The sequence below is a fragment of the Mesorhizobium sp. C277A genome (genome assembly GCF_040324395.1).
Taxonomy (GTDB): Bacteria; Pseudomonadota; Alphaproteobacteria; order Rhizobiales; family Rhizobiaceae; genus Mesorhizobium.
Genome location: NZ_JAMYVW010000004.1, coordinates 460,519 through 506,198, shown reverse-complemented (window position 1 = coordinate 506,198; position 45,680 = coordinate 460,519). Strand labels below are relative to the sequence as shown.

Annotated in this window: 39 protein-coding genes and 3 pseudogenes (1 of these 42 running past the window's edge); 18 read left to right on the top strand and 24 right to left on the bottom strand. The window is 58.6% G+C overall.

Going from position 1 to position 45,680, the window contains the following annotated elements; translation table 11 throughout:
- The 9 genes and pseudogenes from NKK52_RS31925 to NKK52_RS31885 all read right to left on the bottom strand — a co-directional run.
- Positions 1–271: SMODS domain-containing nucleotidyltransferase (locus tag NKK52_RS31925; RefSeq protein WP_502903010.1), on the bottom strand; the 271-nt coding region annotated here is incomplete at its 3' end.
- Positions 272–318: 47 nt separating this feature from the next.
- A pseudogene (locus NKK52_RS31920) lies at positions 319–853 on the bottom strand (SAVED domain-containing protein).
- Positions 769–1,035, bottom strand: a complete 267-nt coding sequence (locus tag NKK52_RS31915) for a hypothetical protein (protein WP_352630967.1) — start codon at positions 1,033–1,035, stop codon at positions 769–771. The pseudogene NKK52_RS31920 and the gene NKK52_RS31915 overlap by 85 nt, the downstream one beginning before the upstream one ends.
- 121 nt (positions 1,036–1,156) lie before the next feature.
- A complete protein-coding gene (locus tag NKK52_RS31910) occupies positions 1,157–1,759 on the bottom strand; it encodes a hypothetical protein (RefSeq protein ID WP_352630933.1) in 603 nt (200 codons plus the stop codon).
- Between the two features lie 1,321 nt (positions 1,760–3,080).
- On the bottom strand, positions 3,081–3,737 hold the full coding sequence (locus tag NKK52_RS31905) for a UvrD-helicase domain-containing protein (RefSeq protein WP_352630930.1): 657 nt from the start codon (positions 3,735–3,737) through the stop codon (positions 3,081–3,083).
- Between the two features lie 23 nt (positions 3,738–3,760).
- On the bottom strand, positions 3,761–4,435 hold the full coding sequence (locus tag NKK52_RS31900) for a UvrD-helicase domain-containing protein (protein ID WP_352630927.1): 675 nt from the start codon (positions 4,433–4,435) through the stop codon (positions 3,761–3,763).
- A gap of 128 nt (positions 4,436–4,563) precedes the next feature.
- On the bottom strand, positions 4,564–4,839 hold the full coding sequence (locus NKK52_RS31895; protein ID WP_352630925.1) for a hypothetical protein: 276 nt from the start codon (positions 4,837–4,839) through the stop codon (positions 4,564–4,566).
- A 313-nt stretch (positions 4,840–5,152) separates the two neighbouring features.
- Positions 5,153–5,689: a helicase-related protein gene (locus NKK52_RS31890; RefSeq protein ID WP_502903012.1), complete on the bottom strand. Its 537-nt coding sequence runs from the start codon at positions 5,687–5,689 to the stop codon at positions 5,153–5,155.
- Positions 5,690–5,703: 14 nt separating this feature from the next.
- Positions 5,704–7,284 carry a DEAD/DEAH box helicase gene (locus tag NKK52_RS31885; RefSeq protein ID WP_352630922.1) on the bottom strand — a complete coding sequence of 527 codons (1,581 nt, stop codon included), beginning with the start codon at positions 7,282–7,284 and terminating at the stop codon, positions 5,704–5,706.
- An 835-nt stretch (positions 7,285–8,119) separates the two neighbouring features.
- Between NKK52_RS31885 and NKK52_RS31880 the strand changes: the two genes are divergently transcribed.
- Both NKK52_RS31880 and NKK52_RS31875 read left to right on the top strand, forming a co-directional pair.
- Positions 8,120–9,586: a caspase family protein gene (locus NKK52_RS31880; RefSeq protein WP_031204498.1), complete on the top strand. Its 1,467-nt coding sequence runs from the start codon at positions 8,120–8,122 to the stop codon at positions 9,584–9,586.
- A gap of 414 nt (positions 9,587–10,000) precedes the next feature.
- Positions 10,001–11,308, top strand: coding sequence for a RusA family crossover junction endodeoxyribonuclease (locus tag NKK52_RS31875; RefSeq protein ID WP_198031561.1), 1,308 nt, complete (start codon positions 10,001–10,003; stop codon positions 11,306–11,308).
- A 711-nt stretch (positions 11,309–12,019) separates the two neighbouring features.
- Here the strand turns inward: NKK52_RS31875 and NKK52_RS31870 are convergent.
- Both NKK52_RS31870 and NKK52_RS31865 read right to left on the bottom strand, forming a co-directional pair.
- Positions 12,020–12,361, bottom strand: coding sequence for a hypothetical protein (locus tag NKK52_RS31870; protein ID WP_023685868.1), 342 nt, complete (start codon positions 12,359–12,361; stop codon positions 12,020–12,022).
- 12 nt (positions 12,362–12,373) lie between these two features.
- Positions 12,374–13,330 carry a Y4kA family protein gene (locus tag NKK52_RS31865; RefSeq protein WP_352630918.1) on the bottom strand — a complete coding sequence of 319 codons (957 nt, stop codon included), beginning with the start codon at positions 13,328–13,330 and terminating at the stop codon, positions 12,374–12,376.
- 48 nt (positions 13,331–13,378) lie between these two features.
- Here NKK52_RS31865 and tnpB point away from each other — a divergent pair, with 48 nt between their 5' ends.
- Positions 13,379–13,918, top strand: coding sequence for an IS66 family insertion sequence element accessory protein TnpB (gene tnpB, locus NKK52_RS31860; RefSeq protein ID WP_198031560.1), 540 nt, complete (start codon positions 13,379–13,381; stop codon positions 13,916–13,918).
- Positions 13,919–14,470: 552 nt separating this feature from the next.
- On the opposite strand, the gene NKK52_RS31855 is transcribed toward tnpB, so the two are convergent.
- The 4 genes from NKK52_RS31855 to NKK52_RS31840 form a co-directional block, all read right to left on the bottom strand.
- Entirely contained in the window at positions 14,471–16,015 is a 1,545-nt protein-coding gene (locus tag NKK52_RS31855; protein ID WP_050592022.1) for a S8 family serine peptidase, read from the bottom strand.
- Positions 16,016–16,079: 64 nt separating this feature from the next.
- Positions 16,080–16,706 (bottom strand): cytochrome P460 family protein, encoded by a 627-nt coding sequence (locus NKK52_RS31850; protein WP_031204492.1) that lies wholly within the window; start codon positions 16,704–16,706, stop codon positions 16,080–16,082.
- 1 nt (position 16,707) lies between these two features.
- Positions 16,708–17,244: a hypothetical protein gene (locus NKK52_RS31845; RefSeq protein WP_023685861.1), complete on the bottom strand. Its 537-nt coding sequence runs from the start codon at positions 17,242–17,244 to the stop codon at positions 16,708–16,710.
- Complete coding sequence (locus tag NKK52_RS31840; protein ID WP_023685860.1) at positions 17,245–18,585, bottom strand: tyrosinase family protein; 1,341 nt, start codon at positions 18,583–18,585, stop codon at positions 17,245–17,247. It lies immediately after the preceding gene.
- Positions 18,586–19,076: 491 nt separating this feature from the next.
- Between NKK52_RS31840 and NKK52_RS31835 the strand changes: the two genes are divergently transcribed.
- The 6 genes and pseudogenes from NKK52_RS31835 to NKK52_RS31810 all read left to right on the top strand — a co-directional run.
- A complete protein-coding gene (locus tag NKK52_RS31835; protein WP_023685859.1) occupies positions 19,077–20,042 on the top strand; it encodes an endonuclease/exonuclease/phosphatase family protein in 966 nt (321 codons plus the stop codon).
- Between the two features lie 104 nt (positions 20,043–20,146).
- On the top strand, positions 20,147–21,211 hold the full coding sequence (locus tag NKK52_RS31830) for a chymotrypsin family serine protease (RefSeq protein ID WP_156939321.1): 1,065 nt from the start codon (positions 20,147–20,149) through the stop codon (positions 21,209–21,211).
- Positions 21,212–21,226: 15 nt separating this feature from the next.
- Complete coding sequence (locus tag NKK52_RS31825; protein WP_031204489.1) at positions 21,227–22,705, top strand: hypothetical protein; 1,479 nt, start codon at positions 21,227–21,229, stop codon at positions 22,703–22,705.
- A 51-nt stretch (positions 22,706–22,756) separates the two neighbouring features.
- Positions 22,757–24,211 carry a LodA/GoxA family CTQ-dependent oxidase gene (locus NKK52_RS31820; protein ID WP_023685856.1) on the top strand — a complete coding sequence of 485 codons (1,455 nt, stop codon included), beginning with the start codon at positions 22,757–22,759 and terminating at the stop codon, positions 24,209–24,211.
- Entirely contained in the window at positions 24,208–25,323 is a 1,116-nt protein-coding gene (locus NKK52_RS31815; RefSeq protein WP_023685855.1) for an NAD(P)/FAD-dependent oxidoreductase, read from the top strand. Before NKK52_RS31820 ends, NKK52_RS31815 begins: the two co-directional genes overlap by 4 nt.
- 195 nt (positions 25,324–25,518) lie before the next feature.
- A pseudogene (locus tag NKK52_RS31810) lies at positions 25,519–26,709 on the top strand (IS256 family transposase); the annotation flags it as partial.
- 329 nt (positions 26,710–27,038) lie between these two features.
- Here NKK52_RS31810 and NKK52_RS31805 read toward each other — a convergent pair.
- The 8 genes from NKK52_RS31805 to NKK52_RS31770 all read right to left on the bottom strand — a co-directional run bounded on the left by NKK52_RS31805 (position 27,039) and on the right by NKK52_RS31770 (position 34,488).
- Entirely contained in the window at positions 27,039–27,590 is a 552-nt protein-coding gene (locus NKK52_RS31805) for an endonuclease (protein WP_084634086.1), read from the bottom strand.
- A gap of 348 nt (positions 27,591–27,938) precedes the next feature.
- On the bottom strand, positions 27,939–28,358 hold the full coding sequence (locus tag NKK52_RS31800; protein WP_023686018.1) for an endonuclease/exonuclease/phosphatase family protein: 420 nt from the start codon (positions 28,356–28,358) through the stop codon (positions 27,939–27,941).
- Positions 28,328–29,695 (bottom strand): trypsin-like peptidase domain-containing protein, encoded by a 1,368-nt coding sequence (locus NKK52_RS31795; RefSeq protein ID WP_084634084.1) that lies wholly within the window; start codon positions 29,693–29,695, stop codon positions 28,328–28,330. Before NKK52_RS31795 ends, NKK52_RS31800 begins: the two co-directional genes overlap by 31 nt.
- Positions 29,696–30,260: 565 nt before the next feature.
- Positions 30,261–30,974, bottom strand: a complete 714-nt coding sequence (locus NKK52_RS31790; protein WP_023686013.1) for a hypothetical protein — start codon at positions 30,972–30,974, stop codon at positions 30,261–30,263.
- A gap of 119 nt (positions 30,975–31,093) precedes the next feature.
- Positions 31,094–32,368 carry an AfsR/SARP family transcriptional regulator gene (locus NKK52_RS31785; RefSeq protein ID WP_156939324.1) on the bottom strand — a complete coding sequence of 425 codons (1,275 nt, stop codon included), beginning with the start codon at positions 32,366–32,368 and terminating at the stop codon, positions 31,094–31,096.
- Between the two features lie 315 nt (positions 32,369–32,683).
- Positions 32,684–32,989, bottom strand: a complete 306-nt coding sequence (locus NKK52_RS31780; protein WP_023686011.1) for a hypothetical protein — start codon at positions 32,987–32,989, stop codon at positions 32,684–32,686.
- Between the two features lie 24 nt (positions 32,990–33,013).
- Complete coding sequence (locus NKK52_RS31775; RefSeq protein ID WP_023686010.1) at positions 33,014–33,682, bottom strand: acyl-homoserine-lactone synthase; 669 nt, start codon at positions 33,680–33,682, stop codon at positions 33,014–33,016.
- Between the two features lie 83 nt (positions 33,683–33,765).
- Positions 33,766–34,488, bottom strand: a complete 723-nt coding sequence (locus NKK52_RS31770; RefSeq protein WP_023686009.1) for a LuxR family transcriptional regulator — start codon at positions 34,486–34,488, stop codon at positions 33,766–33,768.
- A gap of 123 nt (positions 34,489–34,611) precedes the next feature.
- Between NKK52_RS31770 and NKK52_RS31765 the strand changes: the two genes are divergently transcribed.
- The 9 genes and pseudogenes from NKK52_RS31765 to NKK52_RS31725 all read left to right on the top strand — a co-directional run bounded on the left by NKK52_RS31765 (position 34,612) and on the right by NKK52_RS31725 (position 44,973).
- A complete protein-coding gene (locus tag NKK52_RS31765; RefSeq protein WP_245263178.1) occupies positions 34,612–35,166 on the top strand; it encodes a hypothetical protein in 555 nt (184 codons plus the stop codon).
- Between the two features lie 633 nt (positions 35,167–35,799).
- Positions 35,800–36,072 (top strand): annotated as a pseudogene (locus NKK52_RS31760) (UvrD-helicase domain-containing protein); the annotation flags it as partial.
- Positions 36,073–36,203: 131 nt separating this feature from the next.
- Positions 36,204–36,845, top strand: coding sequence for a hypothetical protein (locus NKK52_RS31755; RefSeq protein ID WP_245263180.1), 642 nt, complete (start codon positions 36,204–36,206; stop codon positions 36,843–36,845).
- Between the two features lie 321 nt (positions 36,846–37,166).
- Complete coding sequence (locus NKK52_RS31750) at positions 37,167–38,327, top strand: patatin-like phospholipase family protein (RefSeq protein WP_023686003.1); 1,161 nt, start codon at positions 37,167–37,169, stop codon at positions 38,325–38,327.
- A gap of 10 nt (positions 38,328–38,337) precedes the next feature.
- Positions 38,338–38,688, top strand: a complete 351-nt coding sequence (locus NKK52_RS31745) for a hypothetical protein (protein WP_023686002.1) — start codon at positions 38,338–38,340, stop codon at positions 38,686–38,688.
- Positions 38,689–39,314: 626 nt separating this feature from the next.
- Complete coding sequence (locus NKK52_RS31740) at positions 39,315–40,589, top strand: phospholipase D-like domain-containing protein (protein WP_031204547.1); 1,275 nt, start codon at positions 39,315–39,317, stop codon at positions 40,587–40,589.
- A 2-nt stretch (positions 40,590–40,591) separates the two neighbouring features.
- On the top strand, positions 40,592–41,986 hold the full coding sequence (locus tag NKK52_RS31735; RefSeq protein ID WP_023686000.1) for a hypothetical protein: 1,395 nt from the start codon (positions 40,592–40,594) through the stop codon (positions 41,984–41,986).
- 14 nt (positions 41,987–42,000) lie between these two features.
- On the top strand, positions 42,001–43,221 hold the full coding sequence (locus NKK52_RS31730) for a CHAT domain-containing protein (protein WP_198031567.1): 1,221 nt from the start codon (positions 42,001–42,003) through the stop codon (positions 43,219–43,221).
- A 6-nt stretch (positions 43,222–43,227) separates the two neighbouring features.
- Entirely contained in the window at positions 43,228–44,973 is a 1,746-nt protein-coding gene (locus NKK52_RS31725) for a CHAT domain-containing protein (RefSeq protein WP_023685998.1), read from the top strand.
- Positions 44,974–45,447: 474 nt separating this feature from the next.
- Here the strand turns inward: NKK52_RS31725 and NKK52_RS31720 are convergent, their stop codons facing one another.
- On the bottom strand, positions 45,448–45,680 hold the 3' portion of the coding sequence (locus NKK52_RS31720; protein WP_023685997.1) for a DUF2274 domain-containing protein. It continues 46 nt past the right edge of the window; 233 of the gene's 279 nt are visible here — the last part of the coding sequence; its start codon lies off the right edge, out of view; its stop codon occupies positions 45,448–45,450.

Sequence of the window (45,680 nt, the reverse complement as noted above, 5' to 3'; positions counted from 1 at the left end):
TGGCGATCAAGGAAGGCACGAACTTCTTCATGGCCTGCTCAGGCGTCGTGTTCTCGTAGTCAATATTGGTCACGACGACGATATCAACGTCCGGCCGCTTGTCACCGCTAGGCCGTATGGCCGTCGAACGACGGACGCTACCTTGCAGAAAAGTAGCCACGACCAGCCCTTTGAGATCTTGGTCCGCGTCCAACCGCCCCGCAGGGTCGAGGCCCCGCCTTCCAGTCTTCCTTCTGCCTGTCGGTCGGTCGGATCGACGCAAGAAACTCATTGAATTGAGGCTTCAGTTCCATATTCATCCAATCCGGAAGGAGGGGGTTAGGTCTTGGACCCGGTGAAGTCGAACTCGTAAACCTTCACCGGGCCGATGGCGTCCCGATGCTGGCCGAGGAAGAATGAAAAGGCGTTTGGCGCCGAAACGAAGATGTGGGCCCTGGCGCCGCCGCGCAGGCTAAGCGCCACCAGGACGTCAGACACTTGGTCAGCCATTTCTGCTGCATGAGTGCCGCCTGCTACCGACCCTGGGCCAACCCCGTTTGCTGCGGCGAAATGCAGAATCTTGCCAACGTTGCCCAAGGAGGTGCTAACATAATCCTCGACGTCCGCCAGTGCGTCCCGTGAAAGACTGATTGCCACCGCAACATCTTTGCCCCGCCTCGATATCCTGACAGGTGACCGTCATCGACGGCCCCGTGAGCTTGTCGTCCGAGCGCCAGACGGAGGTGCCGCGGCGCCCCTTCTGCATGACTTCGACACCAGTGCCGCTTTTCATACCCAAGAGCGAACCAGCCAGAAATGCAACGGAGGCGTGGGTATCGAGATGAAGCCGAATATCCTTGGTCGTCTGGCGCACGCGCTCAAGAATGTTCGGACCTCAGGCATGATCGTCTCGGTCCAATCATTTCCCGGACGCAGCAGCCGTTCGTCGAAATGATCGAGCAGCGACAGATGATTTTCCGGAGCGGCCAGTAAATAATCGGTCGGGCCATCACCGAACGAGCGGATGGCGACATTCCGCCGGTCTTCGCCCCGCACGAATCCAATCCTGTTCCTGGCAAAGCAGTTCGAATCTTCTCGGGACAACTTGTTGCGCTGCGTCGCCTTCAAGGCTCGGCCGCGCCATCGAACCTGAATTCCAGCGTGTTTCCACCGGCCTTCAGCCCGACGCCACGGAAGTGAAATTGACTTCATCGCGCATCTCTTCGAGCGACCTATGGCCCTCAACGATGTGGAATGTGTCCACAATCGTCTTGAGCTCTTCGTCGCTCGACAGCTTCAGGTGCTCGCGCCAGCATTTTCTGATCTTACCGGTCCAGCTGCGATCGGTCGTTCCGTCGAATAAAATTTCCACGTTGATCGAGCGGTCTTTCGACGTAATCAACTTCCGGAGGTCATCATCATCGCGAATGCGGTCGGTTGTCACGAGAGTGAACGTGGAATTCGTTGGCGCCTTCTCGACCGCCTCCTTGAGGCGCTCAAGGATTGAAAAGCGCGTCGCATGGATAAAGTCCGGGTTCGTCAGCTCCTTGTAACCGAACCGCCCTTCCTGGCTGACGTGGAATTTGACTTGGTGGTGGGCAACCTCGACCGCAAAAGAACGGCGGCCCGATTTCCCTGGGCTATAGCGCACCACCACATCGTCAAACCCTTTCGGACCATCGGCCTCGTATGAGACCTCGACAACAAAGTGTTGTTCCGGGTCACGAAGCCCGACGCGTGAATCCAGAAGTATCGCGCCTGGTAGTCGTGCCCGTCCCAATTTGCGATGACTGCGTCAGCCACAGCTCCCACAGTATCCTCCAATCGATCCATTTCACACAGCCTCCTTGGTGGACGGGTCTTACTACCGGCGCAGCCAATGGATTGGAATGCAATGATGTCATTGCCCCCGGTGATTTAACGCTCATTAACCGCATCTAGGTTTCAGAAACGATCGCTTCAAGGGTCGAACGAAAAAAGAACAGAGCGCGCCTCTCACAATTCCGGATGATCAATCTAGGCTACATCAGCAGGTCCCAGCCTTTCCGAGCTATGATGAAACTCGGAAAACTACTTACATCGTGGCAGGGGCCGAATGGCAGCTTTTGGGCGTTGCCAAGGGGCCGAACGACCGGAATGAGGCGCATTGCTGCTCGACAGCATAGGGGCGGACAGCAGCGGAACGTTTCAGGCTTACGGAGCGCGAAGCGAGCGTTCAGGCTGAAAACGAAAAGGTCTCAAAACTGGCTCAACATGACATTTTGCGATTTTTCCATGAGAAATGCGCGATAACATCACATGCACAATGTGAACTAATGAGCGAAGCTGTCCTAGTCGACCACCGTCACGGGCAACTGTCAGCCGAATACAAGCTCCGGCACAACCGCTTCCCAGACGTCTCGGTGAAGGTGCACCCGAACTCTTCCTGATTGTCGGACTTGCGCCAGCGCACGATGGCACCGACCTCGCCGCGCAGAAAGCTGAGGCCTTCGGGAGGCGACCAGCTTCTGGCCATGCGTCCGAGGGCCTGCCCGTGCTTGTCTGTATCGCCAGAGCGGCCATGGCGCACGATCTGAATCGGATCTCCTGCTTTCGCCGCCGAGATGGCGCGAGGGAGGGATGGCCCGACCTGAGACGCCCCGCCCATGACAGGTCCACGGTCTTGAGGTTCGGCACCTGGTACAGCGCGGTCGGAAGAGCCGCGCCGTCGGCGACAGCCGGCGCGGCTCGGCGCAGCACATGCTCTTTGTCCTGCTGGACGAACGGATGCCTGCGCTTGAGTAATGATCGCGAGGCTGCGTCGCGCTCGGGTCATGGCGACATAGAACAGGCGGCGCGGCGCATCGGGGTCCTCGCCTTTGGAAGGCTTGTCCCAACCGCCATTCAGGATGACGACATCCTCGAAATCCAGACTTTCGATCGATGCGCCGTCAGCAGCAGCAGCGCGCGCTGATCGCTGTGGGCATCATTGCCCACTCAGCGAACCACTCGACAAGGTCCGCACGGGCATGGTCTTGTTCGCAAGCTCCTTCGCAGAGCGGCGATGCCTTCGGCGATCAGATCCGTCCAGCGATTGGACGGTATCGCGTTCAGCATATCCATCAGATCACGGACGGCCAGCAGACGCGTATTTTCGCGGCGCAGTGTGTCAATGAACTGCTGCATCTCGCGCAAGCGCCAGATGCCGGGCAGGCTCTCGTTTGCCATCTCCACCGGGATACCAAGCGTTTCGGCATAGGCCGCACCGAAGCCAGCCGCCGCCAGTCGCGCGCGATGATCGCGGCGCGCGACCAGCTCCACTCCGGATCAAGACGCGAAAGCCGGACGAGTTCATCCACTGCGGCCATCGCCTGCGCCACGTCACCGGCTCGGCAGTCCAGCACCTGCACTCGCCCTTGCGCAACCGGATCGAGCGCCGCCATGTCTCCGCCGGGCGGCGCCTTGCTGCGCCTGCGATCTATGGCAATGTCGTGTCCCGCCTTCATACGGTCAGCGGCGGGCGCAATCACCGCGTTGGCCGCCGCAATGATATGTCCGGTCGAGCGGTAATTCTCGATCAGGAACTGCGGTCGTGCACGATAGTCGGCCTCGAACTGCCGGATGAAGCGGATGGACGCCCCGGCGAAGGCGTAGATGTTCTGATCGTCATCGCCCACCACAAAAAGGCTGAGCTGAAGGTCCGGATCGTCCAGTGAGCGGCCCGCAATGGCCGAGATCAGCGCGTATTCCTCAGGGCCGATGTCCTGATACTCGTCCACCAGAATCCAGCGATGACCTTGGATCAGGGTGTCGCGTTGTGCCTCCGCCTCGGGCTTGCTGAGCCTTCGCCGTTCAACAGGCGCACGGCTTCCATGACGATCCCATCGAAGTCGTGCATCGTCTCGTTCGCAGTTCCGGCAAAGCTCGCTCCCACCAGCCGCATCGCGAGGGCGTGGCATGTGGATATGGTCACTGCATTCGCGTCATCGCCGATCAGGTGGCGCAGCCGGATGCGTATCTCCGCGGCGGCATGACGGTTGTAAGTCAGAACAAGGATGCCGCGCGGATCCTCGCGACGGACCCGGATCAGATAGGCGATGCGGTGCACCAGAACGCGCGTCTTGCCCGAACCCGGTCCTGCCAGGACCAGGACGCTGGTCTGTTCGCGGTCGTCGGCAACGATCTCTTGCTGAACTGGGTTCTTCAGTGCCTCAACGATCGCTTTCCAGGAGGTGCCGGTGGTTTGACGCCGGATCTCGCCGCCCTTGCCGGGCATCCAGCGGCGCAGGAAGGCGTCGCGTTCCAGCACGAAGTAGTCCTCGGACAGCCGCAGCGCCTGATCCATCGCGGCAAGGCCCTTTTCGGCATAGGCCGCCATCACATGGGTCTGGATCGTCTGCTCGGCGTAGTGTTCTTCGAGGGGTACAAAATCCTTCACGGTGAACAGGCCGCCCGAAGGGTTCAGATGGACCGTCATCGCCTGCCGGAAGATCGTCAGCCCCCTTGCCCAGAGTCACCACCTCCTGCTCGTGCAGCCACAGAAGTGCGCGGTCCATCAGCTGGTCATGTCCTGAATGCCGCTGCCGCGCAGCAGGGCGTCTCCGGTCAGGGTGGCGAGCAGATCGCCCATTGTGGTTTCGACCTGGATGTCCTTACGCGGCTGCCCTTCGGCAGCTTGCCCAGAAGATGCCCCAGCAACAGTTCTGCGCCCTGCCGCCGCAGGCTTGCCGTCTGTTCCAGTGCCTGCCAGGTCCGTTGCAGCGTCACCATCAATGTGTTGCGCGAAGCCTTGCGCAGCCGCAGATTGCCCTTGCCACCATCCTGATCGCGCCCGTCACGACCCATGCTGCGCAGCAGCTTTTCCACGATGTCGGGTCGCACCGCGCTGTGCCCCTGATTGCGGAGCGCCTGACAGGTTTCGGCCAGATGCAGGGAATGCCTCCGGCACCTTCGGCATCGGGGGCGGCCTCGCGCATCAGGGTGGTCAGCGCGGTTTCAAGCCGTGTGGCCTGCGCCAGCCGCTGCTGCGAATGACCCTCGACGGCGACATGGACAAAGACCGTGACCACGACGTCGTTGCGGGCGATCCCGAGCGCCTCGAGATCGGCCATCGCCTTGTTCAGCATACCCCCTGTCAATCCGCTGATCCCGGCAAGTTCATCGGTGGAAATGCCCTGATCGGGGGACGCGTTCATCAGGTGCGGGTGATATCCAGAAGCTCCTTCCGACGGGTGCCGGTGATCGCGGCCCTGGCCAGGATCGCTTCGACTTCTTCCAGGTTGCGGATCCTGAGGGATGAGGGGAAGACCTGAACCCGGTTCTCCTCGCGGCGCAGCAGCTTGGCCTCTTCCAGCCAGGACACCGCAGTCTTCACCCTGGTATCGTCGGTGGTGCTGTCGCGCTCGAACTCCTGATCGCGTTCGGCTCGCACGACCTCGCCCGAGGTGGCGACCACGGTGCCGGTCTTCTTCGTCCGCTCGTCCAGCCGCCGCAGGGCCTTGACGATCGCGCCGATTTCATGTCGAGCCAGGCGCGAGCGGGCCGAAAGCGAGAACTGCCGCTCCACATCCTCAGCGGCGAAGAGCAGCACGCAATTGGCATGGGCGCGATCGCGGCCCGCCCGCCCGGCTTCCTGCAAGTAGTTCTCCAATGAGCCCGGAACGTCGCCATGCACCACCAGCCGGATATCGGGCTTGTCGATCCCCATGGCGAAAGCGTTGGTCGCGGCAATGATCCGCAGGTCGCCTATGCGGAAACGCTCCTGAATGTCGCGCTTCTCCTCGGCGTCAGACCGGCGTGGAACCGTTCCGCTGACAAACCCTGCTGTTTGAGGAAATCGGCAACGCGTTGCGTCTCGCTGCGGGTGGCGCAGTAGACCACCGCACCCGAAGCGCCGTCCTGTGGCAGCCTGGCCTCGATCACGTCGAGGATATCGGCTAGCTTGGTGCCGCGCTGCGTCGGCCGGACCTCGAAGCTGAGATTGGTGCGCACCGCGCCGCCGTCCAGCAGCATCAGTTCGCGCTCCAGACGTGACTGGAAATGGTCGCGGATGTCGCGCACCACTTCGGGCTTGGCGGTGGCGGTCAGACAAAGCACTGGGGCAGCAGCTTCATCCCCTACGGATTCCTTGATGAAGCGGCTGACATAGCGGTAGTCGGGCCGGAAATCGTGGCCCCATTTCGACACGCAATGGGCCTCGTCCAGCACCCAGAGTCCGATTTCACGCTGTGCCAGAACCGAGCGGACCGAGTTGCTGCGCAATTGCTCGGGCGAGATCAGCAGCATTGCCGCCTCGCCCATACGCACACGGTCCAGCGCATCCTGCCGCTCGGGCATCGACAGCATTCCGTTGACGGTGACGGCCGAGGAAATGCCCGCCCGCGCCATGCCCTGCACCTGATCGGCCATCAGCGCGACCAGCGGAGAGATCACCACTGTCAGCGCCCCAGTCTTGTCGAATTTCGACAGGGCGGGGATCTGGTAACAGACCGATTTGCCGGTGCCGGTCGGCAGGATGCCGAGGATGCTTGCCCCGCGCATCGCCTCATCGACGATCCGCTCTTGGAGGGGGCGGCCCGTATCGTCGACCGGCTGCGCGCGGAAGGCATCAAACCCGAACCAGCGCGACAGTGCGCGGATCGGGTCGTTCTTCTCTCTGCACCAGGCGCAATCCGGGCTTCCGCAGTCGGTATCGCGCAGATGCCGCACGATCAGTGCCGCCTCGCGGAACTGCGCCCGCACCCAGGGCGGCATGACGGAATCCCCGCCCGCAACCAGGATCCAGGACAAAGCATAGGCCATAGGCCATCCGAGTTGCGGGCTGGAAAGGCGGTTCAGCGTCTGCTCGACCCGCCTCTCGCAGGCGCGCCCCGCCAGTAGCCGGGAAATCGCTTGCCTTGCCGTAGATGGTTCGGGCGCAGGAGCCCCCCGAATCTCCTGGAAGACCGCGTCGAACCCGCCTGGGTTTTCCATCCTCGTGGTGACGAAATGAAAGGCCGCCACTGCATCGGGCTGGTCGGCGTTCTGTTGCGTCAAAGCTGCTAACTGATTGCGTAGCACCTGGAACACTAGCCGCGCATCCATTTCCGGGTCGTTGACATGGCCCGCTTGTAAGCGACCGTCGTGGTAGTGCTTGACCAGGTGGTGGTAGGGGTTGCGCGGAAACGCGAGAGGGTTGAGCCACAAGGTATCGATCGGCGATCGAAAAAGATTAGCCAACCGAGGCCGCGCCGCGACCAGATGAGGCAAGTCATGTCGAATGATGTTGTGGCCGAGCAGATGCTCGGCCTCGGCTGATTCTGCTCCCAGACGGTCAAGGGCCGCCACGAGATCGCGTTTCTTTGCCAGGATTGCGGGACGAGCGTCATCGCGCACCGCCGCAAAAGCGAAGATGGTGGCGGTTGCAGGATCCACTTCCAGATCGACCGAAACGCAACGCTGCAGAAAGGGTTGGAAAGGCTCAGTCATACTGCAACGCTGTACTCACGGGATGAAACGGTCAGCGATCATGGTCGCGCGCTCGACGAAAGGTCAATGTCGCCGGCCGCCGAAGGTGGATCCAGTAGATGTACGGTAGAGCACCTCATTGCCAGATGTGATGGGGGAAGGATACACCGGAGAACGTCGTCGCGGCATGTTGGCTCTGCAACAGTCGACGGAACCGGCGGAAGACTGCGATTAGCTCAGAGGCCTATCTGACGTTCGTCCGGCAACGGCTTGCGAAGGGGAAGTGGTTCTAGCCGCGACGGTCACCACCGCGTCAAACGACCTCGGCGCTAACAATGTCGGCTCCTGGAATACTTTATCAGCTTTTCCAATGACCAGTATGCGGCGCCTTCCTGTCCGGCAGCTGTGGGCCGATTCCAGACGGTCTGCTCTTGGATCATTGCTGGAGGATAGCTGTCGTTGAGCGTAACCTGGTTTCAACGGCGACTTCCAACCCCCGAAGCGGTCGTTCACTAGCTCGCATTAGCGACTGACTAAAATCTCGTCGTAGTTCTAAATCGCGATTCGAGATTTCAACTGTACTTCGCGACAGGTTCAAGCGCGGCGGCACCCTTGGAGCTCGCCCCGCGAGTAAATTGTTCCAGCCGGCGGTTTAAGCGGCTATGGTACTGACATCGCCAACAATCAGCATCTGCAGAGACCTCCGAGGCCGTACTTGATCCAACAGCGTGCAGCACTTGTCATTGGAAATGCCAACTATACCGGCCAGAACACAAAGAAGCTCAGAAACCCCGTCAATGACGCGACGGCGATCGCGAGGAAGTTAAAAAAATACGGGTTTGGTCTAACATCGGTTTCTGATGGCTCATTTGTCCAAATGCGCACCGCGCTGAGCACATTCCAAGGCACGATACAGCCGGGCGGCGTAGCTCTGGTCTTCTTTGCAGGTCACGGCATCCAGATTGACGGCGAGAACTTCCTTTTCGCCTGTGATACGGATGCAGGAGGTGAAAACCAGGCGAAATATTCGTCCCTTTCGCTCAACCAAGTCATCGATGTCCTCGACCGATCGAAGGCGGACACGAAGATCATCATTCTCGATGCGTGTCGTGAAAACCCGTTCGAGGCTGCGTGGCATCGATCGGGCGCAAATCGAGGGCTTGCCTCAGTTTTCGCTCCGCGCGGGACGATCATTGCCTATGCGACGTCGCCGGGTCATATAGCGGCCGATGGGTTGTCCAGCAATGGCGTGTATACCGGCGCGCTGCTGCAACATATTGACGTGCCGGATACTCCGATCGAGACTGTCTTCAAGCGCGTGCGCAACACCGTCGCCGCCGATACCAACGGGAAGCAAATTACCTGGGAACACACTTCCTTGGCCGGGGATTTCTATTTCAACACGAGCGCCATGAGCTTCGTAACCACCTATGCGTCGTCATCACTCGCGGACAGCCTTTTCGTGCTCGATCCAGGCAAAACCTCACACCAAATCATCCGAGGCCTGAAGAGCGTGGACTGGTACACGCAAAACCCTGCGATGGACCGTCTGACGCCGACCTTCGCGAACACGGTCAAGGACGAGACGCTCTTCGTCTTGGGCCGCAACATCTATCAGGCTGCGCATGGCGGCGCCCGATCGGCAGAAGCCTATATCCGGAATTTCTTAGGCAAGACTAGCGGGATGAAGCCTGAAAAAATCCGTCCGCTGCTCGATGGCATCCTTTACGAGATTTTCTTCGACTCGAGAGGTGAACTCCGTGAAGCCATTAAAGGCAATATGTTCAGCGATGCGTTCGAGCTAGAGAAATTCCCGCAGTTCAAGGACAGCTTCGAGTTCATCGCCGAAACCCTGATCGGAGCGCACGGTGATTTCTACAGGGTGCCTGGCAAAGGCCATATGCTATCCGCGTCGGTCGTCACGAAGGCCGAGAAGCGCGGCCGTCTGGTCACGGGCGTGTTCGTCGACACGGTGAACGTCTTTAGCCTGAGCGATCCTGAATATGCAGTGGAGGAAGGCGAACCGACGCCGGCGCGAAGCGTAAGCCAAGACGCTTTCGAGGAGGAACTCGCAAAGGAGCTGATCGTCCCGAAGGGATTGCTGCAGGTGAGATACACACCGGCGCTTCAACCCATCGATCCAATCCGGTATCCCTATGGCTGGGGCGTCTCAAAAAAATAGCCTGAGGAGCTGTGAAATCGTGTCAGCGAGCGCAGAACCCCAGTCCCGACAACTATGTCAGCAAACCACCCCGCGCTGGCCGTTGGCGTCGATCTGACCGATCGGCGCGAGGATGTGGATTTCCCGAGGCAGATTTGGGCCGGAAGCCGCCAGTCTGCTCCCGGGCGATATCTACGATAAGCTGCCTTGCAACACACGATCGTTCCCAATCGCATGGACCGTCCAGCGCGCACTCCGGAAGCGCGTTGAGGCCCCAATCTCGACGCGGCACGACTGCCCTGCTTGACATGAGCGATGCAGGCGCGCAGATCGCCGATTGTTAAGGCATCACGTCCGTCGACCATTTTCGCAAGGTCGCGGAGCGCCCCTGATCATTATATGTTCGCTGCGCTGTCACAGGGGGAGTTAGCCAGCGTGGCCAGCCAGATCGAAGAACTGATGCGGCGGGGCACCAATCGGGCTCGAGACGAGCGCCTGGCGGTCGCGCGCTACCGCAAGCGCGCCAGGCGAGGCGTGAGTGTGTTGGTGCATGACATTGAGCCGCAGTCAAAGAGGATGCGGGACGCCGATCGAGACCGGTTCCAGACAGCGGTGTCTGAACAGATGGCGACCTTCTCGCGGGCACCGTTCAATGGACCCGTCGCGCTGAAGATCGACCTAGCGACCACCAGCCGAACTGCGCCGCAGGCGCACACGATCGCGAAGAACCTGCTGGATCTCCTCGGGAAACGGCGGGCGGGGGTGCCGGGAATGCGTCGGCACCTCCTCTACAAGAACGATGCTCAGATCCAGGCGCTCTCCGTCAGCTGCCGGCACGGCGAAGATTATCCGATGATCCATGTGGCCGGCCGGCCCTTGTCGGCGCTGCTCGACGATATGGAGCTTGCGGCCGAAGCGATCCGTGTCGACGAGATGGAGAATTATGGAGACGTCTACCGGTGGGACCAAGAGGAAGAGGCTATGGAGGATCTTCGCAACCTGATCCGCGATGAGCGTGGGCAGCGCGAGCGGCTGGGTGACGACTTCTACGACGCGTACTTCAAGATGCTTCGCTGGAGCGCGCAACGCGCTCTGCTCGGGTGTAGCGGCATCGACATCCCTGTCCTCGGTTGGATGTACGGGCGTCCGGAAGGGTCGACGCCGATTCTGCCGCCCGATCAATGGGCGCTGCTGATCGGCCGGTCCAAGCTGCGCCTTCAGCTGGGCGACCTTCCGATCACCCCGGGCAGCTCAGGGGCCTTCAAGCGCAGGGTTGAGGAAGAGATCGCAGCCTTCAAGCAGCGGTGGGACTGGGTCATCAGTCCGCTGGTGATCGCCGTCGCTCTCCAGGTGGTGGTACGTCCGAGCGCAGCGACCCCCGCAGCAGTGCTTCACGACCTGGACAACATCGTCCGCGATTACCTCCTGCCCCGGATCATCCCGTCATTCGGCACGGTGACCGATCATCGTTGGACGATCGACTTCGACGAACTGCGCCGACGTGATCCCGTTCTCGCGGACCGATGGGGTCCGAACCCAACGCCGCCTCCGGGCACGAAACAGGGTGTGACGCGGTACGAGGCGTGGCGGCTTCCACCGGTCGAGGGCGGACCCGGTTTCGTCAGCGTCGCGCTCGTAGCGGATATGGACGGACGCGGCGATACGTTCGACCGTATCGACGAGTGCTCGCGCAAGTGGGCTGACGCACAGTCGAGCACGTCTGGTAAGCGACAGCGATGGTGATGATCCGGGACAAGGACGACAAGCTTGGTTGATTTGTTCTGTCTCGGGCCCGGCCATGGATCGCGGTCTATGAGACCTTCGCCGACCCAAACTTCGTCGGCGAGTACGCGCGGGAGCCGGATACACGCTTCTGGGGGATGTATGTCGCCTGCCGGCTGCTCGATCCCGGCAAGACGCTTCTGCCAACTGCAGGTTCACATGCCGAGGCGACCGGGCACTACGTCAACCACATATTCCTCAGCGATACGGTGGACGGTGTAGTGAAGTGTGCGCCGACATAGTGTCTGAACCATAGTGCTACACGTTGACGGCTGCTCTTAGGATAATTAACCGATCATCGGAGCGGCCGAACTGAGGCTGCCGTTCAGACCGTAGAGAACTCGGGAGGAGATGCTGACGCCCGCGGAATACGTGCCAGAAGTCGATGCCTTCCGCACGATCAAAAGCCGAATCTAGTATCCTACTTTGTCCATAAGCACCCGCAACTCGGGCTGAGGCGCGACCCAGAAAGTTCGAAAAGCTTCCAGGAAACCCCAGCCCAAACTGGATGCCTTCTAGGCAGCCTTGCTCCGCGACCATTTTCGGTCGGCGCTTATCTCCCGTTTCTCCCAAGTTGAGCAGCGTCCGGGGATCTATGATCGACGTACCGATGACGCCAGCCTGGATGAGAAGCCATCAACTGTAGTCGACCCTTTGGGCGTCTGCTTCCTCCTAACCGCCGGAGGAGAAGCCGCAACACGAGGAATGGGCGGAGAACGTATCCAGACCCTCAATCGCCTGGGGCGGGTTCATGATTCGCTGAGCGATCGGATCGTCTCTCAGCGCCGGATCCGACGCGACAGCCAATTTCAACGCATTTACCGTATCCTTGGGAAGAAGGATCTCTAAGCTGCCGCCCGGGCCGTTTTTGTCCAACCAATCGCGAAAAACCTGTTCCTTGCCATGTCTGCGATACATATCGAGAACTTGAAATATATCCCGCGCCGCAAACGACACAGGCTCGTCAGCCGTCATGAACGTGACAAGATTGCGTGGATCCGATTGGTCGGACATGGAGATACCTTCCTAGTTAGTGTTTATGTGGACAACCGTCTGGAAAGCCTTTCTCGCAATCGAGCGGTCAACAGCGCGCGCGGCGTTTAGTGAAGTTGGGTCACCCGTTGCTGACAAGAACTGCCCCTCGTATTGGCCTCGGGCGTCCCGGAAATCACTGTTAGCAGACTCGGGTATCGACAAGCCGATGATAACTTTATGCGTGTCGATGCGCTTTGTTTCCGCAACAAGTCCTGCCTCTGCGAGCCGGAAGCTGCGTTCTGGCAGGGGATTGAACACCACCTTCGGGGAGGCCGTCCCGCTAATCGTCGTTTCGAAATTCAGGGTCTCAGTAATAGTCGGTGCACTTCCTGTTGCGTCTTTCTTAGCTGCCAAGTTGCCGAGCAGGCTGAGGTAGACAAAATTGTGCAGCATGCCCTCGACGCCTATTTGACCCGCGATCGGGTAAATGTAGTTGGGTCCGACGATCTTGCCTCGACAGCCCCCGTAGGGCGGATGAGCGATTAAGTTATCAACTTTGTCAGTGACGGTAAATTCTCGCGTGTTCTGACGGGAACGATCCAAACTGGCATCAACTCCGAGCTCGAACAATCTTGCGGGAAATTTATCGAGAAACGATGTAGATGCCGATAATTGGTTGTCCAATTTCATATCAAGTTCAAAGTTGTACGCGATACCACTTGACCAAAATAGAGACACCAGTTTTCTGGCATTGCCGGTAAGCGCCGAGGGGGAGAAGCGAGTAATTTCGTCGGGAGAGGCCTTCAGTTGGCGTCCGATTTGCCGCGAAGGATCGTCGACCCCCTCCCCGCCAGTCAAATAGTCGACAAGAGTATTGCGAATGCTCTGGCGCATTTCACAACGGATTTGATTCACGATTCCAAACGTATCAACGCCCGTCACCTCTTCCGGCAACGGTCTTATAGCACATCCGGAAACCATAGTTTGTGCTGCTATGACAGCCGTCAATATCCTTTTCAAGATAACGCCCGCCCTTGATTCGCCCTACATGATTGAATGAGGCATCAGGACATCTTATGGGCTCAGGAAACACTCTCTCTCTTTCTTTTCCACAGAACAGTTTGCTATACTGGCGATCAGGCTATCGATGTTCCATTCTGGCAGACGACGAAGTATGGGATAAAAATTGACCCATTGACATGCGAAAGCCCCGACCTACCGTTCGCATCTGGCATTCACACCGACATGCGCAAAGGGCACGATGGCCTCGCCACGCTGATCCAAGAACATCTCAAGAAGGATCTTCTCGGGGCATCCGTTCGTGTTCCGCGGCAAGAATACCTCGCTCCTGAAGATCCCTTTTGGGATGGCACGGGGCTTTGCCTGTTCACCAAGCGAATCGACCGTGGAAACTTCTGGTGGCCGGGTTGGCGGAGCCAGGTGGCTAGGTGCCGCTGTCGCCGGCGCAACTCGCGACGCTGCTCGAAGCGATCGATTGGCGTACGCCGCAGCGCTTCTGGCGACCGCATCTGGCCAGGTGAAATTCGCAGCAAAGACGCAGCAAATCGAGGGAAGTTGCTGCTCAGACACGGCTGATGTCGTCGAGGATCGCGACGGTGAGATCGAGCGTCTTCACTCGATCATCAAGCAGCTGCAGCGCGCGCAGGTCGGCTACCGTTCTGTGAATCGGCTTGGAAAATTGGAGGCGCCGATCGGGAGGGAGTTTTGGAAACCGTTTTACAGGGTAGCTGGCCTGCAGCGATCGTCACCACGGCAAGTTTGAGACTCGGCGCGGTCGCTAAAAAAGCAGTGGCTTGCCGGCTATCTCAACGAGGTCAACGAGGTCCGAAAGATCCGACCGTTGGGGATTGGTAGCAATAGTGCCCGAGGCGATAGGAACCTCGACACCGAGCTCTCTCCTAAACACTTGGGCGTCTGCCTCCACACTGACTCCGATGCGGCCGATTCTCAGTACCTTGAAACCACTTTGTTTCAATACGTCCGCAGCCAGTTTCATCCGCACTGGCTGGGAGCCAGTTTGTCCCGGCGGCATTCGAACACGTACCGTGGCCCTCGTTTTCATGACCAGTCACCTTTCATGGCGACCAAGCATACACGGTTGTCAGCCATATGGCAGGCGATTGGTTATCAAACTTGTGCGAGGGCTTTGGCCGCGTCGACGAGACCGTATCCAACCGCGTTGTTGGGCTGGCCTACGGCCGGGAATCCCATTGCATTGCGTCCTTGAGAAATCGGTGTGCATGACCCGGTAAGCATGGCTTTGACTTCGCTGGGCGACAGGGTGCGCCCCTTTGCCTTGGCTCGCTCAAGCATCAAAGCGACAACCCCAGCAATTTGCGGTGTCGCCGAGCTCGTCCCTGATGCGCCGACCCATCCGTCATCGGGAAGCGTACCGTCGCCGGCAGGATAATCGGCGCCTCCTAAGTCTCGGTCCATTTCGTTTGCGGGCTGGGTTGGCATCATGATGTAGATGGCTCGGGGGGTCTGGCCGCATAATCCCGCTACATCCGGCACTCTCCGATTCAAGAACATACCGCTCATATAGCCGCTGGCATAGTTACTTGCCTCCAACCCGAAATTCTCGTCACTGTAAACGCCCCCCACGGAAATCACGTCGGGCTCACTGCCCGGCCACGCATAGTGGCCGTTTCCTGACGCGAAGAGCACAATTTTGCCTTCGGCAATGACATCCAGAAGGGACGCTTGGAGGATCGGAAAGACCTGCTCTCGGTCATAGCCCCATGAGCAGCTTATGATATCGGCTCCCTGATCGGCAGCATCCTCGATTGCATCCTGCGGGGGGTCGGTGTGCTGGAAGCCTAACACCTCCGCACCGGGAGCGACCGCAAAGACGTTGTAAGTGATTGCCGTGCCGTGCCCCTCCACGTCGATGTGCGGGCGCGGGGCTGAGTTCGTCTTTACCGGCGTCAGCGCGAGCTTGTTTTTTGTGTAGTAAGGGTGCGGAAAAAAGCCTGTGTCGACGACCGCCACGCGGACACCCGCCCCTGAGACACCTTTACGCACATTTAGCAGCTTGCGGATCGCAGCTTCATTGAGTGAATGGAATTTTGCATTGGGCGCTTTTGCACTGGGTTGCGCGAAGAACAGAGGAGGAGGAATGAACACCAAGTGATCAACGCCATCGGCTACTTTGCTGGAAACACTCAATGACTTTTCGGGCGCCAGAAACAAATCTTGCGGGCTTGGCTTCCAAAAGCTCTCAGCGAACATCCGAGTTGAGCGCAATGGGGACTGCTGCGGGCTGGCCTGCACGACCAGTTTTTGCCCGATAATTTCCTGAACAACATGGGCCGGACCGCGCATCGAAACGGAGAAGCGGCCGCGCCGCACAACCGTGCAGCCGACGGCCTCAAGTTTTTCGAGCGCACGTTCCCGTTCCTCTGGAAGCGGTCGAAAGGCATCGATATTGCCGGAAGTCAGCAGGCCAATCTGTGCTTGAATGGGCTCACCGCTTTTCGTCGAGGTTGCGACGCTGAACGGCACCTCCTCTGCCAAACGGGCGATGCGCTCAGCCAACGGCTTGGAGGTTTTGACGATCGGCTCGAGACCCACTCCGAATGACAATACCTTAGGCGTGGGCCACGTGCGCACACGACGCACCACAATCTTTGCCTTACCGATCGTTGTTCGCGAAATTTTGCGCGCTGCCATACCAGCCCCCAAGATTCTTGTTAAGATCACTCGCCGAGCGCCGGCGGTGCCACCGCCTAAGTTGTCAGCGCCCCTGCCCGTCTGGAGACGCCAGCTTTCTCAGGGTGGGGTAGAACTGCACCCACACATTGTCCTTGCTCGCATGGGCCTTGTGACAGTTGGCGCACGCGACATCCGGAAAAGCCGGAGCTGATGGCAGGACCATGGCGCCGTTGTTGAAAACATAGTAGGCCCATGCGGACCCGCTGGGCTGCCTGCCAGGTCTGCTTAAATCCTTAACCGCGACCTGAAGGCCCCGGAAGTCGCCGTTGTATTGTCCTGCGGCCAGGACGCCTTTGGGTTCTCGGTCCGCGGCGGCGAATATTTCCATAACCAGGGTCGTGGGATCCGCGAACTCTCCGGTTTCTACAAAGACCTTGTAGGCGTGGGGATCGAGGTAGACATTGTGGAACAGTGCTTCGACCGCGCGCTCGGCCTCAAGCGAAGTCATGGCGGCAAGATTGTTCTTGTAGGACAAGCCCAGGTTAGAGCCCACAAAGACCCAAGTGTCGAATCCTTCAGGAACCTTAAGCTGCCCATTCTCCTCGTAGGTCGGTGTAAACTCCGAGGGGTCGGCGGCAACGGGACTTGCCATGCTTAGCAACAGAACGCCGAGCACAGCGGAACGGGCGGGTGAACCCTTACCGCTCATCTTAGCTTCGCTCCACAACATGTGAGCCCGCGGCGTCCTCCACGACCACCGAAGCAACGGTTGTCGACAAGATTTGCTCCTTGATCGTGGTTGGGAAAGGGGTTCCCGCCTGGCCAGCCGGCAGCGGCTCCGTTACCAGTCGGTATCGCCGCGTCTCGATGGTTGGATCGGTGAAGTCAAACCAGGCCCTCGAACTCACATCGTCAAGCGTCGCATTGCAGCTCAAGGCCAGGTTTGGACCAACTTGCCGGAGCTTATAGTTTGATCCAGCTGCCAAGGTGAGCTTCTTGCATCCCTCAGCCGTCCATCGCTCGAAGACAGCGATCCACTCGTCCGGCCAAGGCCCTCCTGTCATTCGGGTGGGCATGGGCGTGGCGTTGGTGAGCTCGACAAGAATCTCCTCAGCGTGCGCGCATACAAAATCATAATTCCAAAGGTCTATCGGATCCGGTCCGATGCGTTTGGGCAGCATGTGTGCCCAGTCGATCACCCGAAACATCGGCCGAATATGCAGTTCAAATACCGGCGTCCGGGCCATCTACCGCTCCTCAATCTCAAGGCGCTGGATGAGATTTGAGATCGAAGCAAGGCGGTCATTGACCGAGTCCTGAAGGTTGACGCGCTCGGCGGGCGGTACAAGGGGTAGCGCCGAGGTGACGACCGTCAACTGCCAGCCGTCCAAGAGATCCCGGCCATTCGCCTTGCTCAGATCGACATATACGCTCGCGCCGCCATGGTGGCCGTGTCCTGCGCGACCCTTCCAAATCACAAGGCGGTCAATCAAGAAGCCGTCGCGTTCTGAGGATGGACCGCCGGCTAATGGGTCAAAGCCCGCGGGATGAACATAGACCAGGATTTCGTAGCTCGCCTCAAGAGACGGCGACACACCGACCAGCTTGAGCAACCGCCTCGCGCCCTCCTTGGTTGGGGCGGCCACGCTAGTCGTCATCGCGCGCAGGCCAACTCGATCGGGCGACAGCGCGTTGGTTGTTCGGGTTCCTGCCATCTGTATTTCGGCCTCGCCATCCGCCGCGAAATCGAACTCATACAGGTAACCCAAATCCATCGTCGCGACGATCATTTGGTTGACGGTTCGACTCTCCGGTTCAACCCACACGGTAGCCGCGCCATTCTGGGCAGTTTGGCTATTAAGTCGCTGCCAGCGAGCCCAGGTAAGGTCGATGAAACTGTGGAAGGACCAGAAGATCGGGTCCTCGGCTGCAGTTCCAGGATCGCCCATTGTGGGGCCGATCGTACCATGCATGGTGTTGTGGGCATGAAGCTCAAGATAGCCGTAGCTCGGTGCCGGCTTTGCGTCCCCTGCAAACAGATTCCAGTCGTCTTCATTTATCGCGACGGCAATATCGGCGGGATCCCATTGTGCCGGTCCCGCGTCAACACCCCACCGGCCAGCATGAAACAGCGGCGAAGCCGTATCTTCGAATGCTTTCGGAAAGCGTTTGCCCGAGGCGTTTTCCTGCCAGTTCCAATATGGGAGGGTAATGTTCGAGGTACGAGGAGGATCCGATGCACGTAGGAGATCCTCAAAGAGCAGCAGGTGAATGCGGTGCCAAGGTAGGAATTCCTCGCTCCCATGTTCGCACGAACCAACCGTGCCGTCCGGATGAGTGCGATCCGCGTTGTGAAGTGCGGCTTGATAGTCGTACCCGGCGGGATCATTCGGATTGACCTCGCTCCGCTTCCGGAGAATCGAAATCGCATAGCCGTAATCAGCGACTTCCTGCGGTGTCAGCTGATCGATGTTTTTCCTCGTGCGCGTTTCGCCCGCCACGGCGCGCGAGTGGAGTGCATTGAAGAGCCATGGGCCAGTGAGGCTTCCGCAGGTGAGAACGCTGAGTACTGACCGTCGGCTAAGCATTGCTTCCCCCTTGGGTACTCCGAAAACCGGACGATGGATGAACCGTCTAAAACACGGCCTGTCACAGCTTACTGTCGGCGGCGTGACTCGGGCGTGACAGCCCCGGTAGCGGAATGATTGTCGTCTGATTGCCGGTCCGCAGCTGCCGCCGGTTATGAAAAGGTAGTGCAGAGTTCGCCGGGCTACGGAAGAGAATTCCTTCGCTGGCCCAATCGGGCGAACCTTCAGCCGCCGGACTATGCAGGCGCGTTTTGCTCAAGCCGGGGAGCGCCTTGGAATTAGTCGGCAACCCGTGCCAGCGACTTGTCACGCCCGAGTCACGGCGCTGCGGCTACGCTTCAATCCACTTCCGCGAACTGCAGGGGGGTCAGCCCGGGTTCGTCGCAAAAGACTGGAGTGCACGAAGGCCCACGCAGCATTTGTTCGCGTGGCAGTGGGTGCTTCTGATGAGTAGCGAGGAGAATTGACAGCCCAATCGGAGAGCAGACGCCATGTCGTCGTCCTTCTACCTTCCAATTCTCGGCACAATCTTATTCTGTATTCCGTCCCTTGCATTTGCCGAGACAAATATTCGTCTGGCAAGCTGGAACATCGCCAATTTCCATCACCACGTCGACGTGGAACTTCGCGAAGGAATTGGTACAAAGCGCCAACAAGCCGATTTCGAGGCGTTAAAGCGTTACGCTGAAGGACTGGCCGCTGACGTAGTCGCACTGCAAGAGGTCGGAACCCAGGAGGCGGTTGCTCGCCTGTTCCCCGCGTCCGAATATCAGACTTTCATTGAGTCTCGATATGTCGAGGACACGCAGGCCGCAGCCTCGAAGGATATTCACGCAGCTGTCGTCGTTCGCAAGCGAGATGACATTAAAGTCCTTGAGCAAAGGGACATCCTCGGCCTTCAGATTGCCGATGTTGATGAAGACGGAGGCACTCACTACACGCGACGCGGCACGGCTTTGAAATTGGACGTGTTTGGGACTTCGGTCTGGGTGGTCTCGGTCCACCTAAAGTCGAGCTGTTCAACGCAGGCCGCGCCCGATCAGAGCACCGATACGGATTGCTTGATCTTCTGGCAGCAGCGGCTCCCGTTGAAGGAATTCATCGACGAGCGAGTTGCGGAGCACACGGCCTTCATCATCGCCGGTGACTTCAACCGGCGTTTCCGCCAGTTTAATTTCCAGGATCCGATGTGGCGTTTTCTAAATGGCGAGAACCTCGATGAGCCGCTTCTCGTAGCGTATCCGGAGACCGTCACAAGGAAGTGCCCAACGCGACTTGGTGCAAGCACCCAGCCAATTGACTGGATCGTGATGGACGCGAAGGTATCGGACTGGTTCAAAGAAGGCTCGTATCGGGTAACGCGCTCCAAATTCGCCGATGTAAGCGCCGCCGGTGGGCAAGGGAGCGATCGGTTAAGTGATCACTGCCCAATCCAGATTGATCTCGTCCTCCCCTAGGCACAGCGCGCAAGCGAAAACGCCAGCCATGACCAGTGATCAACGGGATCGGATTGAGAGAATGCAGATGTACGACGCCTTATCCTCAAGCCGGAGCGAACATAGTGTCGTCGAAGCGCTGGCAGTCTACTGAGGTGGCTAGCCGCGCCCAGCCGCAAATTTTGAGCCAGGGTGGGCATGTTTCAAGGACGCAGTTTCGACATGATGCTCGGCTGAAGAAACAGGCTGTTTTTTTGCGAATAGCCGCGGATAGGGGGTTAGTGGCGAAAAGCCTTGCGTCAAATCGTGCCATGACATCCCGAACGACGTTTCGATTGCTACAGAATGCGAACCTCGTTGGGATCGGATACGGTGCGAAGGAGACAGCCGGGAAGATCACCGGTGACCTAGCCGTCCGGGTTTATGTTAGACGAAAAATTCCCCTGGCTGATCTCGCACTCGATCAGAAAATCCCTCGGTTTGTCGCCGGAATAGCGACTGATGTGATCCCGATCGGCCAGCCGCGCTTTCATTCCAGGCCTGCGCATCTCGGCATCGGAATCAGCCACGTGCGAGGCAAGGCAGGCTCCCTGGGCTGCTTGGTACGAAAGCCCGGCGATGAGGCCTGGTACATACTTTCGGCGTGTCATGTTTTGGCGCTGTCCGGCGCCGGTGAGATTGGTGACTTGATCGTCGAGCCGCCTGCACCGTCGGCAACTTCGACACGGCTTGCTGTTCTGGCTGATTTCGAGCCTCTCCAGATAGGCGACGAGCCGAACAGGTTCGATGCGGCGGTCGCTCGTTTGGACCATCTAGCCGACGTCACCAACATGATCCCGGCGATCGGTGAGCCGCAATGGCCTCTTATGGAGCCCTTGCTCTATCAAAGCGTACGCAAGCACGGCGCAACCTCGCTGCACACGGTCGGGGTGGTGTTGGACACCCAAGCCGAAGGGCTGATCGTCTCCGGTGGACAATCATATGCATTCGCCGATGTCGTTTTCGTCGGTGGCGCTGAGAAGGCCTTCTCTCTCGGAGGAGACTCCGGTGCGCTCGTCGTCGACGCGATGTCGCGGCGGGCTGTTGGACTTGTCGTCGGTGGTACCGCGCGAGGCACGTTCATAAGCCCGCTGAAGGCAGTTTTTCGCCGATTCGGTTTGGAGGCACCAACATCGACGCCAGTCGTCTAACAAGGAGGACAGTTCATGCCCCTGGCCAATATATTCATTTGCACTTCCATCAGGCTGTCCGCCGCCTGTCTGCTATCCGTCTTCGCGGCTGGTATTTCCCGAGCGGAGGAGATTTCGGCCGGACATCCTCGCAGTCAACTCAATGGACACGCCTTCCAGCTCAAACAGTTCCAGGTGGAGGGCGGTAGCGAGCAGGCTGCGATCGCATACTACAAGGATGTGATTTCGAAGCAGCTTTTTCCGGGGCAGCCAACTGATGCGATCCTATCTACGTCTATCGCCGATCTGCTTGCATATTTTGGTCATACGAACGTCAAGTCGAGCGATCTTCACGCCCTTACCTCGCAGCAGTTGATGGCGCTCGGCTCGAATGATGAAATCCTGGCGATCCGTTTTTTTGCGCCGAAAATCACTGATGTCGCGGAAAAGCCAACCGATCCTCCGGCCGGCGGTTTCGGCTGGCGCAAGCTGGTCAGGTTCAAGGCGAAGGCGGGCTCGCCGGCCGACTCGAACGGTATTGGAACGCTTTATGTCCTGCAGAATACGTTTGAGGCAACCGCAACCGGCGACCCGTTCGATCCCGACCGGAATGTCTCCAAATTCAACCAGGTCATCATCACACGCAAACTCGGCAGCGGCCCGTACACTGGCGACAAGCGGCCCACTTTCTTCATGACTTATGGTCCGTTCGTTAAGCTCGATTCAGCCGGCAAACCGGAAAAGATCGATGGCGCCTTTCAAGAAAACGGACCGATCATCTTCAATCTCAAAGCGACGTTCGATGAGGACGACCGGGATCCCGAAACCAATTCGGCCGCGCAAGAATACTTCGTCGCGGATTCCTGTCAGCAGTGTCACGGCGGGTTCTCTCAAGTGAGAGGAAAGCTGAATTTCCTCGACACCGATCATTGGTTCGACCGTGTGCTGCCGGAATATGGGCTGACCGACTCAAAATTTAACGAGGAGGATTTCACGTCACTGGCGCAATCGCCGTTCGGCCTTCTCTACGACGGCGGCAAGGACACCGCCGCGCCGGAATTTGCATCGGCGTTCGACGCCATCAGGAAGTTCAACGAGGAAGTAAAAGCACAGAATACCGAGGTTGGGGGAGGCAACAATTTTCAGCTTAACGCAGTCACGAAATGGCTTGAACTGCATGGGCCGGGAGCATCCGGAATAAACCGAGTCCCGCCAGCTGGGCGAGGCTTCGGTACCGACCCCTGGAACCCGGCCCGCGAAGAGGATCGCAAGCTCGTCTACTACCTCAACCGATACTGTTATCGGTGTCACAGCTCGGTCAGCTACAACGTGTTTGACCGGGCGGCCGTCGCGCAGAGAGTCGCCGGCATCAACGAGCGAGCCGTGGATGTCGGTGACTCCGGATTCTGGATGCCTCAGGACAGAATTTTCCCCGGTCTTGCCATAAACCAGGGTGTCCCGGAAGCCACGGAGGATCTTCGCGAGTTCCTGGATCTCCTCAATGGAATGCAGTGATCGGTCGCATGACGTCGACCAAACCTCAACTTCGAAGGGAGGAGCGTTGCTATGCCGTATCGAATCTATCCAGCGATAGGAATTGCCAGGCTCGGAAACGACCTCGACAGGTTCTATGTCGGCCCGGAACGACCCGGCCATCGCGGCGTCGAAATCGACGCTGCGGGGGTGGAGACGGCCGTCACCGAATACAAAGTCGACGCAGATCAGGTCAAAAGACAGGCGGCAAGGTTCAGGTTGTTCGAACTGCCGCCCGATGGCGGAGCACCTCAGCCTGCGCAACTCGCCGCTGGCTCGACCGTCGAGTGGACCGTGCACCTGGCAAACAGGAAAGCTGCAGTACAGCGGCCGGACGGCCCTCCCTCACAGCCGCTTCGACCACAGCTCATTGCAAATGCAAGTCAGCTGCTCGTTGACCCGGGCAGCCGTTCGATCACTGGCGCCAGCGCCTTAGCGGTTCGCTTCAATACGGGCGAGTACAAAGGACGACGCGTGCCACTCGGTGAGTTACGGACGGATAAGGACCAAAACCTGCTGGTCTGTGGCGGGTTCGGTTTTTCTTCCTCGCCGACCAACGCACCGCTCCCAAGTTTTTATACAAATCCGGGCTGGCACGACGACACATCGGATGGGTTCGTGAAGGCAAAAATCCGGCGTGCCGACGGCAGTTTTGACGAGGATGTCGAGGGGGCATGGGTGATTGTCGGACCGCCGGACTATGCGCCCGAAGTCCAGGGTGTCGTCACGCTGTACGATATCCTTGCCGATGTCGGCCACGCGAACTTCGGCGTTCCCGCACCGGCCCAAATCTCATTTACAAACCACATTTTTCCGATGCTGCTGAGGACCAGGCGGCTGCAATGGGTTAATTCGGACCCGAACTGGAGCGAAGTCAGCGAAGATTGGGCCGCGCTGGGCAACAACACAGCCGCGGCTGCGGCGCTGCGCAGTGAAAACGCTGACCATGTTCGCGATATCGAAGGCCTGCTGCAACGCTATCGCCTAACGAGCTTGCAAAACCAGGCTTTGGATCAATGGGTACTCGGAAATTTCGCTTCGGACTGGGTTGGGTTACCACAGGTTCCAGCTGGTTTGATGGCGGACGGACTGACACGGGCGGCGCTCGACGGTACTATTGGCCGGGGATTCTATCCTGGCATCGAGGGGGGTATCCTCCTGACTGACCCAACGATCTATCGGGTTCCCTTCGACTACCGAATCGACCAAGCTCAGCTGGCGCCCGGCGACCTGACTGCGCACATGGCGCTGCCCTGGCAGGCGGATTTCTTCGACTGTCGTGGTAACTGGTGGCCATCGCAGCGCCCCGATACCGTGCGAATTTCCGCATCGTCTCCGGCTACGTTGCAGTGGGTGCGCGGGGTCACCAGCCACCTTGACATGGTGCACAACTTCTCAAAATTGGGATTCGTCACTGCGCAAGTGGATCCGGCAGGCAACACCGTGTTCGTCGAGACCCAGCGATCCGATCCAAACCTGTTCGCATGAGCAGAGAGCCGGAACTCGACCTCGATGCCCTGATCATCGGTGGCGGCCCGGCCGGCAGTGCCTGCGCAAATCGGCTGGCACGAGGCGGAGCTCGCGTCGCCATCGTCGAGGCAACGGATTATTCGGCCTTCCGTATCGGAGAAGTCATAGACTCTTCAGCCCAGTCGCACCTGTCATCTCTCGGTCTTGAAGCGCTGGAAACCCAAGCGTGGGCGTCTCGCTGCAGCGGCGTCATGGCCAAGTGGGGAAGCTTGGCGAGCGAACCGCGGGTCCCGATGCTGAAGCTCCAAGGTCGGAGCTACCGTCTGGATCGCAATCGGTTCGACCAAGCTTTGTTCAATTCAGCGGAGCAGGCTGGTGCAGCAGGATTTACGCGCAGCAGGGTAACAAATCTCGAAATCGACCAGGGCAAATGGAAATTTGCGCTGCAATCCAGCGAAGGCCTGGCTCAGGGTCGAACAGAATGGATAGTGGCCGCTACCGGCCGAAATCGCCGGGCTCCCGGTACTCCGTCGCAGTCCAAACACCGGCTGGACCGACTTATCGCAATCGCGATGATCGGCGGGGGCGAGAACTCGGAGGCGCATATCTTGCAAGAAGCACTGCATCTTCAAGCCGCGTCGAGCGGCTGGTGGTATTCGATAACAACTCCCAGCGGTCGTATCGTCGTGGTTTTTTTGACCGACGCCGACCTGCTCCCCGCCGGAAAACGAGCACAGTCCGAGTTCATGCTGACCCAATTGTGTCAGGTTGCGCTGCCGGTGCTTACAACGAAGATCGCCGAGACATGCTTGATGGAGTACAGGTGGTCTGGGTTTGGCGCGGGATCGGGCATCCGAACTATCGGAATGGCGCAAAATTGGATAGCTACTGGTGACGCGCTCACGGCCTATGATCCGCTTTGCGGCAAGGGAATAGCATGCGCGCTTGGATCGGGCATTGAAACAGCCGATTTGATACTGGATTCCAGCTCACACGACGGCACGGCACGGTCGAAGTGGGCGGATCGCGTCATGCGGCAATACAATACGCATGCAGTTGAACGACTCGCCAACTACGGGCTGGAGCGCAGATTTTCCAAATCGACGTTCTGGCGACGCCGGCAAGACTGATTTGTGGTGTGCAACGCTTGCGGGATGCGGCAGGGGCGCGACTTGTGGCAGGCTGAGCAAAGTCGCGGGTGTCGGTCGCACCCAAATCCCCCATACCGGTAATGTGCTGAGAGTTCTGCAAATTCGCTGAGAGGGGGCGGTCATGGCAGGCTGGTGATTGTTCACGTCACCTGATTCCCGCGAAGGAACGCCACCATGACCAAGACTGAAGTTAAGACCGCCAGCGCTGCCGTCAAAGACATTTTGCTTTCGAACCCGGATGGATTGCACGAAGTGCTCCGTGCGGTGATGCAGGAGGTGCTTGAGGCCGAGATGGACGAGGCGCTGGGTGCCTCGAAGAGCGAGCGCACGCCCGAACGGCTTGGCTATCGCTCGGGCTATTACGGCCGTACCCTTGTGACGCGGGTCGGCAAGCTCGAGCTGCGGGTTCCGCAGGACCGGGCCGGGCGCTTCTCCACCGAGCTGTTCGAGCGCTACCAGCGTTCCGAGCGGGCCTTGGTGGCGACGCTGGCGGAGATGTATGTGCAGGGCGTGTCGACCCGCAAGGTGAGGCGATCACGGAAGAACTGTGCGGCCATGCCTTCTCGGCCTCGTCGATCTCGGCCATCAACAAGCGGCTGGACGAGAGCCTCGCTGCCTTTGCCAGGCGCCCCCTTCAAGAGCCGTTTCCTTACCTCATCCTCGATGCGCCTACGAGAAGGTGCGTGAAGCCGGTGTTGTCATGAGCCAGGCGGTGCTGATCGCGGTCGGTATCGACTGGGACGGAAGGCGCCAGATCCTGGCCGTGGAGATGGCCAATCGCGAGAGCCGCTCGGCCTGGAGGGACTTCCTCGTCGGCCTCAAGGCGCGCGGCCTCAAGGGCGTCGAGTTGGTCGTGTCCGACGATCACGCCGGCCTGGTGGCAGCGACCGGCGAGGTGATCCCCGAAGCCGCCTGGCAACGCTGCTACGTGCACTTCCTCAGGAACGCGCTCGATCATCTGCCGAGGAAGCACGGCGACGACTGCCTGCAGGAATTGCGCTGGCTCTACGACCGGCGCGATCTCGCAGAGGCCAGGGCTGATCTTGCCGCATGGCTTGCCAAATGGTCGGCACGCTATCCGCGCCTGACAGGCTGGGCCGAGGATGCCATCGAACAAACCCTGACCTTCTTCAGGCTGCCGAGACAGCACCACAAGCATCTCAAATCCACCAACATGCTGGAGCGGCTCAACGAGGAATCCGCCGGCGCACCTATGTCGTGCGCATCTTCCCCAACACCGAAAGCTGCCTGCGCCTGGTCAGGGCGTTGGCCGTCGAGACCAATGAAAACTGGATGGAGGCCAACCGATACATCAACATGGACGACCTGCGCGAGCACAAGAAGCTCGCTCTGCGCCAAGCCGCATGGCCAGCATCATGGCTGCCCCATTTTACAGAACTTGACGCACACAACCCCCATACCCAACACATTGCAGGTCTCAGCCAATGTGGCGAGCATGGCCATTTGCTTCGGCTTGGCTGTTTGGCTTGTCCGCGAAACCGCGTTGTTTGACGCGAGCCGATTGAAACGCGACATTCCCTACGGAAGTTTGAGGTAACTGCCTGTCACGCTTTGATCCACATTTCCCTAACGCGGGACAAGTGTTCGACGCGGACGCCCTTTGAATGTTCGCAGCAAGCGGATTCCTGAGTCAGGGGAAATGAATGCATATACGTGCCGCCGCATTCATCCGTTCAGCGCGCACGCGACAATGTTTGGTTGACACGGACTACCCCAGTTTGCCGCAAACACATGCAGTCGGAAAACGCGAGGTCGGTGCACGTCAGCCGGTCAATACGAGCGCTGCGCTGTCGCCCAGTCCAATCGATCAGCGGATTGCGGTTGCCTTGCATTTCGGAAATAGCTGCGTTGCGATGCAACTCCCATTCGTCTGGCGCTTCGGTCGTATGCCAAGCCAGCAATGTCTTGAACCTCCCGCCATCGTAGCGCCCGCCGATAATGCCCGGATAGCGCAGCATGAAATAGAGCGTCGCGCGCGCGACCGCGCCCTTGCCACCCTTTGGCTCGAATGTCTCCTCTTCAACACGGCCGCAGTCTTGCATCGTCCGTTCAAGTGTGTGCTGCACGAGGGGGCAGTTTGATCGGAAGCTGTTGCAACGTGTTTCCCAGGAGAACAGGTGATGCAGATCGCCGCGCATCGGCTCCTTCTTCTCGAACCAGCTTTGTGGCACCACGTGCTCGCAATTGTACGGGAACCGGCTTCGATCGTCGCCTCCAGCCCGGATGACTCCAACAAACCTCGCTCAAGCAGCGCTTTTTTGGCTTCGAGCCGGTGGCGTTCGACTTCGATGTCCGCTTGAATGAAGATTTCGGGATCGGCTTCGAAGCCGGAGTAGATGCCGCGAAATTTGCCGTTCCGCCTTAGATTGACCAAGGGTAGACGTACTTGGAGGGCTGGTAGTTCAGTGGCCTGGTGTGCGTCTGCGCAAGAAGCTCGATGACAGCCTCCGTGAAGTTTGGCAGTTCTGGCCTGACTCTCCCCCAATAGGCCTCTTTCGCAACCTTGTCCGCAGCGCTGTCGTAGTACGGCCGGTCAATGACATGCGGTGCAACGGAAGACCGAGCTGGCGTCTCTAGCCCTCGCCAAAGACGAGCACGCTCGTTGTCGGTGAGCTGGGAAGCAACCTTGGTATCCACGAGTTGAGGCGTCGATCCACCCGAAAGCCTGACAAGGATCGGCCTGTGGTCCGATATCTCCAGAACCTCTCCATCGTCCGGTCGAGTGCGATGATCATAAAATCGTCGTCGCTTGGCACCAGATTTGGCGATAGGAAAAGGTGGTCGATGAGGGATTTGAAAGGCGCCTTGATATACGTGATTTGATTGTCAGCCGCATCCTTGGCAGTCAGCGGCACCAAGCCGGCACCAAGCAAATCATTCAAGTCCCCCGACTCGAGCGACGCGTTTGCGTCGCCCCCGATCAACCAATCGGTATCGTGGCTCTCGTCATTAGCGAGTTCGGCTACAGCCGCAGCCAGCAGCCGCGACGCCATGCGGCGGCGCAGCTTCCCTCGTCCTTTGCCTTGAGGTGGATTGGGACGAGATTGAAACGTGACGCTGCACCGGCCAGCCTGGTGTTGACCTGAAAGAGAGCCGGAAACCTGTCGAATACTTTGCCATGCACCGCTTCGAGGCCGAGCGAACCGAAATCCCGGCTGGAAACATTAAACCAACGGTGGACTTTCTCGGGCCAGGCTAGCTGCGAGACCTCGACTGTCGCCGAATTCCACATGACAGTCGTGATTTGCAGCTCTGGTGCCGCGTCTTGGCTCGCGAATACTCGCCAGGTTAACACATTGTATTTTTCGGCGAGGTGTCGGGCCAAAGCATCAGTCGCTTCCTGGCTCGATTCAACGAAAACCCAGATGTCGAGATTCATCTCGACGACTATCCGCGCGACGCTGTCGAGCTTCTCCTCCCAGCGCCTGTTGAACCACTCGATATTCCAGAAGCCGATGTCGACGTCCTGATCCTCGCCGGAATATGCACTGACGACCCGCTCCATTCCACCGTTGCCGGAAACAGTCCTGCCAAGTGAGCCGAAGAACCCCATGAGTTCGTCAGCGCCGCGAAACAGCGTCATAAGTTGTCGAGCATTCTTGTCGCCATTTTGAGAATCCTGTTCGATGGCGGTTGCAAGCGCCGAGAATTTGATACCCTCATTCGACTTTTCTTGCGCCGCGTGGTGAAGCGCCACCGGCTCCCCCGAGCTTCCCGCCTCGGTGTCCGATTCGTAACGAACGACACGAGCATCCTGCCAAGTTACTGTGTTGTCCCTGATGGCGACTTCCTTCAGCCGGCCACTCGGGTGCTGAATGATATTTAGCTTGTCCTTGTCGCCAACGCTGAACGTTTGCCGCAACAGCGACATGTGGCTGAAGGTTGTGCCGGGGTCACCGTCCACCGCGACAAACATGGCGTCAAGCCCACCGCTTCCATCCTCGGCTACTACTGGGCTTGTCCAAAACAACTTGTCCGGCCGTAGCCTGACGGTTGACACTTGTCGCACGCTACCGTCGGGAAGTGCGGCGAAGTCAAACAAACCTCGGCTCCGCGCCGCGACGTCGCGGTTGTTGATGACATCATGGTTTGTGCAGAGAATTCCCGGCGCGACAAGAAAGCCCGTGCCACTCCACGAGCCAGAATTGCCCTCGTAGTCGATACCCGAAGCTTCGATCTTGCAGACCGCACATGACCGCGCAGCCCCCTCTTCCAACCAATATGCCGGCCGCAAGTCGTTCCCGAATATTTGCTCAGTTTCTCGAACATCGTGCTCGCCATTTCCGTCAAGCCGTCGAATTTCTTCGGCCGTTTCTGATGGCTGTTTCAATCAGCTTTGGGTCCTGGGCGAGGTTGTCCAACCCCCAGTTCTTGCTTGTGGCCACGCTTTTCGCCGCGGCCACAAGCGGCTGTACCATTTTTTGCTTCCGTGAAATGTTCTCATTGCTGCCCGACATTGTCCCTGACCTCTGATAGCGGTGAATGGAGATGCTGGCTGCCATCATCGGCGACCAAACGTGGCTCGATTTGCTTGTTCACAACTCGGTGGTTGAGGGGCGTATCCGCCTTCCGCAATCTTCATGAGCGCTTCGAAATGAAACTCGAAATGCATCCAATCCCGATTCAGCAATAGCCCGTGCGAATGAACCCTGTCTCCTCCATCGTGCGAGCGAACTCGCGATTTCACGGTCACCGGCTTTCGTGGTCGCGATGTTCGATTTGCGCTTCGGGGCATCATTTTGAGGTGCCGCCGTCACATTACGGCGACTTGCGTTTTCATTTCGCCCCAAATTGCAATCAGCAAGCGCGTCGCGCCGGCCGTCATGTAGGCGTGAGAACCGCGCTTGCTACCAAAAGCGTCATTCGCCATAGTCCGCTTTTGTGCCGTCCACCCCTCATCCATTCTCCATCGCTCGCTTTCGGCTGGCGTTCATGTAACTGCCGAGCAAATCCGAAATCGCGGTGATCGCACTCGTGCCGCCGGCAAGCAGCCCGGCAGTCAAAAGCACGTCGACTGCCTTGAACGCGGCCAATTGACATCCGCTCGGCATAGGCGCGAACATTGGCGCCAGGACCCGTACGCCGACCAGGCTGACCGCCAACGAAATCAAAAACGACAACGCCAATCTCTCAAGATCAATCTTGCTCTCGGTAACCGCCAGATCAACATTGACGGTTTCCAATACTTTACCCTGGTTACTGATTTGTTCCCGCGCTCCTGCGAGCAGGTTATCCGGCCCAACTACGATGTCCTTCGCATGGGCCATCGCCGCGGGCTTACTTGACCGGAAAGCTTCCTTGATGACTTCTTCGTGAGTGTTGAGAGCCTTCTCCAAGGCGACGCGCTTGGCGTTAAAATCCTTGCCGGCCACCCTGACCCTTTCCTCTTGCTGCTTGCGCTGCTCTCCAAACCAAATCTCAGTCAGGACGGCCGTTGCTCGTTCCGTGACGGCCGCGATCGCAAGAAAACTGGCAAGGAGGTTCGGGATGACGCTGGTCAGGAGATCGGCTTTGAAACCAACGTTTTGAAAACCGACATTCGTCGCCACCAAAACAGCCACCAATGCGGCTACCGACGCACCCCACTTGCCAAGCAAAAGGCCCTTCATTCACCCCTCCATTTTTCGACATCGCCATCCCACAGCTGGCCGGGTGGCGGGGCGCTGCTGACGGACAAGCGACGTTGCAACGCCCCGGATGACCGACCGACACCCCAATCGGGCTCGCATCACCAAGCCAAGCTTTGTCGCTGGTACTTGAGAAACTGGCGAAACTTATTCGCGGGGGCGTCATCGCTCCCGAAATTATCCCGCTCCGCTCGCTCTATTTCACCGACAATCGCCCTTGTGATCAGCGTAAGTTGGCGATCAAACGCGCTTGAACTGCCGCCTTCCTTCTCGATAGACCCGGTCCAAAGCAATTGTCCGGAAAGACGCGAAGATGACTCGCTCCGTTGTCGTGGATTGACCATGCTGAGCCAGAAGCCAAGCTGAGTTGTCGTTCGAGGCGCAACGTGGAATGCGTACGCTTCGGCAGCGCTCGAGTGCGAGGGCCAGTTCCCTGTGCCGCACTCCACAATATCAAGAGCCCGATAATTGGAGAGGGAGAAAACGATCTTCTCGTAGAGAGACGCGTCGACGGTATCCAGCCCGAACCCATTCAGCGCTCGCGTCAGCAGTAGGAGCGGTCGCTCGCCCTTCCTTTTTGTCGCCGAATCTCCACAGGATGACGCCGAAGCGATGTCCGGCCGACCAGACAGGCGCGAGCGTGCCAGCTTGTCCCTTAGTTCTTCGAGTTGCGGTGGCGGAAAGCGCCCTCTCTCACCTCGGTAGGCTTTGAGGCAGCGTGCATAGGTGAGTTCGGGCGTGTTGTTTCCACGGTTGGCTAGCGCATCCTTGAGTTTCTGGGTCCAAGCGGCCTGGTCCGCGGGATCATCATCAAGGAGTCGTTCGGCAATCGCGTCAGCCAACAACATCGGTAAGGTTGCTGTTGCCAAGATACGGCGTAAGGCGTTTAGAACCTGCTTCTTATACCAAGCACGTTCTATTGAAACCCATTCCACCAACTCTTCTTCGAGGCCCCACCCAAACTCAATGCCTTCAAGAAGCTCTTCGCGGTAGGTTTCGAGCAAAAGATTTGCCTTCTCTTCCGCTCGATTCTCGATATGCTTTGTGACCCCAACCAATTTCAAATTTTGCCGCAAACTGACCACGTCAAGAGAAATCTCGGAAAGCGCCAAGGATCGCATGGACCCGGCTGATGGCACGATGTCTACCCCAGCAGTTTGCCGGCGAATACGAACTGACAGTTGCCGGAGCGCAGCCGCGGAAGCTCGTTCCGTGGACTGCGGCCAAAGCATGGACCTGATTTCCTGAACCTGCGCTGTAAAATTTCGGGTGGATGAAAGTAGGGCGATCAGAGCGTATCCCTTTGCCGGGATGCTGATCGAGCGGCCACCTATGCTAGCCGCAGGGCGGCCCATAATTTTTACTTCGACAGCCAAGCAACCTGCCCCACCTAATATTTAATCCGTTGGCCACATTACGCACTGTCGACCAATTTGCAAGAAATGATTACCAACCTTCAAAGTCTGGGTCGGAATAGTCAGCAATCAGCGTTATAGGTACAATTCGTCTGGCCATTCCGACTGTTTCAATAGTAACTTGCATCAACCAATAGCCCATCTCTGGACTGCTCGTCCTGCGCGCGGATTGATAGTGACTTCAGACCGTTTCCACTACGATCGCCACCTGCGGGCGCCATGGATAACTCTGTCGATTCACCAACACTGTTCAGGTGCCGATAGTTCGCTCGTAGACTATTGGCTGTTGTCGCATTTCTTCTCTGGATCTGGCTTCCATTCCGCAGCTTTGAGCAAGGTGCCCTGCTGGCAGATGTCGGCGTCACCACTGACAGTGCCCGTCACGGTCCCGTACGTGCCAGGAATTGGCTTCGGGCTGGCATGCGTAATGTTGTAAAGCTGGTCCTTGTCTTTCAGCACGACACAGCCGCTTTCAACGCCCTTCTCCGCGCATCCTGAGACATTCACCTGCTGGGCTTGAGAACCGAATGTAAGCGCCGCCAACGCCGTGGTTGTGAAGATAGCTAGAGCAAGCTTTTTCATCTCATCCTCCTAAGGTCAGTATTGCTAAGCACATGCGCGCCGTTGGCCTTCAAGTGCCTGGATCCCTTCGATAAACGGTAGCTGGGTTCCGCGTCGGACCAGTAGCGAATAATCGATACCAAGGATCTTGCGGACGCTGGCAAGTGCGGCCTCATTCACCTCGATGTAGGCGACGATGTACCATTCGCCATTTTCTTCCCTGGCCATGCCCAGGGGCTCGGCTCGCCACTTCAGCGCGCCGTGGTGAGGCATGAAGTAGGTTTCCTGGACGCCGCCGACAGCGCCGAGGCCCTCGTCGAGCGCGTATTCCATCACCGCGCAGCACAGCTGTGTCAGCGTGCCTCTCAAGCCGGTTGAACGCTTGCCGGGAACGACGAAGGTGCGCGTCCACTCAGCCCAATCGGAACGTCGGGGAACGCCCGACCTTTCACACATGTGAGGAAAGACCTCCGAGACCATGTGCGGCTCGCTCGTTGGGATCAATCGAGCTGAGGTCACCACACGACCATCTTCGAGACCCAGCAGGTACGTCGCCGCGTCCGTATCGAACTGGTCCAGCTCCCGACCGTCGGGGCTTGGAGGGCGCCAGCGCTTCTGATGCACGAAGAAGTCGTGCCGGCGGCGCAAAAACTCGTCGAACTCGCTTTCATAGAGGTGCTTATTAAGCGCATTGACGACATGAACAGCAATCATCGCGCGATCCCCTATCCTTCCCCAGAAGGATAGTTGCAGCCGCGCTAAAGTACGTCACCTGTCCGATCGGACAGTTGACAGGCCTATGGGTGGATTAGCCGCCTGCGAACCGCCTCAACGACCGCTTGCGTGGTTGTGCCGACGCCAAAGGCGTCACGTGCCTGCGTTGCATGCCATTTAACCGTGCGCTCGGTCATGCCGAGGATTTGGGACGTCTCCGACAAGGTTTTGCCGGCCGCTGCCCACAGGAGCACTTCCTTTTCCCGCTCTGTAAGTACGCTATCAAACTCGCCATCGACGTGCGCCAACGCCTGGATTGACATGCCGGCGTAGACCGCCATCGTTACCAGTTGCACCTGTTGGCGGGGCGACAGACTGCACGCCTTTTGCGAAGAGGCGAAGGACAGCACTGATTGCCAATGATGGACGCTAAGCATCGGCACAGCGAAGCCGCTCCAGATGCCGAACTCCGTCGCCTCGCCTGCAACGCGTCGGGAAGCCTCTGTGTCAGACCATTTTGCCGGCACTTCGGCCCAGAGGAATGGCTTCAAAGTTTTTGCCGAGTAGATGCAGACGCCGTCAACTGCTGCATGCTCTGCCTCGATATAACGTCCGAACCAACCCTCAGGCCAGCCGTTCAGTTCAACCATTGGGGCAAGCTTTTGGCCGCCAAGGGGAACACCGCTCAGGATCAGGTGCTCGAAGCCCAGGTTTCGCACGGTATCGAGAAGATCGCTCAATAGCGGCCCGGTTGCCGTGTGCTTCCGGCAGCGTTCGACAAAGTCGAATACATCTGAATCGATCATCGAATAGACGCCCCAATTCGTATGCCCCGATGCAATTATGCGCCAAATTTGGCAGCTTGTAATATCTTATTAAAAAAGGGTAGTGGTGTTTCAAACTCACCCACTACGTTACATTGCGCCAAAATGACGCTCGAAGAACGCAAATATCCTGGTGAGCTTGCATCCGCACAGCAGGTTCACACCCTGGCGGAAGAATACCGTAGAGCAGCATGCCATCTCCTTCAACTCGGCCGACCCGGCAAGCCGCTTTCCCGAGCGCCGTTCAGAATGGCGGCAATCCATGCGATTGAACTCTATCTGACTGCGCTTTTGCTCCACTTTGGGCTCAATCCCAACCAGATCCGTAGGATGCAGCACGACCTGTCGGCGCGGACGGAACATGCTTTGGAGTCGGGGCTGCGACTTCGCGCCAAAACGGCCAAGCATCTTCAGTCCCTCAGCCAGAACCGAGAATATCTCGTTACCCGTTACGGCCCGGAACTCGCAGCAACCGCCTCGCAGTTAAACCGTCTGACCGCTACCCTCGAAGAGGTGGCGACAAAGGTCACTGTATTGATCACGCTGCCGCCGAGAAGGCCCAAGCAAGCACACTCGGCTATCGACGAGCTTGAAGGCCAGTATCCAGCCACCCTGTTGCAAGAACCGAAACCCAAGGACACGACAAGTGAGCGCCAGTAGCAACGGATCACACTGCAGCGGCAAATGGCATGCCACCGATGGGACACGCCAGCGTGCAATTCAACGTTGCTTTCCACGGTGATTTGAACATCTCAATCTCTCCGTGATAGGTCGGCGTCGGGATCTCTTATTTGCCGAGCGTATCGAGTGTGGCCTTGACAAGATTGCTATCTGGCCGCTTGCGCACCTACCGCCCTGGCTTCTTTGCGCGGTTGTTTTCGGCGGGAAAATGGAAGCTGACCCTGGACCCGAAACTGTCGGGACATTTCCGGCTGGCTCAAGATAGGGAAGTCGAGTTTAGCTGCCTTGACATTGTGGCGATTTCGACCGGCAAGGCCCTCTTGTGGCATACAGTCGAGATACGAGCTCGCGGCAGAGCAGTCACGCTGTCGGGCACTATCGGGTGACGCGGCCGCACAACTGCCCGCAGACCTTCACGCCTTCATCAACACTCATATCTTTGGTCTGATCGATAACGAGAGAGAGTGCTTCCTCGATGTCGACGACAGACTTCGGGAGATCACCGAAGGCAATAGGCAGTATGTTGCCCAGGCCGATCTCGGCAGAGCCATTGCCAGCGTCCCTGGCGCCGCGGCAGGCGCCCTCTCTCACCCGCTTCTCAACCCAAACTTAATGCCTGCGGGGCTCAAAGCATCCCTCCCTGCCTCATTCGCCATGCTAACCGATCCGGCTGTTCGCCACGCTTACAATGAAGCGTTCGTCAGATCTGAATTGCCAAAGTTCCAGACATTCTTCGACGACCTCGACGGGGGTTCGTTTTCCCGCCAGCAGCGCGAGGCCTGCATCCGCCTGGAAGACAACAACCTGCTCGTTGCCTCCGCAGGGTCCGGCAAATCCGCGACGATGGTCGGCAAGGTCGCTGTTCTGGAGAAGAAGCTCTATCGGCCTGACGAGATCCTGCTTCTGGCCTACAACAAGAGCGCAGCCGATGAACTCAAACGAGGGTCATTGAGGCAATCGTCCAAAGCCTCGTCGATAGTGATCCGGAATTCGCCCGACTGTGGAGCGACCTTCTCGTGGTTCATCCCAAGGCCGACATCCCAGTCGAGTTTTTTGACGCCCAGGCCGACTACCGCCGCTATGTGTCGGATAGCCTCAGGAAGGGTAAGGCCACTATCGGCTCCCTGCCGGGCGTGATTGTAAAGTCGCTGCAGGAACAGAAGATCGCCAACTGGCTTTGGCAGCATTCCGTCAGCTTCGCGTATGAGCGGCAGATCGCGGTAGAGGACGATGACGGCACGGTCCGCCATCTACATCCCGATTTCTATTATCCGCAGACCGAAACCGTGCATGAGGATTTCGCGCTCAACGCCGACGGAACGTCGCCCTTTCCGGACTATGCCCTGCACGCCGAGAAAAAACGGCAGGCATATCGCCGCAAGGAGATCGATTTCTTCGAGACGACTTCAGCCCAGGCCAGTAACGAGACGCTGCTTAGTACGCTTGAATCAGAACTGGCGCAGCGCTCCATGCCTTTTCGAGCGCAAGACCTACGCCGAAATCACCAAGGCACTCGACCCCGTCGTGATCAAGCACTACCACCAGCTGATATCCACCTGCCTGAAGTTTATCGAGTTTTAAATGGTAGTTGCAAGTTTCAACAACACCCAACCAAAACCGTAGCGGCCATTGAATCACCGAAATTGGGCGGAGGCTGACTGGTACCTGAAACTGTGCAAGTTAGCTCCTTGCCAGAGTTTCAGTTGATCGATTTCTTGCAGACAACGCGCGCCGTGACGGTCAGATTGTCGGCCACCGCATGATAGAACATGATCGGTGTATCCTTGACTGTTAGCAGGCAAGTTCACGTTAGTAACATTCCTTGAAATTCCTTCCGACTGAATATTCACGTCTTCATCGCTGGTTTCGCCATCGCTTTTTCTTAGCAGACGTGGAATTCTCCCTACATCGCAAGGGATTGCTCGCTCCGCCAAAATCATTCCGACTGGTGGCCGTCTTCGCGATTTGGAGGATCCTCAATGTCCGACGAGACGCAGCACGATCCAGAACAGGCGCCCTTCGAAGTTACCGACGTCTTGGGAGGTCCGAAGCTCGAAGACGGCATCGGACTGTGTCTATCGGGCGGCGGTTTTCGCGCAATGCTGTTTCACCTTGGAAGCCTGATCCGATTGAACGAAGTCGGCTTGTTACCCGCCATCAACCGGATATCGAGCGTTTCGGGCGGATCGCTCGCCGCAGGCATCCTGGCTGCGGGTTGGTCAGAGTTGGGTTTTGCTAATGGCGTCGCCACTAACTTCAACGCGAAGGTTTCGGAGCCCCTACTCCGGCTCGCCAGGAAGCATGTCGACGTGCCGGCGATCCTGTTGGGCTTCATTCCGTTCGTGCACGCCGCCAACGTGGCCGCAGGCGCCTATGAGCGGACAGTGTTTCATTCGAAGACGCTGAGGGACCTTCCCGATCACCCCCAATTCGTCTTCACCTCCACGAGCCTGCAGACCGGCGTGCTGTGGCGTTTCGCTAAGGAATACGCGGCGGAATGGCGGGTCGGAAAATGGACTGAGCCCAATCTGAAGCTGACTCTTGCCGTGGCAGCCTCGGCCGGTTTTCCTCCGTTGCTTTCGCCCACGAGGATCAAGCCCCCCAAGTCCAGTATCAAATCGTGGGGCGAACCTTCAACGTTGACGGCGTCGGCCTTCACCAAACGACTGTTCCTGACCGACGGGGGTGTATACGACAATCTCGGTCTCGAACCGATTTGGAAACGTTATCGGACGCTCTTAGTCAGCGATGGCGGAGCGGCTACGCAACCGATCGCCCGACCGTTCACGAACTGGTACTCACAATTTCGCAGGGTGCTAGATGTCTCGCTTCAACAAGGTATCAACACCCGGGTTCGCATCTTGCATGGTCTTGAAAAATCGCAGGCCAGAACGGTGGCCTATTGGGGGATCGGCAAGACGGTAGACAGCTATGGCAAGGGCAATCCGCTGGAGTTTACGCCGCAGATGACCGCTGAAGCGGCCAGGGTACCGACGAGATTGACGAAGTTTCCGAGGGAGACACGGCAACTGCTGGTCCGTGCTGGGTACGCGCACACCGCAGCAGCGCTCGCGGCCAGCCGGATTCAGATACCCAATCCTCTCGCCCCGAATTTCGACCGGCTCCCAAACGTCGCTTAGCGGACAATCGATGTCTTTCGTCAAGCAGAATACCGCATACGAAGACTGGATGCGGACGGCGGCCGAAATCCCTTACGCATCGGACGTCCTGAGGCTCGCGGTCAGCGTGCGTCTAGCCGACTTCCGCATCCAAGACCACGAAGCCGCAACCGCGATTTTCGAGGGCTACCGTGCGGGACTGCTAGATCCTGGTCCGACGCTGCTCGACGAGAGGGAGATGTGGATGCGGGACTATGTCATGGTCAGCGACCAGGAGCGAAAGTCGTTCTGGGAAGAGATCGACAGGCGTCCCGACGCAGAACCTTCGGAGGATGCGGGGTCGGCGCTGCTCGCAGGTTTTCCCGTTGGTTCTTCGATCTAGCGTTACGCACGCATCACCAAGGGCGGAGGTAGCCTAGGCCGACCACGCTTCGTCGCCGTGGCGAGATGGCGCGGGGGACGCATCGCTCGCGAAGCCAAGGCGCTTCTTCCATCCGGATGGGATTTGGCAGTGGGGAACGCCGGCAGAACGAACAGGTTCGACGACATCGTTAACGCCCCTACGCGCGCGCCGGATCCCTTTCTGCACACGGCACACGGATTCATAGTCAGGCGGATCGCCCCCGACACACGCAAGATCGAACGCGGCTCAGACTTCGCCCGCAGGCTCGACACGAAGCTCCTAAGTGCCATGGGTTCGGAGATCGGTTCGATTCACGCTTCGACGCCACGTCTCGTCGAAGCCATCCTCGACGATCTCGAACGCAGGGACGCAGATTGGCTACAGGCCGCGAAGGTCGCGGCTTCGGTCGTTGAAGCGGACTTCGCGAATGGAAGGCGCCGGCCGGCAGTGGCAAATCGACAAAGGGGGATTGATCTTCGCGGGAACAAGCATAGAATGCCTTTCTATTTAGAATGGCATATGATTATTTTTCCACGTCCAGTATGTTCTGGGACGGTGTTTTGCTCAATTGTTCGGTCATGCGGGTGTCGCGAAGGGCAGCGATCATGAACGGCCAAATTCAAGGGGGGGATATGGTTCAGGTCGATTTCGCACGCTTGAAGAAGGTCGCTGATCAGGTCGACGCACTTCAGCAAGGCCAGTTGCTAGGGAAATTCCAGCCGACCCGCATTCCAAAGATCGATTTTCCAATCACCCCCCTCAGCGTCTCGTCATTCGAGGCGGGCGTGAGCCCCGATTGCACGTACCGATTGATCTCTGCGGCGCTAGAAGAGGCCAAGCATACGTTGCTTGTATACGTCTATGAGATTCATGCCGACTACATGGTCGAGCTCGTCAAGAAGGCACACGAAAAGGGTGCCAAAATTCGTCTCATGTACGACCGCGGGGGCACCCATCCCGAAGAACGCGAGGTGCTTGATGCGCTCGAGGACGACGGCTTCGAGGTCAGGCCGGCGCCGTCGAGCGGCGGGCGTGGTGTCTTTACGGTCTGCCACCAAAAATTCGTCGTGATCGACGGCAAGACCGTTGTCGTCGAGAGCGCGAACTGGGCCAAAACTTCGATACCACTCATTGAGCAGGGGGACCCTTTCAAGAAGGGAAATCGCGAATGGATGCTCCGCATGGACGACGCGGAAATTTCCAAGTTCTTTACCTCCGTGTTCGACGCCGACTGGAACATCCCCGATCTTGGTGGGCCCGGCGCACTAGTATCGGTCGACGAGGACGACATTGTCGAGGCGCTAATGGTGCCCGCAGAGCTTGTTTCCTATCCGCAGAAAGTTTTCGAGATCGACAAGTTCGACGGCTCCGTAGACGTCATGCCGATATTTTCCCCCGATAACTACTTCGATGTGATCTCGGATCGCCTGGAGAAGGCCGAAGAAAGCATCATTCTGCAACAACAATACATCCTGGCGGGCGACAAGGTCGACGATCTGCTCCAAATCGTGGCGGAGCGCCGCGACAAAGGAGTCGACGTGCGGATAATGGCGAGCGCCACGTTCCCGAAGAACTGGAATCTTACCGTGGAGACCTTGGACGCGGTCGGGCTCAAGGACTGTCTGAAGGCGCTGAACCTCAAATTCTTTACACACCTCCACAACAAGGGGGTCATAGTCGACCGCACACATGTGGCGGTCTCCTCGACAAATTGGAGCGCCAATTCGATTACGAAGGCGCGTGAGGCGGGCGTACTCCTGACGTCAAAGCACCTAGCCGGCTACTACGCCAAGGTCTTCGACGAGGATTGGGACGAAGGCATCGCTGCGGACGACGTCAAGAAGAAGCTGCTAGAGGTGAGCGGCGGGGAGATCGTCTGAACATGGACCTTCTGCGCCTGAGAAGGCGGGAGCTCGAGCGGCGAACAAAGGAACTGCCGGCGGAAGTCGCGGAGTGGAAGACTCTCGCCGAGACCGATCTCGATTCGAACTTGCACTGGAGCCAGATGGAGGCGATCGCCGATTTGATTGCCGCCTTTAGCAGCAGGTACGACACGCTGCTCGGCAACCTACCATCTGAAAACGACCAGTCCTTATACGAATCCGGTCTGTACGACATTTTGATGGCGATTGGGTCGGCGCAACGGGCCTGGGATTTCTTCCGCAGGAAGTTCGACCAGCGCAGGTCCGACCGCTTCCGCAAGCGTCTGCGGGCGGCCGACATAATCGCGATCGACTGCTATGACGCCGCGATCGGGGCTGCGAAGGCCAAGGGATGGATCGCCGCGGAAGACGTGAGAGAGCCGCCCCTCACCTACCTCAGTCCAGAACTTTCTGCGATGACCTGGGCTCGCGGTACCCGTCCGAATGACGGGCAAAGCGAGGAACTCGCAGGCAGTACCCTTCCGATTCCCGTGGTGGAAGTGCCTTATGACCAGACGGCAAACGTGTGGGAATTCCTCTCTATCTGTCACGAGGTCGGCCACGAGATCGATGCCGATCTGAAACTGCTCTCGGCGATCAAGACGAATCTTTCCAAGGCGTTCGAAGGCACCGCGTTGCCGCAGCCTCGCCAGAGGCGTTGGCTGGGGTGGGCCTCGGAGATATTTCCTGATCTGCTCGCGCTGCATTTTTCGGGTCCCGCCTTCGCGTACATGCTGCGCAATATACTGATCCTTCCTCCTAACCAGGTGATGCAGATCATCCCGGGTGACGCACACCCAAACCATTATATCCGAGTAATGCTGTGCACCCAATACATCAGGACTATGGGCGCGGCCTCGCCGGACGCGACCTTCCGCAGCGCACTCGAACAGCATGCCGACGCGCTGGAAGCCGATTGGAAGCCGCTGTATGAAGATTCCGCGGCCCTGAACGACTACCTGGCCGACATCCCGCTGGTCATCGCTGGAGTGATGGATTCGGCGATACCCGCCATGGAGGGCGCGACGTTGCGTTCCCTGGTGGAGTACTCGAAGGAGCACGAGGACGCGATCACGAAGGGCGCCACCTCGCTAAGGCAACTCAACTCCCAGTTCGGCATCGCCCCCCGCCACGCCGTTTCGGTGGTGAGGATCGCAATCAACGACGCGATCGTGAACAACTCCCTGGACAAGGAAATAGATGCCCTCTCGACCAACGCTATCCAGCTTCTCGAGCACAATGCTCCCAAGGGCAAACGCAGCATGAATGATCCCCTCGCCTCTTCCCCCTCAGCACGCAAATCCAGGATTGATCGTTTCGTGTCGCAAGAGTTGAGTAGGTCGCTGCAACAATAGAAAGGATGACCAACATGGACCTGATCGTCCGCTTCACTCGCGAAAGCAGCCTGCCAAACGCGAGAGGCTCCTCCATATCTCCCGAGCAGGTTTTTGGCTCGGAAGAAGCCTATTTTGTCGCATGGGCCGCCTCAGAGGAGGAGATGTCCGCCCTGCCGGCATCGGAAGGAATGTTTGTCAGCCTGCCGCCGTGGTCGAGCGATCCGTCGTCGGGGCTGGCCTCAGACTGGCTGTGGGGATTGGTGCCACCGGAGGCCCAGCAAAAGGTCGCGATGGCGAATGAGCCGGTCCAACTCATGATCCAGAGTGGTAACGTGGGTGTCGACCTCCTACCTTGGGAATCGCTTCTGCGCTTGAATCTGAACCCGGTGGGATTCTCGGTCGCTCGTCTAGTGCCGTCGTCGCTCAGACCACCGCCGCTCACGGTCGTGCCGCCGCTCCGCATGCTGCTTGTTTCGTCTAATGCGCACGACGATATCGCCTTCAATGAGCGCGACAGGTCCATTCTGCGGGAATCTGCGGATTCGCAATTCTACGACGTGAGGGAAGCCAGGCGTGCGACCGGAACGAGCGTGATGGAAGTCGTGCAAGAATTCGATCCGCATATCATTCACTTCATGGGTCACGGAGGCATCGTGGGCGGCGAAGGCGCCGTAGTTCTCCGTGACGAGACAACCGGGCTGACGAACTGGATCCGCGCCTCGCAGGTCTCCCGCGGTCTGCCGGTATCGACCAGGCTGCTGTGCATCAGCACCGGTTTTTCGCAGCGCAACTACGACATATCCGGCCTAGTTGGCTTTGCGCATGCACCGCAGTCCGTTCGCCTGCCCACCAGCATCGTCAACCGGTCGGACGTCGACGAGAGCGGTGTCGCTGCGTTCTGGGGCGAATTCTATTCCGAGTTGATAGCCGAACGTGGAAACGTTCTCAGGGCATACAACACCGCCGTCGCCCGGCTTGCGCGCGCTGGGACGTTGACCCCAACAGAGAGTTTCTCGCTGGTGATTCGCGAGGACGGATACAGACCCCTGAGACTCGGAAGTACGATCGACCCGATGCAGCATGCGGCCGAGGTTCAGGCCCAGCTGGCTGCCAGGCTGGCGACCGACTTGCAGGAAAAATTGAAAACGTTCGGGGATACCGAGATGGGGAAGGCTTTGGGGGAAAGCTATGACGAAGAGCGGTCGCGCTTCTCCGACTTATCCTCGACTGCCGAGAGCTTTAAATCGGAGTGACTACAGATGCCGTGTGACGAGTTCAGGCTGCAGATAACGCCAGGCATCGACGGACAGTTGGCGCTTCAGATACTCGAAACACCCATAGCCGCATCCGCTGGACCGAAGGGGCGGCCCGAAGCTGTGTTCGCGGCAGCGGACCTGGCAGCGATCCGCGACAAGGCAAACTTCGGCAATGGGGGCAATTTGGGGGAAATGCAACGTATCGGTGAAGCGGTCTACAAATCCGTCACCAATCCTGCCGTGCAGGCAGCTCTCGACGCAGCGCTTCAGATATCTTCCGACAACAATCGGACCCTTCGCATCGTATTTTCCACTCTTTCGCTAGACGGACCGCAGCAGGGCGTTCGCCTGTCCGAAATTCCCTTCGAGACCATCTACACACCCGGAAGCGGGTTCTACGCATCAGCCATGCGGACGCCTGTAAGCAGGACCCTCGTTGCCAAGCCGGACCGAAAGACCGTTCCGCTCTCACCGCCACTGCGCATCTTGGTGGTTGCGGCAAGCCCACAAGGGTGGCCGCCGGCCGACGTCGCGAAAGAAACTGCAACCGTCAGGGAGGCGTTGAAGGAACTGGACGCGAACCGCCTTGTGTCGATCGATCAGTGTACCCCACCGACGCGTGGCGAATTGAACAAGCGGCTGTTGAGTGGCGGCTACCACGTCCTGCACTTTGCAGGGCACGGGGGCGTCGGGCAGATTGGCGGTGATCCTACGCCGCGTGCGTTTCTTTGCCTCCAGGCGGAGGATGGAGGCCTGGATCCTCTCGACGCATTCACGTTCGACTCGATGTTAAAGAATTGCCCTTCTGTAAATCTTGTCGTCATCACCGGATGTTCGACAGCGGCGCTTCCGCCTCCGATTGCAGGAGCTCCGTATGCAACCACGGCATTCAACGGAATAGCGCAGCGGTTGGTCAGCCCGGGAAGTCTCTCGAATGTGTCGGCGGTCGTCGCGATGCAGTTCGATTTGGAATCGGCGGCGGCAGTATCTTTCAGCGGCAGATTTTACGGGGCGCTGCTCAATCCCGGTACCACTATCGACGAGGCTGTCACTGAAGCCCGATCGCAGATCGCCGCAACGACGTCGATAGGATCTCCTGGGTGGGCGAACCCGGTCCTTTACTGGCGTTGCAATGACGGTCGTCCTTTCGAGGTGCGAACCTATCAAGACGAAACACTTTCGCCGGACGATGAGAAGAAGATCATGGCGCTCAAAATCCAGGTGGAGGCCTATCTGAGCAGCCTGCAGGATCTCAGGATGCAGCCCGCGGCGGTACAGGCAGTCGCCTCGGACTTTCGGCAGTCGATCGTCGCGAAGATTGACGGCTTCCTGGCGCAGATCAGCGACGTTATGGGGAATGCGATAAGGTTGAAGGGCGGTCGGCCGGACGCGAACGACGAAATTGGGTTTGGTCTTTCCGCGAGGCTCAGCGCCGCAGCGCGAATCGATAAGGTGCGGGCAAAGATCAGCTTCGAGGAGGAGGCCTTCGACTTCACATCTGCGGCAAAGGGTGACAATGTGTCAAAGGCGCCGCTCTCCAACGCTGCGGCTGGCGTGCTGGAGATATTGATCGAGAACGTATCGGCCGGCGCCATATGGCCGGCGGGTGAGTACGAGATTGCGCGGTTCCGCATGAAGGTCAAGGACCGCACTCAGAGTGCCCGCGTCCTGACGGTCTTCGAATTGGATATCGAAGCAGACCCTGTTCGTTTCTATTCTAGCCTTGATGGGTATGCCTTTCTGACGTGAGCCGATTGAGCCGGCCGATGGCGCACCGCGGCTAACCGCTTGCCGAGGACGACAAGGTCAACCGCTCCCACCCATTTATGACCTCTTCGACCAGTGGGCTAACCAGCCGATCCTTGTCATCGGCGCCGCCTCGCCGCCACATTGTCCGCGTCAGGGCTTCGTATCTGCCGCCGCTGTAGAGGACCGTCCGGTCTGGGCGACGCTGCTTTGAGGGCTGCTATGGCCTGGGAGACTGACCGCGGCCCAGGCGAGGTGGGGACTGGCGAAGGCTATCCCGTGGTCGCCCTGAACTATTCGGCCGCCTGATAAGCGCTGGCAAAATCGTTAGCTTGGGAAGGAAGGCTGCTCCGGCCAAGAAACCTACCTCAACGCGTAAAGCGAAAGCCTGATCTCAATTTTGCGAAGCGCTCGCTGGGACCGGCCGCAACGCGGTCAGGATCAAGAACCTAGCGTGCGACCAAGCGACACCAAGCGCTACCCGTTGTCCAGCTTGGAAGATGATTGCCGTCGTGGTTTCTCCGACACGCCAGCGCCCGGCAGACCTTCTTTTCTGGCCTTGGCAAACGCCCGGTCGCCTTCCAGGAACCCGACCAGCATAAAGGGAATCAGTTCAGCCACGGTTTCGGACTCGCCATAGGTCTGACGGTAAAGTGCGGCATAGTCGTTGAGTGCTTGGCTCAAGTCGGCGCCAACGGTGATGGTGATCT

What these genes read in the sequence shown, in the direction of transcription:
- tnpB (WP_198031560.1), top strand. Translation starts at nt 13,379, where the DNA reads ATGAGGCATCAGGACATCTTATGGGCTCAGGAAACACTCTCTCTCTTT.
- NKK52_RS31820 (WP_023685856.1), top strand. Translation starts at nt 22,757, where the DNA reads ATGCCGTATCGAATCTATCCAGCGATAGGAATTGCCAGGCTCGGAAAC.
- NKK52_RS31730 (WP_198031567.1), top strand. Translation starts at nt 42,001, where the DNA reads ATGGACCTGATCGTCCGCTTCACTCGCGAAAGCAGCCTGCCAAACGCG.
- NKK52_RS31850 (WP_031204492.1), bottom strand. Translation starts at nt 16,706, where the DNA reads ATGAGCGGTAAGGGTTCACCCGCCCGTTCCGCTGTGCTCGGCGTTCTG.
- NKK52_RS31765 (WP_245263178.1), top strand. Translation starts at nt 34,612, where the DNA reads ATGACGCTCGAAGAACGCAAATATCCTGGTGAGCTTGCATCCGCACAG.
- NKK52_RS31840 (WP_023685860.1), bottom strand. Translation starts at nt 18,585, where the DNA reads ATGCTTAGCCGACGGTCAGTACTCAGCGTTCTCACCTGCGGAAGCCTC.
- NKK52_RS31775 (WP_023686010.1), bottom strand. Translation starts at nt 33,682, where the DNA reads ATGATTGCTGTTCATGTCGTCAATGCGCTTAATAAGCACCTCTATGAA.
- NKK52_RS31770 (WP_023686009.1), bottom strand. Translation starts at nt 34,488, where the DNA reads ATGATCGATTCAGATGTATTCGACTTTGTCGAACGCTGCCGGAAGCAC.
- NKK52_RS31750 (WP_023686003.1), top strand. Translation starts at nt 37,167, where the DNA reads ATGTCCGACGAGACGCAGCACGATCCAGAACAGGCGCCCTTCGAAGTT.
- NKK52_RS31735 (WP_023686000.1), top strand. Translation starts at nt 40,592, where the DNA reads ATGGACCTTCTGCGCCTGAGAAGGCGGGAGCTCGAGCGGCGAACAAAG.
- NKK52_RS31745 (WP_023686002.1), top strand. Translation starts at nt 38,338, where the DNA reads ATGTCTTTCGTCAAGCAGAATACCGCATACGAAGACTGGATGCGGACG.
- NKK52_RS31725 (WP_023685998.1), top strand. Translation starts at nt 43,228, where the DNA reads ATGCCGTGTGACGAGTTCAGGCTGCAGATAACGCCAGGCATCGACGGA.
- NKK52_RS31835 (WP_023685859.1), top strand. Translation starts at nt 19,077, where the DNA reads ATGTCGTCGTCCTTCTACCTTCCAATTCTCGGCACAATCTTATTCTGT.
- NKK52_RS31815 (WP_023685855.1), top strand. Translation starts at nt 24,208, where the DNA reads ATGAGCAGAGAGCCGGAACTCGACCTCGATGCCCTGATCATCGGTGGC.
- NKK52_RS31740 (WP_031204547.1), top strand. Translation starts at nt 39,315, where the DNA reads ATGAACGGCCAAATTCAAGGGGGGGATATGGTTCAGGTCGATTTCGCA.
- NKK52_RS31900 (WP_352630927.1), bottom strand. Translation starts at nt 4,435, where the DNA reads ATGACGGTCCATCTGAACCCTTCGGGCGGCCTGTTCACCGTGAAGGAT.
- NKK52_RS31855 (WP_050592022.1), bottom strand. Translation starts at nt 16,015, where the DNA reads ATGGCAGCGCGCAAAATTTCGCGAACAACGATCGGTAAGGCAAAGATT.
- NKK52_RS31790 (WP_023686013.1), bottom strand. Translation starts at nt 30,974, where the DNA reads ATGAAGGGCCTTTTGCTTGGCAAGTGGGGTGCGTCGGTAGCCGCATTG.
- NKK52_RS31845 (WP_023685861.1), bottom strand. Translation starts at nt 17,244, where the DNA reads ATGGCCCGGACGCCGGTATTTGAACTGCATATTCGGCCGATGTTTCGG.
- NKK52_RS31870 (WP_023685868.1), bottom strand. Translation starts at nt 12,361, where the DNA reads ATGTCCGACCAATCGGATCCACGCAATCTTGTCACGTTCATGACGGCT.
- NKK52_RS31800 (WP_023686018.1), bottom strand. Translation starts at nt 28,358, where the DNA reads ATGGCGTCGCGGCTGCTGGCTGCGGCTGTAGCCGAACTCGCTAATGAC.
- NKK52_RS31825 (WP_031204489.1), top strand. Translation starts at nt 21,227, where the DNA reads ATGCCCCTGGCCAATATATTCATTTGCACTTCCATCAGGCTGTCCGCC.
- NKK52_RS31780 (WP_023686011.1), bottom strand. Translation starts at nt 32,989, where the DNA reads ATGAAAAAGCTTGCTCTAGCTATCTTCACAACCACGGCGTTGGCGGCG.